Raw genomic sequence first — 56,313 nt, forward strand, 5'->3', positions numbered from 1 at the left:
CCATTCTCCGACTTCGCTTCTTCACACTTGACCACACCACGAAGCAAATGTGTGCGCACGCTAGCCCACAAGGGGAGAAGGAGAAGGTGCGCCGCAGCCTTCGACCCTCCCCACAAGGGGGAGGGTGGGAGTCTTACCTTCGCCGCAGCAGCTTCTCCAACTCCTTCGGCTCCGTAACCGCCGGCAAGCACACCTGCCCGCTGCAGAGCCAGGCGCCCGGTCTGTCGGTCGGCGGCAGCACACCGCCCGGCAACAGCGGTCGATTCGCTTGCGTACCGATCGGCACGAAAATGTCGACCCGGCGCGGGTCGGGATTTCGATTCACCACCGGAATGAGGCTTGAAGACTCCGGATTGTCTATAATGACGAGCTTCAGCGGCTCGAGCGCCAGCGCGCAGGCGTTGACGATGCCGGCCTGGCCATAGGCCTGTTGCGCGGCGCGGCCCATGGCGTGCTCGGCTGTCGCCCAGGCCTTTTCCCAGAGATCGGGATCGCCGGTGAGCGAAGTGAGCCGCACCAGCGCCTCGACGATCTGGCTCGTGGCCGACGGGATCGCCTCGTCGACGTCGCCGCGAATGCGGATCGGGACATCGCCGCTGTCCGATGCCGTCAGATAGTAGCCGGTCTCCTCGCTGTCTTGATGCCAGCGGTCGAGCTCACCGATGAACTGTTGGGCGTGGTCCGAATAAGCCGGATCGCCTGTCGCCTCGAACAGCGCGATCGCCGCATTGGTCATAGCCGCGTAATCGCTCGACAAGGCGGGAAAAAGCTTTTTCGCGCCGAGCATCGAATGCGGCAGGCGTCCTTCTTCGCCGGCGGTGACGATATGTGCAAAAGCCTTTGCCGCGGCTCCGACCCATTCGGGCCTTGCGAAGGCGCGACCGGCTTCCGCAAGGGCGGCGATCATCAACCCGTTCCAATCGGTGAGGGCTTTGCCGTCACGGCCGGGCCTGACGCGCTTGTCGCGGGCCGACAGAAGTTTCGCCTTGAGCGGCACGAGTTGGCCGTATCCGGCGATGCCTTGTCTTTGCTGCGCTTCGCTCTGGCGAATGATCGGCTTGCCTTCCCAGCCATGCGGAGCGGCCAGCTCGAAATACCGGAAGAACACAGCCGCGTCGCTGCCAAGCGCCTCTTCGACCTCTTGCCTGCTCCAGGTGTAAAAGAGCCCCTCCTCGCCCTCGCTGTCGGCATCGAGGCTGGCGGCGAAGGCGCCACCTTCGACCCGCATCTCGCGCAACAGCCAGGCAACGGTTTCCTCGATTCGTATCCGGAACAAATCGTTGCCCGTCGCCGCGTAGGCCCAGTTGCACATGCGGATGAGCTGGGCGTTGTCGTAAAGCATCTTTTCGAAATGCGGCACCAGCCATTCGGCGTCGGTCGAATAACGGCTGAGGCCTCCGCCAAGATGATCGTAGATGCCACCGGCAAGCATTTTTTCCAGGCTGATGAGCACCGCATCGCGATGCGAGGTGTGGCCGTCGCGCAGCCAGGACAGCCACAGGCTGTGCATGAACGACGCGTTGGGGAATTTCGGCGCCCCGCGCAAACCGCCGAGATCGCGGTCGATCATGCCGTCGATGCGGTTGCTGAGATCGGCAAGCGCGTCGCGGTCGAGCACGGCCTTGCCTTTTGCGCCTGCCAGCCGCTGCTCGACATGGGTGGTCAGCCCGTCGGCGCTTTCGGCGAGGCTTTGCTGTTTTTCCCGCCAGGCCTTGTCGACCGCTTCCAGCACCTGGACAAAGCCCGGCCGGCCATAGCGCGCCTCGCGCGGAAAATAGGTGCCGCCCCAGAAAGGCTTGCCGTCGGGGGTGAGGAACATGGTCAGCGGCCAGCCGCCGTGCTCGCCCATGGCATGGAGCGCGGCCATATGGATCTGGTCGATGTCCGGCCGCTCCTCGCGATCGACCTTGATATTGACGAAGAGCCGGTTCATGACGGCGGCGACGGTCTCGCTCTCGAAGCTCTCGTGCGCCATGACATGGCACCAGTGGCAGGCGGCGTAGCCGATGGAGAGAAGGATCGGCCGTTTCAGCTCCTTCGCTTCGGCAAGGGCCGCCGGCGACCAGGCCCGCCAATGCACGGGATTGTCGCTGTGCTGTTGCAAATAGGGGCTGGCCTCTTCGGCAAGCAGGTTTCGCGCGGGCAAGGTCACGATGGGCGGCTCGGCATATTCGTTGATGAGCAAAGCAATTCCGGGAAAAGTGCGGAACGATTTTCCAGCTGGAATTGTGTCGAAACAAAATACCTAGGGCGGTTCGGCAGGTCCGGCAAATGGTTTCCCAAATGGCTTCGAAGGATTCGATCGTGGCGCTGTCGAGCGGCCGCCTGCCCGCCGGTATTGCCGTGATCCGCATTTCCGGCCCGAAGACTCGATTCGTAATCGAAACGATCGCTGGCGGCCGCGTTAAGGATCGGTTTACCACGTTGCGAAAGCTGATGGCGCCCGACGGTTCGGTCATCGATCACGGCCTTGTCCTGTTCTTCCCCGGGCCTGGCAGCTTTACCGGCGAAGACGTTGCCGAGTTCCATGTCCACGGCAGCCGCGCCGTTGCCGCGAAAATGCTTGAAACGATCACCGGCATCGAGGGCGTCAGGCATGCGGAGCCCGGCGAATTCACCCGACGCGCTTTCCTCAATGGCAAGCTTGACCTCACCGAGACCGAAGCGCTGGCCGATCTCGTCAATGCCGAGACGGAAGCGCAGCGGCGTTTTGCCATGCGCAATGCCGAGGGGGCGCAGAGCGAGCTTTATTCGAGTTGGCGCCGCCGGTTGATCCATGCGCGGGCGATGATCGAAGCAGAGATCGACTTTGCCGATGAAGAGGATGTGCCGGGGTCCGTTTCGGAGGCAGTTTGGTCCGATGTGGCGGCGATGATCCGCGAGATCGAACGCCACATCCAGGGGTTCAAGGCCGCCGAGATCATCCGCGACGGTTTTGAGGTCGTTATCCTCGGCGCGCCGAACGCCGGCAAATCCAGCTTGTTCAACGCGCTGGCTCGGCGCGAGGCGGCAATCGTCACTGACGAGCCGGGCACGACACGGGATCTGCTGGAAGTGGTATTGGACCTCAACGGGATGCGAGTGCGCATTGTCGATACGGCCGGCCTGCGCGAGCGAGCCGGCAAGGTGGAGACGATCGGTATCGAAAGGGCACGCGCCAAGGCCGGCGGAGCGGACCTTGTTTTGCTGTTGGAAGACATGATCGATCCGCAGCCTGTGGGCGAGGTTCCCACAAGCGTTCCGTTGCTGAAGATCGGAACGAAGGTCGACCTGAAGCGTGCCTATGACGAGGGTGCCTATGATTGGGTCATTTCGTCCAGGGAAGGCATCGGACTTTCCGGGCTGCTGGATGAGATAGGCCGCCGTGCGGAAATGGCGATCGGAGATGTCGGCGAAGTCCTGCCGTCCAGGCAGAGGCATGTAGAGCTGCTGAAGGAAGCGAAGGACTTTCTCGCGGCGGCTCTTTCAGGCCAGAGCCAGGAGTTGCGCGCCGAGGAGCTGCGGCTGGCGACCGACCGGCTCGGACGGATCGTCGGGGCGGTCGATGTCGAGGACATGCTCGATGTCATCTTCTCGCAGTTCTGCATTGGTAAGTGATTCACGTGAAACATGGAGGCCGCTGAGGAGCGTGAGATGATTCACGTGAAACAGGGGGCAGGATGTGGTGGATGGATGTTTCACGTGAAACGAGTCCGGCCTTCGTCCTTGACAGCGAGGGGCAGCGGGGACATGTGTCGGTCGATCTCTGAAACCGGATTCTTGGATAATGACCAATCACTATGATGTGGTGGTGGTGGGCGGCGGCCATGCCGGATGCGAAGCGGCAAGTGCTGCCGCGCGCGCCGGCGCCAGGACAGCGCTGGTGACGCTGCGCTTCGACACGATCGGCGTCATGTCCTGCAACCCGGCCATCGGCGGTCTGGGCAAGGGCCATCTCGTGCGCGAGATCGACGCCATGGACGGGCTGATGGGCCGCGTCGCCGATGCCGCCGGCATCCAGTTCCGCCTGCTCAACCGCCGCAAGGGCCCGGCGGTGCGCGGCCCGCGCACACAGGCCGACCGCAAGCTCTACCGCCTCGCCATGCAGGCCGCGATCGGCGAGCAGGCCAATCTCGACGTGGTCGAGGGCGAGGTTCTCGATTTGGAAATTGAGGGCGGGCGGGTTGCGGCCGTGCAGGTCTCGGGCGATCGGCGCCTCGCTTGCGGCGCCGTGGTGCTGACCACCGGCACCTTCCTGCGCGGCCTGATCCATATCGGCGAGAAGAAGATCGTTGCCGGCCGCATGAACGAGCAGGCAAGCCACGGGCTTTCAGCGACGATGGCTCGTGCCGGTTTCAAACTCGGACGGCTCAAGACCGGGACACCCCCTCGCCTCGACGGCCGCACCATCGACTGGGCGTCGCTGGATAGCCAGGCGGCGGACGAGGATCCGGTGCCGTTCTCGCTGATGACAGACCGGATCGACAATCCGCAGATCCATTGCGGTATCACCCGCACCTCGACGGCGACGCATGAGTTGATTCGCCTCAATCTGACCCGCTCGGCCATGTATTCCGGCTCGATAGAAGGTGTCGGGCCGCGTTACTGCCCGTCGATCGAAGACAAGATCGTCAAGTTCGGCGACCGCGAAGGCCACCAGATTTTTCTCGAGCCGGAAGGCCTCGACGACGACACCGTCTATCCGAACGGCATCTCGACCTCGCTGCCGGAAGACGTGCAGCTCGATATCCTGAAGACGATCCCCGGTCTGGAAAAGGCGACGATGCTGCAGCCGGGTTATGCCATCGAGTACGACCATGTCGACCCGCGGGAGCTCAAGACATCGCTGGAGACGAAGCGCGTCAGTGGTCTGTTCCTGGCGGGGCAGATCAACGGCACCACCGGTTACGAAGAGGCCGGCGCGCAAGGCTTGCTTGCCGGCATCAACGCCGCGCGCAAAGCCTCGGCGAGCGAGCCGGTCGTGCTCAGCCGCACTGATGCCTATATCGGCGTGATGGTCGACGACCTTACCAGCCGCGGCATCGCCGAGCCCTACCGCATGTTCACGTCGCGGGCCGAGTTCCGGCTTTCGCTGCGCGCCGACAATGCCGACGAGCGGCTTACACCGCTGGCGGCAAAGCTCGGGATCGCGTCGTCGGCGCGCCTCCAGCGGTTTGGTGAGATTGCGCAGAGGCTCGGCCATGCCCGTGCGCTGGCAAAGTCCGTCACCTTCACGCCGAACGAAGCGGCGCGGCATGGGTTGGAGATCAACAAGGACGGCGTGCGCCGCTCGGCCTATGAACTGCTCGCCCATCCGGGCGTGGACATGGCCTGGCTGGCACGTATCGAAGCCCGCTTTGCCGGGCTTGACGCCAAGACCAGAGAGCGGCTCGAGACGGAAGCGAAATATTCCGTCTACCTCGAACGCCAGCAGGCCGACGTCGCGCAGATCAGGCATGAGGAGTCGCGGCTTATTCCGGAGGCAATCGACTTCTCCGACGTTCCCGGCCTCTCCAATGAGCTGAAGCAGAAGATGAAGACGCGCCAGCCGCGCTCGATCGCCGATGCGCAGCGCATGGAAGGCATGACACCGGCCGCGCTCGCCATCATTGTCGCGCATGTCCGCAATGCCGAGCTCGCTTCGCGAAGGGACGTGGCGTGAGCGCCTGGGAAGACCTGCAGAAAGCGGCGGGTCCGGTTTCACGTGAAACATTCGAGCGGCTGCAAGCCTTCGAGCAGCTTTTCCTGAAATGGAATCGCAGCATCAACCTGGCGGCGCCGTCGACGATGGATGACGTTTGGCGCCGTCACATCATGGACAGCGCCCAGCTCGCCCGAATCGCGCCTGCAGCCAAGCGCTGGGTGGACCTCGGCTCGGGTGGCGGCTTTCCCGGATTGGTGCTGGGTTTCCTGCTGGCAGAGCGGCCGGGCGCCTCGATCGATCTGGTCGAAAGCAACCGCAAGAAAGCCTCGTTCCTGCAATCGGTCACCGGCCAGTTCAGCCTGCCGGCGCGCGTTCTGGCGCGGCGGATCGATGACAGCTATGCCTTTGTTTCCGAACCGGAAATTGTCACCGCTCGCGCCCTGGCCGGGCTCCCGGACCTGCTTGGTCTGTCCGCGCCCTGGTTGACCAAAGGAGCGCGCGCGCTTTTTCACAAAGGCCGGGATTACCGGGCCGAAGTGGAAGAAAGCGCTCACCGCTGGGCCTTCGATCTGGTAGAACATCCAAGCATGACCGACCCTCACGGCGTCATCCTCGAACTATCCGATTTGCGCCCGGCGAAACCGCAATGAATTACTGGCATAAACCCATGAAAACTGGACCGCGCATCATCACCGTCGCCAACCAGAAGGGCGGCGTCGGCAAGACGACCACGGCCATCAACCTGGCGACGGCGCTGGCCGCGATCGGCGAGCGCGTGCTGATCGTCGACCTCGACCCGCAGGGCAACGCCAGCACCGGCCTCGGCATCGAGCGCAAGGACCGCACCGTCTCGTCCTACGACGTGCTGACCGGCGAGCTCGAGCTGGAAGCGGCCGCGGTGCCGACCGCGGTGCCGGGCTTGTCCATCGTGCCTTCGACGCTCGACTTGCTCGGCATCGAGATGGAGATCGCCTCGGCCCCCGACCGCGTGCTGCGCTTGCGCAACGCGCTGCGCGCCGCCGCCGAGCGAGCGGCGCCTTTCGGCTATGTGCTGATCGACTGTCCGCCGTCGCTCAACCTTTTGACTTTGAATTCAATGGCGGCGGCCGATTCGGTTCTCGTGCCGCTGCAATGCGAGTTCTTCGCGCTGGAGGGTCTCAGCCAGTTGCTCGAGACGGTCGAGCAGGTGCGGCGCACGATCAATCCGGATCTCACCATCCAGGGCATCGTGCTCACCATGTATGACGGCCGCAACAACCTCGCCAATCAGGTGGTGCAGGACGTGCGCACCCATATGGGCGACAAGGTCTATGAGACGATCATCCCGCGCAATGTTCGCGTCTCCGAAGCGCCCTCCTACGGCAAGCCGGCGATCCTCTACGATCTCAAATGCTCCGGCAGCCAGGCCTATCTGCAGCTCGCCTCCGAAGTGATCCGCCGCGAGCGCAAGCTGCGCGCGGCCTGAGCCAGGCGGACAGGCCAAATCCCTTCAACGAATAGCCGATTCGATTCCGAAACGATCTGGACAGAATAATGAGCGAAGACCAATCAAGAAAAAGACTGGGCCGCGGCCTGGCTGCGCTGATCGGCGAGATCGACCGTCCCGCGGCGCCGGAAAAGCCGAGCGCGGTCGCGGCGGATGGCAAGGTGCCGATCGAGTTCGTCAGCCCGAACCCGAAGAACCCGCGCCGGCATTTCGGCGACGCCGAGCTCATCGATCTCGCCCAGTCGATTCGCGAACATGGCGTGGTGCAGCCGGTGGTGGCGCGGCCGTCGCCGTCGCAGCCCGGCCGCTATGAGATCATCGCCGGCGAGCGGCGCTGGCGGGCGGCGCAGCGCGCCGGGCTGACGGAAATCCCGCTCATCGTGCGCGACGTCAACGACCGCATGGCGCTGGAGCTGGCGATCATCGAGAACGTGCAGCGCGCCGACCTCAACCCGGTCGAGGAGGCGCAAGGTTACCAGCAGCTGATCGACGAGCATGGCTATACCCAGGCCGATCTCGGCCAGGTGATAGGCAAGAGCCGCAGCCATGTCGCCAACACGCTGCGGCTGCTGAAGCTGCCCAATGTCATCCATGACATGCTGGTCGACGGCGATTTGTCGGCCGGTCATGCCCGCACGCTGGTCACCGCCGAGGATCCGGCCGGCCTCGCCAAGCGCATCGTCAAGGAAGGGCTTTCGGTGCGTCAGGCCGAGGCGCTGGCGCAGATGCCCGCCGGACCGACGCCGGCCAAGACGAAATCCGCGGCCAATGCGCCGGAGAAAGATCCCGACATGTTGGCGCTGGAAAAGCTGATGACCGATACGATCGGCATGATCGTGAGCATCGAGCACAAGGGCAAAGGCGGCACGCTGCGGGTCAACTACCGCACGCTGGACCAGCTCGACGAGCTCTGCCGGCGATTGAAGGATGAACGGTAGGGTGTTGATGCGGCATGATTTTAGCCGGCAAATGAAGTTTTGCTTCAAGGTCGGATACGTCTGATATATTGGTGATAGCGGAGAACGGGCTGGCCATGCGCCGGCCCTTTTTGTTGGCGGCCGGCGATTGGCGAAAGCGGCGGAGCTGCCAATCTCCCCCTTGAGGGCCTTGTGGGGGAGAAGCCCGGCGGGGCAGAGGGGGCGCGAAGGAATGCTAATTATCTCAGTCGTCATCCTAGTGCGGAGCAAGGAGCGAAGCGACGCCGCGCAGACCCTAGGATCCATGCCGTGACGTTAAGGTATTGCAACGGTTACAGAATTCTGCATCGTTGCGCTCTCCGGCAGAGGTCATGGCATGGATCCTCGGGTCAAGCCCGAGGATGACGAAGCGTTGGGCGGAGCTGGAGAACCAAGTGCTGATACGTCGGCGGGACAGCGCCCCCCTCTGTCCTGCCGGACATCTCCCCCACAAGGGGGGAGATTGGCCAATCACCTACCTTTGCCCTAATCTCGCGCTTTCGATCGCAGCGCCAAGTAGCGGCGCTTGGCTTGACAGTGCCGGGCATCGGCGTAACCTGCATTAGCGAAAGCTAAACTATATGCCCTGGCGTGCCGAGCAGTCGCAATGTCGGGCTATATGCCGCTTCTTACGATATGCGCGGCACCACCTCGCCAAAGCGATCCTGCTGACCCGCCTGACAGAGCCGGGAGGAGCAAATGGCGGTCGGTTGGCAGTTGTCTGGAAGTTACTTCGAAAATTGCAGCTGCGATGTCGTATGTCCTTGCCTGCTGTCCACCAACGCGCAGCTGACGTCGAAGCCGACGAGAGGCGTTTGCGACGTCGGCTTGGTCTTCCATATCGATAAGGGCAACTTCGGCGACGTTCGATTGGATGGCCTCAGCGTCGCGATGGTTGCCCACACGCCAGGCCCGATGGCCGACGGCAATTGGACGGCTGCCGCCTATATCGACGAACGGGCCGATGACAGGCAAACGGAGGCGCTCGGCGCGATCTTCACCGGCGCCGCAGGTGGTCCGATGGCATTGCTGGCACCCATGATCGGCACCAACCTCGGAGCCAAGAAGGTTCCGATAAGCTATCGGATAGACGGCAAGAAACGGTCGGCGGAGATTGCGGGAGTCATGAAGATGGCGGTCGAACCACTGCCGACAATGCGCGAGGACGGGCAGATGTGGGCGGCCACCGGCCATCCGATCAATCCCGACTGGCTGGGTCTGGCGATGGGGGCGGAAGGCAGTACGTTCAGCGACCATGGCATGAGTTGGGACAATTCCCGCCGAAACGGACACTACGCTCCGATCAATTGGTCCGGCCAGCAATAGCACTTGCCCGCATGCTCGAACCTCACTCGTCGATGGCGCCGACGTTGCAGCGAAACATCATTCTCGCGCTGCTGATCGCTATCGCGGCGGCAGCGTGGACCTTGCTCATCTGGCAGCAGATCGGCAACGATGCCGACATGCGCATGGAAATGTACTCACCCACCATGCGCATGAAGGCGCCGCTGTTTCTTGCCGTCTGGATGATCATGATGGTTGCGATGATGTTTCCAACGGCCGCGCCGATGATCCTGACGTTTCACCAAGTCCAGGCCGGCAAACAGGAGCGCGGCGAGGCTTTTGTCTCGACCTGGGTGTTCGTAACCGGGTACCTGGGGGTTTGGGGGGTGATGGGCGTTCTCGCCTTTGCCGGTGCGGCGGGCTCGGAGATGCTTGTCGGGTCTATGGGATTGTCTGTGGCGACGGCCGCGCGCATCGGCGGCGCGCTGCTTATGATGGCGGGTGCCTACCAGCTCTCCCCGCTCAAGGATCTGTGCCTGGCCAAATGCCGCACGCCGGTCGGCTTCATCCTGACCTCATGGCGCGATGGTCAGTGGGGCGCGGTGCGCATGGGCCTAAAGCATGGGCTCTTTTGCCTGGGCTGCTGCTGGCTTTTGTTTCTCGCTCTTTTTCCTCTCGGGATGATGAACCTCGCCGCAATGGCCGTGGTCACCCTGCTGATCTTTGCGGAAAAGACCCTCCCGGCAGGAGAGCGGATAGCGAAGGTGTCGGGTGTCGCCCTGCTTCTTTACGGCGCGGCGGTGCTGGTCTTTCCACAGGCGCTGCCAACCTTCCAGCCGGCGGACACGATGATAATGAACTGACCAATGGCAGGCCGCTTTCGCGCCAAAAAATGCAAGGATCGCGTTGCTACCTCTGCCCCAGCCTCGCGCTTTCGACCGCAATGCCGAGCAGCGCCTGCCTTGCCAGCGCTTCCGACAAATCCGGCCGTTTGCGCGTTTGCAGCACCGCCGTCTGCAGCCGGTTCAGCGCGCGGCCGAGCGCCCCAACGTTCCAGCGCTCGAGGGTCTTTTCCACCAGCTTGCGGCGCGAGAAGAAGACCGGCGGGCGGGCGCCTGCGACGACCGAGGCGGCGTTGCGGCCGCCGGTCTCCATCTGGCCGCGCATTACCTGCATCGCCTGCAATTGCCGCATCGCCGAGGACAGCACCAGGAACGGGTGGCCGCCGGACTGGCAGTGGCGGGTAAACGCTGTGTCGAAGTCGCCGACCTTGCCGTCCAGCATGGCGTCGACCGCGGCGTCGAAAGAGGCGCCGGAGACGTCGCCCGACATCGCATCGACGTCGTCTAGGTCGATCTCCTTTTTGCCGTGGGCATAAAGCACCAGCTTCTCGATCTCGCCGCGCGAAGCCAGGCGATCGCCGCCGAGATTGCGGCGCAGCGCCTGGCGGGCGTCGAGCGTCATCGACATGCCGGCCTTGCGCAGCTCATCGTCAATCACCGTATCGAGGTCGCGGGCCTCGTCGGCATAGCAGGGCAAGGCAATGGCGTTGCCGGCGGCCTCGACGATGGCTCTCAAGCCGGTGCCCTTCTTCAGGTCGCCGGCCTCGATGAGAATGACCGCGTCGCGCGCGGGCTCGGCCGTCAGCGCCTTGATGTCGTCGGCCAGCGCCTTCTGGCCGCTGGCATTGCGCACCCAAAGCAGCCGCCGGTCGGAAAACATCGGCACGGTGCGCGCCTCGTCGAGCAGGCGGCCCTCGTCGCGGTCGACTTCCGCGCCGTCCAGCTTGACCACCGAGAACGGGTCGTCGAGCGGCAGACCGGTCTTGGTGGCGAAGGTCTTGGCCCGCTCGGCGACCAGGCCGCGGTCGGGACCGTAAAGCAGGACGATCCCAATAGCCGGGTCCGGCTTCGCGAGCCACGAATCGACCTCGTATCCCTTCTTCTGTGCCATGCGGGGTGAGTTAGCATGGCGATGAGTTCGGGTGAACCGGAGTCTCGGCAGATCAGCTGACTGCAGCCGCAACCTTATGTCCAAGGGCTTTTTTCTGTTTACGGCAAACTATCGCCTAGGGCGCTCCCCCTCTCCGTCTCGGCTTCGCCGAGCCACCTCTCCCCCACGTTGTGGGGGCGAGGAACCCAAGCTTTTTCAGCTGCGACCTCGGCGATTTGCTTTCCTCGCCCCCATGAAATGGGGGAGAGGTGGTCGCGTAGCGGCCGGAGAGGGGGCTAGCGCTGCCAATACGCGATTGCCTACCCACCTGCCGAGACGGGACTGTTACCGCCTCTTGCGTCTAAACCGTTCCAGCCATTCGCCAAATTGCGCGGGGCCTGAAAACATCGACAAGAAATTTCGCCGCCATATCTGCATCTTGTCGCCGCGCGCCGCGTCGATCTTCAAAGGCCGGTGGCCGGGAGGACGGCCGCCATCTCGCCCGGTGAAATGGCGGCGCGGATGTGCAAATATCGCACCGGCAACATTGGAGGACGAAGCTCATGGCCGATGCTGGAATGTTGCGCTTTCATGTGCCCGAACCAGAGGTTCGGCCCGGCGGCACGCCCGACTTCTCGAATGTGACCATCCCCAAGGCCGGCTCGGTGCCGCGCCCGGAGATCGATGTCGATCCGCGCACCATCCGCGACATGGCCTTCTCCATCATCCGCGTGCTCAACCGCGCCGGCGAGGCCGTCGGGCCGTGGGCCGGGCTGCTCACCGACGAGGAGTTGCTCGAAGGCTTGCGCAACATGATGCGGCTCAGAACCTTCGATGCCCGCATGCAGATGGCGCAGCGCCAGGGCAAGACCTCTTTCTACATGCAGCATCTCGGCGAAGAAGCGGTGAGCTGCGCCTTCCGCAAGGCGCTCAAGCCGGGCGACATGAACTTCCCGACCTATCGACAAGCCGGCCTGCTCATCGCAGACGGCTACCCGATGGTCACGATGATGAACCAGATCTATTCCAACGAGGCCGATCCGCTGAAGGGCAGGCAGCTGCCGATCATGTATTCCTCGAAGGAGCACGGCTTCTTCTCGATCTCAGGCAATCTGGCGACGCAGTATATCCAGGCGGTCGGCTGGGCGATGGCCTCGGCGATCTCCAACGATTCCCGCATCGCCGCGGCCTGGATCGGCGACGGCTCGACGGCGGAATCCGATTTCCATGCGGCGCTGGTTTTCGCCTCGACCTACAAGGCGCCGGTCGTGCTCAATGTCGTCAACAACCAGTGGGCGATATCCACTTTCCAGGGCATAGCGCGCGGCGGCTCCGGCACTTTCGCGGCGCGCGGTCTCGGCTTCGGCATCCCGTCGCTGCGGGTCGACGGCAACGATTATCTTGCCGTCCATGCGGTGGCCAAATGGGCGGCGGAGCGGGCGCGGAAGAATCTCGGGCCGACACTGGTCGAATATGTCACCTATCGCGTCGGCGCGCATTCGAGTTCGGACGATCCGTCCGCCTACCGGCCGAAGGCCGAATCGGACGCCTGGCCGCTCGGCGACCCGGTCGTCAGGCTGAAGAACCATCTCATCCACAAAGGTATCTGGTCGGAGGATCGCCACACCCAGGCGGAAGCCGAGATCCTCGAGACCGTGATCGCGGCGCAGAAGGAGGCCGAAAGCCACGGCACCCTGCATGCCGGCGGCAAGCCGTCGACGCGCGACATGTTCGAGGGCGTCTATGCCGAAATGCCGCCGCATCTCAGGCGCCAGCGCCAGCAGGCAGGGGTCTGACCATGCCAAGAAAAACCATGATCGAGGCGATCCGCGACGCCATGGACGTCTCGATGGCGCGCGACGAGCGCGTCATCATCTATGGCGAGGATGTCGGCTTCTTTGGCGGCGTCTTCCGCTGCACGCAAGGCCTGCAGGCCAAATACGGCAAGAACCGCTGCTTCGACGCGCCGATCAGCGAAGCCGGCATCGTCGGCTCGGCCATCGGCATGGCCGCCTATGGGCTCAGGCCCTGCGTCGAGGTGCAGTTCGCCGACTATGTCTATCCGGCCTATGACCAGATCGTGTCGGAGGCGGCGCGGCTGCGCTACCGCTCCAACAATGATTTCACTTGCCCGATCGTGGTGCGCATGCCGACCGGCGGCGGCATCTTTGGCGGCCAGACGCACAGCCAGAGCCCGGAAGCCCTGTTCACGCATGTGTCCGGCCTGAAGACGGTGGTGCCGTCCAACCCGCATGACGCCAAGGGGCTGCTGATTTCGGCGATCGAGGATCCGGACCCAGTGATCTTCCTCGAGCCGAAGCGGCTCTATAACGGCCCCTTCGACGGCCATCACGACAAGCCGGTGACGCCATGGTCGAAGCACCGGCTCGGCGAGGTCGCCGACGGGCACTATACGATCCCGCTCGGCAAGGCGGCGATCCGCAGGCTCGGTTCGGCGGTTACCGTTCTGGCCTACGGCACCATGGTCTATGTCGCCGAAGCCGCCGCCGAGGAAACCGGCCTCGATGCCGAGATCATCGACCTCAGGACGCTTCTGCCGCTCGACCTCGATACGATCGTCGCCTCGGTGAAGAAGACCGGGCGCTGCGTCGTCGTGCATGAGGCGACGCTGACCTCCGGCTTCGGCGCCGAGCTGGTCGCGCTGGTGCAGGAGAACTGCTTCTACCATCTGGAGGCCCCGGTGGCCCGCGTCGCCGGTTGGGACACGCCCTATCCGCATGCGCAGGAGTGGGAGTATTTCCCCGGCCCCGCGCGGGTCGGGCGCGCGCTCGTCGAGACCATGGAAGCTTAGAGCGGGGAGGCTTAGTTGGGCGAACATATCATCAAGCTGCCCGATGTCGGCGAAGGCGTCGCCGAGGCCGAGCTCGTCGAGTGGCACGTCAAGGTCGGCGACCTCGTGCGCGAGGACACGGTTCTGGCCGCCGTGATGACCGACAAGGCGACCGTCGAGATCCCGTCGCCGGTCGACGGCGAGATCCTTTGGCTCGGTGCCGAGATCGGCGACACGGTGGCGATCGGCTCGCCGATCGTGCGGTTGAAGGTAGCCGGCGAAGGTAATGTGAAGGGCGCCGCCGGCGAGCCTGAGCCGAAGGCGGAGGCGGCGCCCAAACCGACTGAGGTGAAGTCCGAACCGGCTCCGAGCGCTCCGAAAGCAGCGTCGAAGCCAGTGGAGCCGGCCGTGAAAGCATCGCCTCCGGTCGCCACGCCGAAAGGCACGCGCCCTGCCTCCATCACCGGCGCGCCGCGTGCGGAAGGGGACAAGCCGCTGGCCTCGCCTGCCGTTCGGCTGCGTGCCAAGGAAGCCGGCATCGACCTTCGCCAGGTTGCCGGCAGCGGCCCGGCCGGGCGCATCAGCCATGAGGACATCGAGGCCTTCCTGGCGCGCGGCCCGCAGCTTGCCCGCGCCACCGGCCTTGCCCCGAAGGACGGCGTCGAGGACATCAAGGTCGTCGGCCTGCGGCGCAAGATCGCCGAGAAAATGTCGCTCGCGAAATCGCGTATTCCTCACATCACCTATGTCGAGGAGATCGACGTCACGGCGCTGGAAGAGCTGCGCGCCACGCTCAACAAGGACAAGCGCGGTGATCGCGCAAAACTGACGCTGCTGCCGTTCCTGATGCGGGCGATGGTCAAGGCGATCGCCGACCAGCCCAACCTCAACGCGCTGTTCGACGACGATGCGGGCATCATCCACCAGCATGAAGGCATCCATATCGGCATCGCCGCGCAGACGCCCACCGGGCTGGTGGTGCCGGTGGTCAAGCACGCCGAGGCGCGAGACCTCTGGGACTGCGCCGCGGAGGTCAACCGGCTGGCCGATGCGGCCAAGTCCGGCACGGCGACGCGGGACGAGCTTTCCGGCTCGACCATCACCATCACCTCGCTCGGCGCCATGGGCGGCGTGGCGACGACTCCGGTCATCAACTACCCTGAAGTGGCGATCGTGGGCGTCAACAAGATGATGGTGCGGCCGGTGTGGGACGGCACGCAGTTCGTTCCGCGCAAGATGATGAACCTGTCGTCCAGCTTCGACCATCGCGTCATCGACGGCTGGGATGCCGCGGTGTTCGTGCAGCGCATCAAGGCGCTCTTGGAGACGCCGGCGCTGATCTTCGTGGATTAGGGTGGATCATTGGAGATGATGGCGGGACAGCGCCCCCCTCTGCCTTGCCAGGCATCTCCCCCACAAGGGGGGAGATCAGATGTCACGCCGGCTTTCGCCAATCACCAGCGCTGCGGGATTAAGCGAGGCGCCGAAGCTTCCAATCTCCCCCCTCGTGGGGGAGATGTCCGGCAGGACAGAGGGGGGCGCGAAGGATCTCGACGGAGCGTTTCCTCGGATCGAAGGGTCACGACATGAAAGAAATCTCCTGCAAGCTGCTCGTCATCGGCGCCGGCCCCGGCGGCTATATCTCAGCCATCCGCGCCGGCCAGCTCGGCGTTGACACGGTGATCGTCGAGGTTGCCAAGCCGGGCGGCACCTGCCTCAATGTCGGCTGCATCCCGTCCAAGGCGCTTATCCACGCCGCGGAGGAGTTCGAGAAGATCGCGCATATGGCCGGCGGCAAGGGCATGCTTGGCATTTCGGTTGCCGCGCCGACATTCGACCTCACGAAAACGATCACCTGGAAGGATGGTATCGTTAGCCGGCTGAACAGCGGCGTTGCCGGCCTGCTCAAGAAGGCCAGGGTCAAGACCGTGCATGGCTGGGCGACGTTTCGCGACGGCAAGACCGTCGAGGTCGAGACCGAGACCGGGACCCAGGTGATCCGCGCCGAGGCGGTGGTGATCGCCACCGGCTCGGTGCCGGTCGAGCTGCCGTTCCTGCCGTTCGGCGGTCCGGTCATCTCGTCCACCGAGGCGCTGGCGCTGAGCGAAGTGCCGAAGACGCTTGCCGTCATCGGCGGCGGCTATATCGGGCTCGAACTCGGCATGGCCTTCGCCAAGATGGGCTCTCATGTCACGGTGGTCGAAGCGCTGCCGCGCGTGCTTGCGCAGTACGATGCGGAATTGACCAGGCCGGTGCTCAAACGTCTGGGCGAGCTTGGCATCGAGGTGATGACGGAGGCAAAGGCCAAGGGGCTGTCGACCCAAGGGCAGGCGGGCAAGGGCGACGCGCTGCGGGTGGAAACCGCCGACGGCAAGGATGCCAAGGTTGCCGCCGACAAGATTCTGGTCACGGTCGGCCGCAAGCCTCTCACCGATGGCTGGGGGCTGGATCAGATCGATCTGGACATGGCGGGAAAATTCATCCGCATCGACGACCAGTGCCGCACCTCGATGCGCGGCATCTACGCCATCGGCGACGTCACCGGCGAGCCGATGCTGGCGCATCGCGCCATGGCGCAGGGCGAGATGGTGGCCGAGATCGTCGCCGGCCACAAAAGAAGCTGGGACAAGCGCGCGATCCCGGCAATCTGCTTCACCGATCCCGAGCTGGTCACGGCCGGCCTGTCACCGGAAGAGGCGAAGGCGCAAGCCGGCGAGATCAAGGTCGGGCAGTTTCCCTTCGCCGCCAACGGCCGCGCCATGACCAAACAAGGCGAGGACGGCTTCGTGCGCGTCGTCGCCCGCGCCGACAACCATCTGGTGCTCGGCATCCAGGCGGTCGGGCAGGGGGTGTCGGAACTGTCGGCGGCCTTCGGCCTGGCGCTCGAAATGGGCGCGCGGCTGGAGGACATCGCCGGCACCATCCATGCGCATCCGACGCAAGGCGAAGGTTTCCAGGAAGCGGCGCTGAAGGCGCTCGGGCACGCGCTGCATATTTGAGCCCGCAGGGCGGGTGCTTCGTGATCCCAGGTCTTCGCGACGGCCTGGAACGACGAAGCAATGTCACCCAGCCGCCGCCTGCTCCGCCGCTTCCTCGATCCGCTCCATGTCGTCGTCCGACAGGCCGAAATGATGGCCGATCTCGTGGATCAGCACATGGGTGACGATATCGCCCAGCGTCTCCTCGTTCTCGGCCCAGTAGTCGAGGATGGCGCGGCGGTAGAGCGTGATGCGGTTCGGGCCCTCGCCGGTCTGCGGGTTCCAGCGCTCGGCAATGCCGCGTCCCTCGAACAGGCCAAGCAGGTCGAAGGGCGTCTCCAGCGACAGGTCGTCCATGATCTCGTCGGTCGGGAAGTCGGCGATCTGGATGACGATCTCGCCGGTGAGCTTGCGAAACTCTTCCGGCAGATGGGCATAGGCCTCCAGAGCCAGAAGCTCCATTTCCTCCATCGACGGCGAGAGTTGGTCGTGCCAGGTGCGGGTCTTATAGATGCGGGCCATGAGGTTTCCTTTGATCCCGGCATATAGGCTTTCGCGCCGATTGAGGCAAATGAGCCGGCTGGTAGGCTTCCCTAAGGGTAAAAGAGCGAAGGAATAAATTCCTTGAGACTCCGCTTGACTCTTTGAGGACCCTCTGGAATCTATAGGAACATAACAGGAACAATTGCTGCCGGAAGTGAACGTCATGGCGATGAGCGCCGTGGCGCGGGAAACTGTTTTTGCCCTGCGCCGCCAGATCGCGAAGATCGAGGGAACGCTGCCCGAGCGCCTGGAGGCGCCGGCGCGCGGCGCGCCTGGAGCAGGAAAAGTGCGAAGCGGTTTTCCGTCCGGAATTGCGGAAAAACCTGTCGATGCCGCTGGCTCCGAAATCACCATCGTTCGGCGCGGCCTCGCCGCGGCCTTGCCGGATGCCTTCCTGCACACCGGCATCGAGCGCCTCGACGCCGCTCTTGGCGGCGGCCTACCCAAGGCGGCGCTCAGTGAAATCCATGGGCTGGAGACCCGCGATGCCGGTGCCGTCGCCGGCTTCGCGCTGTCGCTCACCAGCCTGATCCTCAGGGAAAAGCCGGGCCTGCCGGTCCTCTGGATCGGCACGGCGGAGATTTTCCGCGAGGCCGGCTTTCCCTATGCCAGGGGGCTCCATGCCCTGTTCGGCATCGCGCCGGAGCAATTGCTGTTGTCCGAAGCGCCGAAGCTCTTGGACGCGCTATGGATCACCGAGGAGGCCGCCCGCATGACGGCCTTCGCCGCCGTCATCCTCGAAATTCGCGGCAGCCCGCGGCTTCTCGACCTTACCGCGACGCGGCGGCTGCACGCGCGGGCGCACAGCGCCAGTCGTCCGGTGCTTCTGCTGCGTCAGGCCGGCGAGGCCGAGCCCACCGCCGCGCCCGTGCGCCTCATCGTTTCGGCAGCGCCCGCGGCCAGCCGCGAGACGGTCGCCGGCCCGCTCGCCGGCTCGATCGGCCGCCCCGCCTTCACCGTCGATATCGGCAAGAGCCGCACGGCCCTGTCCGGACAATTCACATTGGAGTGGAACCCCGATGAGCACGCTTTTGCAGAAAGAACAGAGAATTCTGTCGCTGTGGTTCCCGTACCTCTGCGCGGAGCGGATCCTGCGCCAGCGTCTGGGGCGGTCCTGGCGTTCCCGGCCGTCGCACCACCTGCCGCCACCTCACCCACCGCTTGTGATCAGCCATCGCGACAGCAACGCCCAGCGCATCGCAGCCCTCGACGAGCGGGCTGAGGCGCTGAAACTGAAGCGCGGCATGGGCATTGCCGATGCGCGCGCCATGCATCCCTCGATCGACGTGGTGGAAGCCGACGCGGAAGCCGACCGCCGCCTGCTCGAAGGCCTCGCCGACTGGTGCGACCGCTACACGCCGTTGGTGGCGATCGACGGCGAGGACGGACTGTTCCTCGACATCACCGGCTGCACGCATCTGTTCGGCGGCGAGCGCGCCATGCAGGACGAGATCCTCACCCGCTTCTTCCAACAGGGTTTCGACGTCCGCGCCGGCCTCGCCTCGACGCCGGGCGCCGCCTGGGCGGCGGCGCGCTTCCATGGCGACCGCATAATTGCCGGCGGCGAGGAGGAAGCGCTTCTGGCACCCTTGCCGCTTTCGGCGCTGCGCATCGCGCCGGAAACCCGGGCCAGCCTGGAAAGCGTCGGCCTGCGCACGGCGGGCGCGGTGATGGCGGCACCGCGCGCGCCGCTCGCCCGCCGCTTCGGCGCCACTTTGCTTCTGCGCCTCGACCAGGCGCTCGGCCGCCTCGACGAGGCCGTGTCGCCGCGCCTTCCCGTAGCGCCGCTTTCGGTCGAGCGCCATCTTGCCGAACCGGTCATGCTCACCGACGACATCGAGCGGCTGGTGAGCCGGCTGGCGATCGCCTTGAAAGCCGATCTCGAACGCCGCGGCGAGGGTGCCAGGGCGCTCGCCCTTCTTCTCTTCCGCGTCGACGGCGCCGTCAGCCGCATCGCCGTCGGCACCTCGCGCCCGATGCGCGAGCCGCAGCTGATCCGAAAGCTGTTCCACGAACGGCTTGCCGCGCTGGAACAAAACATCGACGCCGGCTTCGGCTTCGATCTCGTGCGGCTTTCCGTGCTGTCGGTCGCCGCCTTCGACATGCTGCAGGGCGATCTTGCCGGCGAAGCGACCGACGATGACGCCGACATTGCCCTTTTCGCCGACCGCATCCGCGCCCGTCTCGGCGAGGCCGCCGTGCTGAAGCCGGTCGTCGTCGAAAGCCATCTGCCGGAGCGCGCCGTGACCACGGTTCCCTTCGCGGAGGCGCCGCAAAGGCGCATGCCGGCGAGCGACCGCGCCATGCCGCCGATGACCATCTACCCGCCGGAGCGGCCGGTGCGGCTGTTCCGCTCGCCGGAGCCGATCGAGGTGCCGGCGACCGAGATCCCCGAGGGTCCGCCGATGAATTTCCGCTGGCGGCGCGCGCTCTACCGCGTCGCCCGCGCCGAGGGGCCGGAGCGCATCGCCGCGGAATGGTGGCGGCAGCTGCCCGGCGAGGAGGAGGCGCCGACCCGCGACTATTACCGCATCGAGGACAGCGAGGGGCGTCGCTACTGGCTCTACCGCCAGGGTCTCTACAGCAGCGCCGCGCAAGCCGCGCCGCGCTGGTTCATGCACGGGGTGTTCGCATGAACGCGCTGACCGTCATCCCCTATGCCGAGTTCGGCATCCAGTCGAACTTTTCCTTCCTGCGCGGCGCCTCGAAGCCCGAGGAGCTGGTGGTGACGGCAAAATTCTACGGCTTTGCCTCGATCGGTCTTGCCGACAGGAATACGGTCGCCGGCGTCGTGCGCGCCTGGCAGCAGGCGAAGGTCGAGAAGCTGGCCTATCATCCAGGCTGCCGTCTGGTTTTCCGCGACGGCACGCCGGACATCCTCGCCTATCCCCGCGACCGCAAGGGCTGGGGCCACCTCTGCCGCATGCTGACGCAAGCCAATCTGCGAGACGAGAACGAGAAGGGCGCGACGCTGCTGGAGCTCGGCGACCTTCTCGAATGGGGCGATCTGATGTCGCTGGCCATCCTGCCCAATCTGTCGGGCGGCGCGGAAGACCGCCTGGCACTTATTAGCCGGCTCAAGGATCGCTTCGGCGCGGCGCTCCGGCTGGCCGTGGCGCCGGATTATGGCGGCAATGACCGCTTCCGCATCGAGCAGGCGGCGGCGATGGCCGAACACGCCGGCGTCCCGCTGATGGCGACCAACGACGCGCTCTACCATGCCGCCGAGCGCCGGCCGCTGCAGGATGTGCTCACCGCGATCCGCCTCAACACGCCGGTTTCCGAGGTCGGGCTGGAGCTGACGGCGAATGCCGAGCGCCATCTGAAGCCGCCGCTGGAGATGGCGCGCCTGTTCCGCCGCTACCCGCAAGCGCTTGCGGAGACGCTGCGCTTCGCCGGGGAGCTCACCTTCTCGCTCAGCGATCTCGAATACAACTATCCCGACGAGCCGACCGAATCCGGCCTCGGGCCGCAGGCCGAGCTCGAACGCCTGGCGCGGGAAGGGGCGGCAAGGCGCTATCCGGCAGGTGTTCCTGACCATGTCACGCAGCGCATCGATGAAGAACTCGTCCTCATCGAGCGCCTGAACTATGCGCGCTATTTCCTGACCGTCTACGACATCGTGAAATTCGCCCGCAGCCAGAATATCCTTTGCCAGGGGCGCGGCTCGGCGGCCAATTCGGTCATCTGCTTCTGCATCGGCATCACCGAAGTCGGACCCGACCGGATCGACGTGCTGTTCGAGCGCTTCATTTCCGAGGAGCGCAACGAGCCGCCCGACATCGACGTCGACTTCGAGCATGAGCGGCGCGACGAGGTCATCGCCTATATCTACGACAAATACAGCGCCAAGCGCACCGCGCTGGCCGCCGCCGTCATCAGCTATCGCGGCCGCTCGGCGCTGCGCGAGGTGGCGAAGGCAATGGGCTTGTCGGAAGATGTCCGGAGCGCGCTGTCGAGCACGATCTGGGGCTGGTCGACCTCCGAGCTCGGCGAGAGGGAGGCCAATGCCGGCGGCCTCGACCGCGCCGATCCGCTGTCGCGGCAGGTGCTGGAGCGCGCCAACGAGATCATGGGCTTTCCCCGCCACCTCTCCCAGCATGTCGGCGGCTTCGTCATCACCAGGGACCGGCTCGACGAGGTCGTGCCCATCGTCAAGACGGCGATGGAGGAGCGCAAGATGGTCGAGTGGGACAAGGACGATCTCGACGCGGTGAAGATCCTCAAAGTGGACGTGCTGGCGCTCGGCATGCTGACCTGCCTGAAGCGCGCCTTGACCCTGCTCACCGATCATTATCCGGAAGCACGGGACGACTACGGCCGGCCCTATGGCTTGAATTCCCTGCCGCCGGAACACGCTTGCGTCTACGACATGATCTGCCGGGCCGATACGCTCGGCGTCTTCCAGATCGAATCCCGCGCGCAGATGTCGATGCTGCCGCGGCTTAAGCCCCGCGAATTCTACGACCTCGTCATCGAGGTGGCAATCGTGCGGCCCGGCCCGATCCAGGGCGACATGGTGCATCCCTATCTGCGCAGACGGCAGGGCAAGGAGGACGTCAATTACCCCAGCTCCGATCTGAAAAAGATTCTCGGCAAGACGCTCGGCGTGCCGCTGTTCCAGGAACAGGCGATGAAGATCGCCATCGTCGCCGGCGGCTTCCGGCCGGGCGAGGCCGACGAGCTTCGCCGCGCCATGGCGACCTTCAAGCGCACCGGCACGATCGGCAATTATCGCCAGCGCATGATCGACGGCATGGTCAGCAATGGCTATGAGAAGGAGTTCGCCGAGCGCTGCTTCAAGCAGATCGAAGGCTTTGGCGAATACGGCTTCCCGGAAAGCCACGCCGCCTCCTTCGCGCTGCTGGTCTACGCCTCCTGCTGGTTCAAGAGCTTTTATCCCGACGTCTTCTGCGCCGCGATCCTGAATGCGCAGCCGATGGGTTTTTACCAGCCGGCCCAACTCGTCCGCGATGCGCGCGACCATGGCGTGGAGGTGCGCGAGGTCGACATCAACCATTCCGTCTGGGACTGCACGCTGGAGGGAGCCGCCTTCGATCCTTCGCGCATCCTCGAGCGCCATGCCTCGATGCGCGGCGTCATCGAGACGGCTCATGCCGTCAGGCTCGGCTTCCGCCAGATCAAGGGCCTGTCCGAGGAGCGCATGGAGGCCGCCGTCGCCCGGCGCGGCGAGGGCTATCGATCGGTCAGGGATCTATGGCTGCGCTCAGGCCTCGATGTCGGCGAGATCGAAAGATTGGCGCAGGCCGACGCCTTCCGCTCGCTCGGCCTCGACCGCCGCGCCGCACTCTGGGACGTGCGCGCGCTCGACGGCAGGAGCGCTGCCGAAAAGCTGCCGCTGTTCGACCGGCCCGCTCTCGGCTTACGCGAATTGGAACCCGAAACGAAGCTGCCGACAATGCCGCTCGGCGAGCATGTCGTCCACGACTACCGCTCGCTCGGCCTGTCGCTGAAGGAGCACCCCGTCGCCTTCCTGCGCGAGCGGCTCGACCGCGCCGGCATCACCCCCAATGCCCGCCTGCCGTCGGTGCGCGACGGCAGGCGCGTCAGCGTCGCCGGCCTGGTGCTGGTGCGCCAGCGCCCCGGCAAGGGCAACGCGATCTTCCTCACGCTCGAGGATGAAAAGGCGATCGCCAACGTCATCATCTGGCCGCGTGTCTTCGACCGCTTCCGCTCGGTCGTCATGGGGGCGCGCTTCATCCGCGTCACCGGCAAGCTGCAGCAGGAATCGGACGTCATCCACATCGTCGCCGACAGGATCGAGGATTTGACGCCCTGGCTGAGCGTGCTTCTGCGGGAGACGCCCACCATCGAGCATCAGCCGGATGGTGATGCGAACCGGTCTGCCCCGGCGAACCGCGGCCTGCCGGTCCGCCAGGACAGCGCCGCGCTGTCCAGCACTGCACAACAAGTCATGCCAAGGGGGCGGAATTTTCAGTAGGAGCGATTTCCAGCACAATAGGGAACGCAGCGGGGGCAAAACGCCTTCGTCATCCACGGGCGGAGCAAGGAGCGTAGCGACGCAGCGCAGACCCGAGGATCCATGCCGTTACCTGCGAGCGCCACTACGGCGCAGAATTCTACCCCGTTGCACTCCGTGGCCAACGTCACGGCATGGATCCCAGGGTCTCCGCGACGCCGCTTCGCGGCTGCTCCGCCCTGGGATGACGAGGTAAGAGACGTCGCGCCAATCTCGAAGGTCGCGCGATCTCCGTCTGCGTAAGCTCCACTCACGACGGCCCGCTCAGCCGTGGCGGCGGCGTCAGCATATCATCGGCCGAGATCGTGCGCGCTTCCGAAGGAAGCATGATCGGGATGCCGTCGCGCACCGGATAGGCGAGCTTCGCCACGCGCGAGATCAGCTCGCTGCGTTCCTCGTCCCAGGTCAGCGGTCCCTTGGTCAGCGGGCAAGCGAGCAGTTCCAGCAGTCTTGGGTCGACCGTGGCCTTGCGCCCGTCACGTCCGTCCGCCGCCATCGCACTTTCCTTGTCCAACCGCCATAGGCTTAAGTGTGTCGAGATTCAGGTCAGGTCGGCCGGCATCACCTGAATATCAGCGCACTTACTGCAGGCTCGAGCCAAAATCCTCATCCTCGCGCGCCAGCGTTATTTCGGTGATGGCGATCAGCGTCTCGGCGCGCGTCTTCAGGTCCGCCGCTTCGAGCAGCGCCTGTTTCTCGGCCGGCCCGTAGGGCGCCATCATCGACAACGCATTGACCAGCATTCCGTTCTCGGCGCGGCTGACGCTTTCCCAGTCGGCTTCGAGGTCATTGGCCTGCAGATAGGCGCGGAACGCCTTGAGCAGCGCCGGCCGGTCGACTTCGGCGGCGGCCTGGTCCTCCTCGAGATCGGTGAGGAACGGCGCGATCCGGCACTGCCGGAACGGTGTCTTCGCCGCCGGCTCCTGCGTTACCCGGAAGCGGCAGACGCCTTGCAGCGAAATCAGGTAGCGGCCGTCGCCGGTCTCGGCGAGCGAGATGATGCGCCCGGCGCAGCCGACGCTGCAGAGTTCCGGCTCGCCGTCGTCGCGCAGCGCGCCGTCGAGGCTAGGCTGAATCATGCCGATCAGCCGCGTCCCGGCCATCGCCTGGTCGATCATCTGCAGATAGCGCGGCTCGAAAATATTGAGCGGCATGCGGCCGCCCGGCAGGAGCAGCGCTCCGGCGAGCGGAAACACCGGGATCGTCGACGGCAAATCCTTCGCGAGCCGATAGCGGGCGTTTCCGACCTGCACTTCAACCCTCCGCCTGCACTTCAAGCCTCGCCCGCACTTCAACCCTCAAGAGCGTCGCCGGCCAGCGTGTCAAACCTGCGATCTCCCCAAACCTGCGATCTCCTCCGGTGCGGCTTGCTTATTCAACCATTTGTCGGCAGGGCAAGCCACTGCCCCCTATCTGGCGCAGCCGCCGCCTCGCGCAAGCCCCCTTGCCCGGCAAAGAAGCCGGCGGCAAAGCGCTCACGAGAACAGCAGCGACGAGAGCTTGCGCCGCGCCGCCAGCGTCGCCTCGTCGGTCATCCCCCACGCCTCGAAGAACTTCAACAGCTGCGCCCTGGCGCCGTCGTCGTTCCATGTCCGGTCGGCCTTGATGATCGCCAGCAAATTTTCGGCGGCCTGCGTCCGCTCGCCGCGCGAATTCTGCACCATCGCCAGGTCAAAGCGCGCCTGATGATCGTTGGGATTGGCGGCGAGCCGGCGCTCGAACTCGGCCGGATTGCCGAGCGCCGCCGCTTCCGCGGCAAGCGTCATCTTGGCCCGCAGCGCCGCAAGCGCCGGCGCGTCCTTCTTGTCCTCGGGCGCTTTTGCAAGCGCCGCCTCGGCGCCTTGGCTGTCGCCGGCCTCGAACAGGATCTCGCCAAGCCCGGCAATCGCCTCGATGGTTTCGGGCGCCTGCTCGAGGATCGCGTCATAGATATCGGCCGCGGTCTGGACATCGCCGGCCTCGCGCGCCTCGCTGGCCGCCGCCAACGCATCCGTGATCTGCGACGCCGCGCCGCCTCCCTTGCCGCCGACCTTCTGGATGAACTGGGTAATCTGGCTTTCCGGAATCGCGCCCATGAAGCCATCGACCGGCTGGCCGTCCTTGAAGGCGATGACCGCCGGAATAGACTGGATGCCGAGCTGGCCGGCGACCGAGGGATGGTCGTCGATGTTCATCTTGACCAGCTTGACCTTGCCGCCTGCGGCCTGGACCGCCTTTTCGAGCTGCGGCGTCAGCTGCTTGCAGGGGCCGCACCAGGGCGCCCAGAAGTCGACCAGAACCGGCTGGCGGCGCGATTCCTGGATGACGTCGGCCGCGAATGTCGCGGTCGTGGTGTCCTTGATCAGCTCGGCGGCCGACGGCGCCTCGCCGAGCGACACCTTGGCGCGGTCGCCACCGCCATACTGGACGGATTGGGCATACTGGCCGGCATTGCCGCCAAATGAGCCGCTGAACGGGTTGTTGTCACTCATGTCGTGGCCCTTTCGGTCGCGCCGCCGCAGGCAACAGGGCGCGGCGCGTCATTGTCGGATTTCGGTTTCGCCATCCATGTGGCGATCAAGCCCTGACTTTCAAGATAATGAGACTTTCAAGATAACAGCATCGTGGCCAGTTGCCTCGACGAATCTGACGAGATCGGCCGCCGCGATGGTCGTCGTCGCCTCGTTGGTCAGCGGATGGCCGTTGATGACATCGTGGCTCATCAGCTCCTGGTCGAGAACCACCTTGACCCGGCCGGCCGTGTCGTTGATCAGGCCGAAGACGGTGACCGCGCCAGGAACGACGCCGAGCAGCTCCATCAGCATTTCCGGCTTGCCGAAGGACACGCGGCCGGCGGCGCCGATCAGATGGTGGATCTGCTTGAGATCGACCTCCGCCTCCTCGCCGACGGTGACGAGGAAGAAATTGTCCTTCTTGTCCTTGAGGAACAGGTTCTTGGTGTGCCCGCCCGGGATTTCGCCGCGCAGCGCCTGCGAATCGGCGACCGTGAACAATGGCGGATGGCGCACCGTCGAGACGGAGATGCCGAGATCGGCAAGAAAGGCATAGAGCTCGGCTTCGGTCTTCGGCATCGGTCCTCACTTCGTCTTGAAGGTCATGCCGTTTACGGCCAACGATGCCCATGGGGCAAGACCGTATCCGGCCTGGAAAGGCAATCCGCCCGTTCGGAGGGAACCTACAGCCTATGAAGAGCTAGCTCCAAAAAGACCGTCATTTCCCTGTTGCAATCGCCGCGCTCTTCGGCCATATAGGCGCGGCTTGCGGCCCAAGGCCGCGCGAGCGGGTGTAGCTCAGGGGTAGAGCACAACCTTGCCAAGGTTGGGGTCGGGCGTTCGAATCGCCTCACCCGCTCCAGTTTCCCTTCCGGGATCAAGCAAACGAAAAGCCGCGGTTTTCCGCGGCTTTTTCGCGTTTTGAACGCACGAAAAACCCGTACGGCAAGAGCCAGATCAAAGGGCCGGGATCACGAGCGGGTTACCAGCCCGGCCATCGCTGGGACGCGTTCTCGAAACCGTCCACACTCGGCGGCGATGATCAAGATCGTCGCTGATTTCTACAAGACCAAACCGTTGGGGAGAGCGCGCTGAAAGTCCATACAGCGTGACGCACTTCACACGCGCTATCCCAACTGCGTGGTATTTAGGGCGGTCGGATTTTCGCGATAGCTCAGGACCAGCGCCTCATTCTTAGGGCACAGAATCGAGGCGTACCCTTCCTGGCGGTCGAGATTTCGTCGGTTTCGGGAATTGCCAATTTCCATCGCGACAAACATATTCGCGTCTACTAGATGGTGACTCTTAGTAGTCGTACTATACCTTGCTTGCCACACCAGCAAATGGGAGATATCGATGGGTTTGACCCAAGTCGTTGTGCCGATGATCAAGAGCTATGACTTTGGAATCGGCGTGGATTATTCGACGAGCAATCCCATGAACAAAGCTGTTCAGGGAGAGATTACAGGCGTTAAGAATGCCGGGGGCTCGACTGCCAGCTGGTCCATTACTCGCATCACCACAACTGAAGAGCTAGAGAGCGCTTTGGGCATCAGTGCCGAAGCAAGTTATGGGGTTCCCGCCTTTCAGGGCGCAAGCGCCCGCTTCGATTTCGCCAAGCGATCAAAAGTTCAAAGCAGCTCCCTATTTTTGATGCTCAGTGCATTCGTCAAGTTAGAATATCTGTCGATAGACGAACCAGAGCTGACAGATGCCGCGAAACAATTGATCTCCGATCCCAAAGCTTTTAACGGACGCTATGGCAACATGTTCGTGCGTGGTGTCGATCGCGGCGGCTTATTTTTCGCCGTAATGCGTATTGACGCTCTGTCTAAACAAGACGCAATGTCTATTGCCGCCAGCCTTGGTGGTTCCTATTCCGCCTTTTCCGCTGAAGGCAAAGTGAAGCTCGACGAATTGCATCAGAAGTATGCAAGCGAACTCCATGTCGAAACGTATCATGAAGGCGGCCCGGTCGATTTGGATATTAGCTCACCAAATTCCACTTCGGATCTTTATGATATGCTGCGCAAGTGGTTGGCGTCGTTTCGCGATGACCCAACCGCAAATTCGGTACCCTACTCTGCCACATTGGCACCAATGACGATTGCAAAAGCGCCGCCAGCACCTAACGAAGCGGATATTCAGCATGCGTCAGATGTGCTTGCTATCTGTGCTAAAACACGAAGCCGTATCCTCGATAGCTTGAATTTGGTCAATTTCATCACTGAAAATGCCTACCGCTGCGAGTTCACCGATGGAATATCTGCCGCAGACTTCATCAAGGCATCGAACGGTTACGAATCTGATCTGGACGTCATAGCAGGCTGCGCTTCGCAGGCGATGCGGGAGGTTACCAAGGCGGTCATGCCGGCTGACTTCGCCAAACAGCAGGGCAAGTCATTTCCGCTCGGGTCGATCCCATCCCCTATACCAACAATGAAATCCGGAATTGCCATACCACTGGCGGCTCCGAACTTCGTGGGCATGACAGTAGCTGCGACGACTGAACTTGCCGAACGTTTTGGCGTGACACTGGGGTATAGTGACAAGATAATATCGCTATCGAGCATAACGCTGATGGATGGATACACGCTTCAGTTTCCAGACAGCAAAATCAAGGTGACATCGCAATCACCGCAAGCTGGCGACAAACTTCCGCCCGACAACACCGTCCTCGTTGATGGCGAGGGGATTGGTTGATCAATTGATCTGGTGAAGGGCCCGGCAACCCAAGCGGGGTCGGCTCTGGCTCGGGGAAGGAGCTCTGTATCCGCCTGCGCAGCTGCGTACTCTGGCAAATTGGAGTGTTCTCCAGGGATCAAGCAATCGAAAAGCCGCGTTTTCCGCGGCTTTTTCGCGTTTTGGGTGCGGATTTTTCCCCCAGCACCTATCCCAACCTCGCCCTAGTCGTCCGCGGCGTCGCGAGCAGCAGGCTGGTTTCGCTCCCCGTTATCCCTGGGATCAGCCGTATCCTCCGCAGCACGGCGTCGAAATCGGTCAGCGATGCGGTGCCGAGCTCGACCACCAGGTCCCAGCGGCCGTTGGTGGTGTGGATGGTCGACACTTCGGGAAAGCCGCCGAGCGCCCGGATGACGCGGTCGGCGGCGTGGCCCTCGATCTCGATCATCATCACGCCGCGTATCTTCTGGTCGACCGCGTCGGCGCGCAGCACCACCGTGTAGCCGATGATCTCGCCGGATTTTTCCAGCCGCTCCATGCGCGCCCTGACGGTGGCGCGCGAGACGCCGAGATCGAGCGCGAGATCGGAGACGCTGCGCCGCGCATCGTGCCTCAGAAGCGTCACCAGCCTTTCGTCGAGCGCGTCCATGCTTTTCCATTTCGATCAAATCATCTTTCCAATATGATAGATTGATCTTTTCGAAATGCCAATTTTCCTTGTTCAAACCGCCAGGCAGCGATGGTTCAATCCTTCGGTCAAATCGCAAGGGCTAAAAAGAATCATGCGCTGCAGGATCGTCGGCGCGCCGGTGCAGGACGGCGCAGGCAGGATGGGATGCGAAATGGGACCGAGCGCGCTGCGCACCGCCGGGCTCGTCTCGGTGCTGTCGGAACTCGGCCATGAGGTCGAGGACTGGGGCGCGGTGCAGCCGGCCCAGGCGCGCGCCGTCGTTCACGGCAACCTCGCCCTGAAGGCGCTGCCCGAAATCTCCGCCTGGACGTCGGCGATCGCCGAGACCGCCTACACGGCTTCGAGCGACGCCATGCCGATCTTCCTCGGCGGCGACCACTCGATCTCCGCCGGCACGGTGTCGGGCGTGGCGCGTCGCGCCGCCGAACGGGGCCGGCCGCTCTTCGTGCTGTGGCTCGACGCGCATCCGGATTTCCATACGCTCGACACCACCACCAGCGGTAATCTGCATGGCGTGCCGCTCGCCTATGCCAGCGGCCGGCCGGGTTTTTCGGGCTATTTCCCGGACCTGCCCACGGCGGTCGACCCCGCCCGCGTCTGCACCATGGGCCTGCGCAGCGTCGATCTGGCCGAGCGCCGCGCGTTGAAGGAGGCGGGCGTGACCGTGCACGACATGCGCGCCATCGACGAGCACGGCATCGCGCCGCTGCTGCGCGCCTTCCTCGGGCGCGTCGAGAAGGAGAACGGGCTCTTGCATGTCAGCCTCGATGTCGACTTCCTCGACCCGTCGATCGCGCCCGCCGTCGGCACCACGGTCCCCGGCGGCGCCACTTTTCGCGAAGCGCATCTGGTGATGGAGATGCTGTCCGACAGCGGCCTGGTCTCCAGCCTCGATCTTGTCGAGCTGAACCCGTTCCTCGACGAGCGCGGCCGCACCGCGACCCTGATGGTCGACCTCACCGCCAGCCTGATGGGCCGCCGCATCATGGACCGCCCGACCCGCAGCCATTCCGGAAGCCTCTGACCATGACCCAGCCATCGCGCCTTGCCATCGTCCCCTTCGTCAGCGTCGACCGCATGATGAAGCTGGTGCTCACCATCGGCGTCGAGCGGTTCCTCACCGAGCTCGCCGCCTATATCGAGGAGGATTTCCGCCGCTGGGAGCTGTTCGACAAGACGCCGCGCATCGCCTCGCACAGCCATGACGGCGTCATCGAGCTGATGCCGACCAGCGACGGCAAGATGTACGGCTTCAAATATGTCAACGGCCATCCGAAGAACATGCGCGAGGGCCGCCAGACGGTCACGGCCTTCGGCGTGCTCGCCGATGTCGGTTCCGGCTATCCGATGCTTTTGACCGAGATGACGATCCTGACGGCGCTGCGCACGGCGGCCACGTCCGCCGTCGCGGCCAAATATCTGGCGCCCAAGGGCAGCCAAGCCATGGCCATCATCGGCAACGGCGCCCAGTCGGAGTTCCAGGCCATCGCCTTCAAGGCATTGCTCGGCGTCGATAAGCTGCGGCTCTACGACATCGACCGTTCGGCCTCGGAAAAATGCGCCCGCAACCTGGCGGCCAAGGGTTTCGACCTCACCATCTGCTCGACCGGCCAGGATGCGGTCGAGGGCGTCGACATCATCACCACGGTGACGGCCGACAAGCAGTGCGCGACCATCCTCACCGACAACATGGTCGGCTCCGGCGTGCATATCAACGCGGTCGGCGGCGACTGCCCGGGCAAGACGGAGCTGCATCGCGACATCCTCTTGCGCTCCGACATCTTCGTCGAGTTCCCGCCGCAGACGCGCATCGAGGGCGAGATCCAGCAGCTCGACGCCGACCATCCGGTGACCGAGCTGTGGCAGGTGATGACCGGAAAGGCGCAGGGCCGCAAGACGCCGGAGCAGATCACGCTGTTCGATTCCGTCGGCTTCGCCACGGAAGATTTTTCCGCGCTGCGCTATGTCCGCGACCAGCTCCAGGCCACCGGCCTCTATGAGGAGCTCGACCTGCTCGCCGACCCCGACGAGCCGCGCGACCTGTTCGGCATGCTGCTGCGGGCCGCGATGCAGCCGGCGGCGTGAGGCCTGTCGCCAAGGCCGTTTCAAACGGCAGGACAATCGCATAGGGCGCTCCCCCTCTCCGTCTCGGCTTCGCCGAGCCACCTCTCCCCCGCCTTTGGCGGGGGAACCCAAGCTTGCGAAGGTCGCGCCCTCGGCGGTTAGCGTTTCCTCGCCCCCATGAAATGGGGGAGAGGTGGCTCGGCGCGCAGCGCCGAGACGGAGCGGGGGCAGCGCCAGCGTTGATGATGCTGGCGCCTACTTCCGCAACACCGCGCAGCTTTCCCTCTCGACCAGCACCGGCGCCAAGACCTCCCGGCGCGAGGGCGCGGTCGGCTCGCCGAGGCGCTCGAGCAGCAGGCTCACGGCCCGCGTGCCGATCTTTTCGACCGGCTGCGCGATCGTCGTCAGCGGCGGCCATGTGGTGACCGCATAGGGAATGTCGTCGAAACCGACCAGCGACATGTCGTCGGGGACATGCAATCCGCGCGAGCGCAGCGCGATGATGGCACCCATGGCCATCAGGTCGTTGCAGGCGAACACCGCCGTGATCTCCGGCGCCTGCCCCATCAGCCGCTCCATCGCCAGCCGGCCGCCGGCGAAATGATAGTCGGAATCGACCACAGAGGAAGCCGGCAGGTTGAGCCCGGCTTCCTCGAGCGCCCGGACAAAGCCGCGCAGGCGGGCGGGGCTGGAGCTCGAATCGCGCGGACCGCCGATGACGCCGATCTTTTTGTGGCCGAGCCCGACCAGATAACGGCCGGCGAGATAGCCGCCGTGGTCGTGGTCGACCAGCACGGAATCGACATGGACGGAATGGATCTCGCGATCGAGCAGCACCGCCGGCACGGCGGCGGAAAGGCTCGCAAACACGCGTGCATGGTCGGACGAGCCGGCGAAGATCAGCCCGTCGATCTGCTTGGCCATCAGCACCGACAGATAGCGCTCCTCCTTCTCGGCGCTGCCGTCGGAGTTGCACAGGATCACCGTGTAGCCGGCGACGAAGCCCGCATCCTCGATCTGGCGCGCGACGCCGGCGAAGAACGGGTTGGAATTGTCGGGGAGCAGCAGGCCGATGGTCTTGGTCTCGCCGCGCCTGAGGCTGCGCGCCAGCGAATTCGGGCTGTAGCGCAAGGCGGTGATCGCGGCGCGCACGCGCTCGGCCGTCTCCGGCTCGACATGGCGCGTGCGGTTCATCACATGCGAGACCGTTGCGACGGATACCCCCGCATAGCGCGCGACATCGGCAATCGTCGTCATGGTCCCTGGTCCCCGCGCTCCCTTAACGGATTTTGCGCAAAAGTCTCTCCCGATAGGCGTCTAGAATGACGGCGAGCACAATGACAAGGCCAATCACGATCGGTTTGAAATTGTCGCCGACGCCGAGCAGCTGCGGCCCGGTGCTCAAGACCTGCAGGATGCAGGCGCCGACCAGCGTGCCTCGCTCATGCTTTCCTCCACTTTTAATGAGCCGTAATCGGTTACGTAACCGATTAGGTTGCTATTTTATCAGATGTCAATATCGGCGGTAAGGCAGATGGAGCGCGTCGTCGGCCGTGACAGCTCAACTGCCTGGCCGGCTTGGCAGCCAAGCACCGGCATTCAGCCGCGTCCGCAGCCACTTCGCGGAAAAATCGCTGAACGCGCGCACGCGTGGATTGCCCCTCAGGTCCGGATGGTAGAGCACCCATAGCTCGGAGGCGAGCGCCTCGATGCTTTCGCTCACGCGCGACAGCCGGCGCGCCGAACCAAGATATTCGGGCACCAGCGCCCGCCCCCAGCCGACCTCGGCGGCCGCGGCGGCGGCCGTGAGGCTGTTGACCCTCAGCCTCATCTCATCCTCGGCGACGTTCGCCTTCAGCCACTGCGCCGCCGGCAAGGCGGCCAGTGCCGCGTCGAAGCCGATCCAACCGCCGGGCGACGACGCCTCGCTTGCATAAACGGCATAGGAGAAGCGGGCGACACGCCGGCCGACAAGCGTTTCCGGCGGCGTCAGCGTCGGCCGGATGGCGACATCGGCCTCCCGGCGCCCGAGATCGGCAAAGCTGTTGCTCACTTGCAGCGACAGCGCGATGCCCGGATGCGCTTCGCCGAACGCCTTGAGGCAAGCCGAGGCGATATCGAGCAGCGTATCGGCCGTCGTCACATTGAGCGGTCCGATCAGGCGGTCGTCCAGCGCCGCCACGCGTCGCTCGACCTTCGCGAGCCTGTCCCGCAAATCTTCCGCTGCGTCGAGGAAGGGCTCCGCCCTGCCGGTGGGCACGAGATTGTCGCCGAGGCGCTCGAACAGCGCGCCGCCGCTTCGCTGCTCGAGATCCCTGAGCTGCCGGTAGATGGTCGCGATATGGGTGCCGAGCCTGGCCTGCGCGCCGCGCACACCGCCCGCCGCCGCAATCGCCGCCACCAGCTGCACATCCTCATAGTCGACCATCTTCGCATCCATGCGAACAAGAATGGCAAAATTGCTAAATGCGCTCGCATCTGCGCGAACATATATCGCACTCGGCAAACAAACCAGCCTGACTGGAGAACGACATGAGCCGCATTCTGCATATCGAAGCCTCGCCGCGCGCCGACCGCTCCTGGTCGAGCAAGGCAGCGAAAAACTTCCTCGCACAGCTGAAAGAGCAGCTGCCGAAGATGGAGGTCGACCACTTCAACATCTGGACCGCCATCCTGCCGACCTTCGATGGCGCGGCGATCGACGCCAAATATGCCAAGCTCTCCAACACGCCGCTGACCGACGCGCAGAGCCAGGCCTGGAAGCTGATCGGCCACTATGTCGCGAGGCTCGACGCCGCCGATGCGATCCTGATCTCGACGCCGATGTGGAATCTCGGCGTGCCTTACCGGCTGAAACATCTGTTCGACCTGGTAACGCAGCCGGGGCTGAGCTTCTCCTTCAATCCGGCGACCGGCTATTCGCCTTTGCTCCGCGCGCGGCCGACCGCCGTCCTCATGGCAGCTTCCGGTGACTTCACCGAAGGCCCAAGCTATGGCCGGCCGGATCTCGCCACGCCCTATCTCAGCACCGCGCTTGCCTTCATCGGCCTGAAGGATGCCGATATCGTCCATGTCTCACCCACCATCGGTCAGCCGGACACCGTCGAAGCCGGCGCCAGGCGGACCGAAGGCGAGGTGCGCCGGCTCGCCGCCAGCGTCGCGGAGAGGCTCGCATGAGCCCGTCGCTCGCATGGCTGCTGCTGATTGTCTCTGGCATCATCGACGTCGCCTGGGCGCTGGCGGCCAAGAAGTCGGTCGGGTTTTCCGAGCCGCTTTGGGCCGGCATCTCGCTGGCGCTTTTGGTCATCTTCATCGCCCTGCTGACCAAGGCGCTCACCGTGCTGCCGCTCGGCACCGCCTATGCGGTCTGGACCGGCATCGGCGCGGTCGGCTCGCTCGCCGCCGGCGTCGTGCTGTTCGGCGAAAGCTCTGACGCCGTGCGCCTCACCTTCGCTGCCGTGACCATCCTTGGCGTCGTCGGCCTGAAAGTGAGCTCCTAGAGCAATGCCAGGAAAAGTGCAGGTTTTCCGTCACCGCCAGCCAAGCGCCGGCGCGACGTGCTTCAGGATCGCCTCGATGACATGGGCGTTGTAGTTGACGCCGAGCTGGTTGGGCACGGTGAGCAGCAGCGTGTCGGCCTCGGCGATTGCCTGGTCTTCCTTAAGCTGCTCGATGAGCACGTCCGGTTCGGCGGCATAGGTGCGGCCGAACACGGCGCGCTTTTCCGGCTCGATATAGCCGAAATGATCCTGGCCCTCGCTGCCGCCGAAATAGGCGCGGTCCATGTCGTTGACCAAGGCAAAGATGCTGCGGCTGACCGAGACGCGCGGCTCCCTGGCGTGGCCGGCCTCCTTCCAGGCGGCACGGAAGGCTCTTATTTGCTCGGCCTGCTGGATGTGCAGCGGCTGGCCGCCCTCGTCGAATTTCAGCGTCGAGCTCTGCAGGTTCATGCCGAGCTTGGCCGCCCATTCGGCGGTGGCGTTGGTCGCGGCGCCCCACCAGATTCGATCGCGCAAGCCCTCCGAGAACGGCTCGAGCCTCAGCAGCCCGGGCGGGTTGGGGAACATCGGCCGCGGATTGGGCTGGGCAAAACCTTCTCCGCGCAGCAAGTCGAGAAAAATCTCGGCGTGGCGGCGCGCCATGTCGGCATCGGTTTTGCCCTCTTCCGGCACGTAGCCGAAATAGCGCCAGCCATCGATCACCTGCTCGGGCGAGCCGCGGCTGATTCCCAACTGCAAACGCCCGCCTGCAATCAGGTCGGCGGCGCCCGCATCCTCCGCCATATAGAGCGGGTTCTCGTAGCGCATGTCGATGACGGCGGTGCCGAGCTCGATGCGTTTGGTTTTGGCGCCGGCCGCGGCAAGCAGCGGGAAGGGCGAGCCGAGCTGCCGGGCAAAATGATGGACGCGGAAATAGGCGCCGTCCGCGCCGAGCTCCTCGGCCGCGACCGCGAGGTCGATCGACTGCAGCAACGCGTCGGCGCCCGAGCGCGTGCCCGATTGCGGCGCGGGCGACCAATGCCCGAATGACAGAAACCCGATCTTCTTCATGCGCTCCATTCCAGCCGGAGCGGCTCAGCGGGCCGCTCAAAATTCGTTTGTTGCTCCAGCGCAATACCAGGAAATGCGAACAGCTTTCCGCCTGGGAATTGCGTGAAAACAGGTAGTAGGGCGGCGCAGCGATTCAACGGACGCTGAATTGATACAGACTGTCAATCAATGCGGATCCAGACGCCCTTGGTGTTGAGAAATTCCTCGAGATGCTCGGTGCCGCCCTCGCGGCCGTAACCGCTCATCTTGTAGCCGCCGAAGGGCACGGCCGGATCGATCGCGTGATAGGTGTTGACCCAGACCGAGCCGGCGCGCAGCCGGTTGGCGAGCTGATGCGCCTTGCCGACATCGCGGGTGAACACGCCGGCGGCAAGACCGTAGGGCGTGTCGTTGCCGCGCCGTACAGCCTCGTCCAGCGTGTCGAAGGGCAGCGCCGAGACGATCGGCCCGAAAATCTCCTCGCGCGCGATGCGCATGCCGTCGGTGACGCCGGCAAACACGCCCGGCGTCACGAAATTGCCGGCAGCCAAGGCGCCTTCGGTGATCCGCGTGCCGCCGGTCACCAGCCTGGCGCCTTCGCGCGCGCCGTCCTCGATGAAGCCGCTGACGCGTTCGAGCTGTCTTGGCGAGATCAGTGGCCCGATCTCCGTCTCGGGATCGGCGCCGTCGCCGATCCGAAGCTTTGCCGCGAAGGCCGCGACGCGCTCGACGAATTCGTCATGGATCGGCCGCTCGACGAAGAGCCGTGAGCCTGCGATGCAGACCTGGCCGGAATTGGCGAAGACCGACATGGCCGCGACCGGCACGGCGCGCTCGATGTCGGCATCGGCGAGCACGATCACCGGCGACTTGCCGCCGAGTTCCAGCGACACGCGTTTCATGTTGGCCGCCGAAGCGCGCAGGATCGCCTGGCCGGTGGCGGTCGAGCCGGTGAAGACCAGCTTGTCGACATCCATATGCGCCGCGAGCGGCGCGCCGGCTTCCGCGCCGGTTCCGGTCACCACATTGACGACGCCGGGCGGCACGCCGGCCTCCTGCATCAGGTCGGCGATCAGCAGCGGCGTCAGCGGCGCTTCTTCCGAAGGCTTCAGGACGATGGTGCAGCCGGTGGCCAAGGCCGGGCCGATCTTCCAGACCGAGGCGGCGGTGGGCGCATTCCAGGGAATGATCGCGCCGACGACGCCGACCGGTTCCTTGCGCGTATAGGAGACGATCTCGCCCGGCAGCGAATTGCCGATGGTCTGGCCGTGGATCGACGTCGCCATGCCGGCATAGAAGCGCAGCATGCCGAGGACGCGATTCCTGTTGGCCAAGGTGCGAGTGATCGGCATGCCCATGTCGGTGGTGTCGGAGAGCGCCAGCTCCTCCCAATGCCGCTCCATCACATCGGCGATCTTGAGCAGCAGCAGCTGGCGCTCATAGGGCTTGAAGCGGCTCCACGGTCCTTCGAAGGCGCGCCGCGCCGCGGCGACCGCAAGGTCGATATCCTTCGCGTCCGATTGCGGCACGGTACCGATCACCGCGCCGGTGGCGGGATTGCGCGTCTCGAAAGTCCGGCCGCTCACCGCATCGCGCCATTCGCCGCCGATCAGCATCTGGCGATGCCGGCCGTCGATGGGGGTGCGCAGGGGAAGGTCTTTCAACGGTATCGTCATCTTGAACACATTCCCCGATGAACCGTGGCGTTATGGCACCGGCCGGTACGCCGGTGCAAGTTCGGCTCACGGCTGGATGTGCGGCGGGCGGGCGCATATACGGTCCGCCATAGTTTGGGCTTCATGGCCGATTGAACAAGGCCAGGCTGGCCGTTATCTGATGACGGGCGGCGAAATGCCGGAGCACGGTATCCTCCTCCATGCACGATCTTACACCAGTCCTCTCTACCGTGACGGCCTCGTTCCTGGCGTCCTTCGTCGAGGTGGTCGAGGCTTTCACTATCGTGCTTGCCGTCGGCGTGACGCGCAGCTGGCGTCCGGCGCTGACGGGTGCTGCGCTGGCGCTCGGCGTGCTGGCGGCGCTGGTGCTGGCCTTCGGGCCGCTGCTGGCGCTCGTCCCCATCACCGTGCTGCAATATGTCGTCGGCGTTCTGCTCGTCCTGTTCGGCATGCGCTGGCTGCGGAAAGCGATCCTGCGCAGCGCCGGCGTCATTGCGCTGCGCGACGAAGAGGCCGCCTTCTCCAGGCAAACCGATGCGCTCGCCCGCCAGGCCGACGACCGCCGCGCCGACTATCTGGCCGGCGTCGCCGCCTTCAAGGCGGTGCTGCTCGAAGGGGTGGAGGTGGTGTTCATCGTCATTGCCGTCGGCGCGGCGCATGGCCAGACGCTCTATGCCAGCCTCGGCGCGCTCGCGGCCTTCGTGCTGGTGATGCTTATCGGGCTCGCCGTGCACCGGCCATTGGCGCGCGTGCCGGAAAACGCGCTCAAATTCGTCGTCGGGCTGATGCTGACCAGCTTTGGCATTTTCTGGACCGGCGAGGGCCTCGGCGCCGAATGGCCGGGCGAGGATTTTGCCCTGCTTGCCATCTTCGCCGTCATCGCCGCCGTATCCTTCGCCATGGTGCGCCGGCTGCGCGGCGCCTATGCCGCGCCCACCGAGGGAATTGCCCGATGAAGGTCGTCCGCCTCGTGCTAAACGAGCTTGTCGGCATGTTCGTCGACGACGGCAGCCTGGCGCTGCTGGCGCTGATCGTGATTGCCTTGGTCACTGGCGCCGTGAAGTTCTTGGCGCTGCCGCCGCTCGCCGGCGGCGCCCTTATCCTGGTCGGCTGCCTGGCGATTCTTTTGGAAAGCACGAGGCGTGGCGCTCGCGGCAAGGGCCGGTCTTAAGCCGGCTTCAACAAGGTACGGCCTCGCGCCAGTCAGGTTTGGACGGCGCGGCTCTCTTTGCGGATCATGCCTTTGACGAAAAGCTCGGCATGTTCAGCCCACTGGACTTCCGTGACGTTGTTCTCGTGAACAGATCGCCTGAACGCTTCCCGCAGGGCATCGAGCTCAAACACAGACATCCGCCCGAGTGTATTGTGTTTCGATATGCGAACGTCCATCGCGCCAGCCGGCAGCCAAAGTTATACTGATGTATATGCCTCGCCAACACGGGCCATCAAGGCGATGCCCCTGACTTCTTTTGGGTGCAAATCGGCCGGGTTTTGTGGGTTGGGCAGCCAATGCCCCAATCGCGATCAGTAGACGGTGAACAAGGTCGGCAGCATCCCGGCTGCGCGAAAATACTCGACCGTCTCGATGAGCGGGAACAAGGCCAGAAAGTAAAGCCCGTCGCGGAACGTGCTTTTCAGCGCGCTCGTGGAAAAGACCCATTGGTCCTGGTCGCGGTAGATGAGCGGATTCGGCCAGAAGCGCGGCGTCCGCTCGGCATAGGCCGTGTAGGCGGCGCCGAACTTGGCCGTCAGGAACTCGGCCTCCCGGCCGGCGGTGAAGCGGAAGACAAGGAAGCTTGCGAGGCCCAGCGCCGTCGCCGCCAGCACCGATCCGAACATCAGCCCGATGCCGATGACGCCGATGGTCGAGAAGAAATAGAGCGGGTTGCGGGTCATCGAGAACGGGCCTGAGACGATCAGCTCGTCATTCTTCCTGCCGCCGACGTAGAGGATGCTCCACAGCCGGCCGAGAAAGCAGATCAGCACGAGGCCGAAGCCGGTCATTTCAACCAGCTCGTGCCCGTTCGAGCCTTCGCTGAGAAACGGCCTGGAAAAAAGCAGCAGCACGATGGCCAGCACCGCAGCGACCTGGACGACGATCAGGCGCCTGTGCTGGTCGAACGCTTTTGGCGCCGACTTGAGAGATGTGTAAGCCACTGGTGTCAACACTCCGGTGCCGCAGGGACGCCAGGTCTCACTAGCCTTTCTCCCGACCGATGGCGAGGCCTCGGCAGTATTTCCGGCCATTCTTACGAATTTGTAAGGCCGCGGACAGGCGTGCGTAAGTCCGGCTTGTGGGAATGGGTCATCGCCGATGCTACCATGCCGATTGCGATGGGACGCCGGACGATAGGCCAAAATGCGACTTCTGCTGGTTGAAGACGATCCAAGGACCGCCGACTACGTCGTCAGGGGGCTGACCGAGGCCGGGCACGCCTGCGATCTCCTGCGCAACGGCCATGACGCGCTCTCCGCCGCAACCCGCGATGCCTATGACGTGATCGTGGCCGACCGCATGGTCCCCGGCCTCGACGGCCTGTCGATGATCAAGGCGGTGCGGGCCGCGGGCGTCAAGACGCCGGCCATATTCCTGACCTCGATCGGCGGCGTCGACGACCGGGTCGAGGGATTGGAGGCCGGCGGCGACGACTATCTCGTCAAGCCGTTCGCCTTTTCCGAGCTGCTTGCCCGCATCAACGCGCTCGGCCGCCGGCCGGCGGCGCAGGAGCAGAAGACCAGCCTGCGCGTCGCCGATCTCGAAATGGACCTGATCCTGCGCCGGGTGACCAGACAGGGCCAGGCGATCGACCTGCAGCCCAGGGAGTTCAGCCTGCTCGAGGTGCTGATGCGAGGCGAGGGCCGCGTCATTACCCGCACCATGCTTCTGGAGCGCGTCTGGGATTTTCACTTCGACCCCAAGACCAGCGTCGTCGAGACCCATATCAGCCGGCTCAGAGCCAAGGTCGACCGGCCGTTCGACGTGCCGCTGATCCACACCGTGCGCAACACCGGCTACAGCCTGCACGCGCCTGTTTGACGATCCATGCTTGATCGCATCTCGCGCCTCCGGCCGGCTGTCCGTATATAAGCGACATGTCGATGCTGGACACTGCAAAGCGATGGGCGCGCACCATCAAGCGCGACACGGTGGCATTGTGGCTTGCCGCGCGCGATCCTCGCGTCCCCTGGTATGCGAAGGCCGTTTCCGGGGCGGTCGCCGCCTATGCCCTCAGTCCCATCGATCTCATTCCGGATTTCATCCCGGTCATCGGCTATCTGGATGACCTTTTGATCGTCCCGCTCGGCATCATGCTGGCGGTCAGGCTGGTGCCGGCCGGCCTCATGCAGGAGTTCCGCGACGAGGCCGCGCGCCGCGCCAAGCCGGTCAGCAGGGCCGGTCTGATGTTCATGATCGCGGTCTGGATAGCGGCGGCGCTTGTGCTGCTATGGCTGTTCTGGCCGAAGCCCGCCTAGAGCGATGAAAGAGGCACGTCCCAGCCTGTTGCGCAGCACGCCGTTCCGGCTGGCGCTGACCTTTGCCTTCCTGTTCGTGCTCGCCTTCATCCTGTCCGGCGCGATCGTCTACCAGCTGATGAGCGCCGACCTCGCCAGACGGCTCGATCAATCCATCAAGGAGACCTATTCGGTCGTCGCCCTGACCTATGCGGAGAACGACAAGGAAGATCTTGTCGCCTCGGTCAACAACAATGCCGACCTCAGCCCGGACAAGGATCAGCTTTTCTCGCTGAGCGGTCCCGACGGCAACCATCTGGCCGGAAATTTCGCCGCTTCCGGCCTGCCCGACGGCTTCTCGATGTTCGCGGCCAGATTGCCGGGCGTGCCGCCCGACACGATGTATCGCGCCTATACGGGCGAGGTCGGCGGCAACAATCTCACGATCGCCTTCTCGCTCGCGGAAACCGACGAGCTCAAGACCATCGTGCTGATGAGCTTCGGCTGGGGCACGCTGTTCATCACCGGCCTCGCGATCGCCGGCGGCGCCCTGCTCGCCGCGCGTGTGCAGCGGCGCCTCGACGGAATTGCCGCCACCATGGTCGACGTCTCGCACGGACGGCTCGACGCGCGCATCCCGCTGATCGGCAACGGCGACGACATCGACGCCGTATCGGCCCAGGTGAACGCCGCGCTCGACCGCCTGTCGGGGCTGGTCGACGGCATGCGGGAGGTCAGCGCCAACATTGCGCATGACCTGAAGACGCCGCTCAACCGCCTGCAGATGATCCTCGAGCAGGCCGCCGACAAGACGGCATCGGGCGAGGATGTCGCCAGCGAGCTGGCCGACGCGCGCGCCGAGAGCCGGCAGATCAACGAGACCTTCGATGCGCTGCTGCGCATCGCCCAGATCGAGGCCGGCGCACGCAAGGCGCGCTTCGTCGATCTCGATGTCGGCGCTGTCGTCGACACCATCGGTGAGGTCTATGCCGATGTCGCAGAGGATGACGGGAAGTCCCTGTCCGCAAAGCTTATTCCGGACACGAAATGGATTATCCATGGCGATCGCGACCTGCTGATGCAGATGCTCGCCAATCTGGTCGAGAACGCACTTAGGCATTGTCCGCCCGGCACGGCAATCGAGCTGTCGGTGACCAGGCAGGACGACCGCGTTCTCGTCCATATCCGCGACAATGGCCCCGGCATTCCGGCGGAGGAGCGCGAAAAAGTCTTCCAACGGCTCTATCGGCTGGATTCCAGCCGCACGACGCCCGGCAGCGGCCTTGGCCTCAGCCTCGTCAAGGCGGTGGCCGACCTGCATGGCGCCACCATCGCGTTGGAGGACAACAATCCAGGGCTTGCCGTGATCGCCAGCTTCCCGGCGGTGCGAACTCCGGAAGCCTGAGGCAGTCCCCGACACAGGGATTTTGAAAGGTTGCAGCCGCCCCAACGTCGTCATTCTAGGGTCTACGCGGTACGCTTCGCTTCCCGCTCCGCCCTAGAATGACGACGCGTGGGCGTGCGCAGCGGGCGCGTCGGCAGGGAGACTCCTGCCGGCGACGACTGTTGGTCATTTTACCGCGCGGCTCCCGCCCTGCGGAAATCGGAGGGTGACATGCCGGCGAGCTTGCGAAAGGATTTGTTGAAGGCGCTGAGCGAGCCGAAGCCGGAATCCATCGCGACCTTCAGCACATTGGCTCCCTCATGCATCAGAAGCGCCTGCGCATAGCTCAGCCGCAAAAGGTTCACATATTCGTTGAGCGTCATGCCGGTCGATTTCTTGAACAGGCTCATGGCGTATTTCGGATGGATGTCGGCCGCCGCCGCTATGTTCACGCAGTCGATGTCGTAGAGAAAATTCTCGGCGATGAAATCGCACATGCGCCCGACATTGCGCGAGGACTGCTGATCGAAGGCGCTGCCAGCCCCGTGTCCGGAGGCGGTTCCCGGCACCAGTCGGTACGGGTCGAAGCGCACCCGCTCGAGCCGAAGCAGAAGCTCGTTGACGGCATGCTCGGCCTTCGCCGCGTCGCCCGAGCGCGCATACTCGTTCCAGCGCCTGAAATTGTCGTTGTCGGACTGGTCGGTCGCATTCGTCACCAGGGTCGCGCCGGTCATCAGCCGGTGCCGGACATCGGCCGGCAGATGCAGCCTGAAGAAATGCACCAGCGGCAGATGCGCGCCGGCATAGATCGCGTCGTCGCTTAGATCGTCCATCTGGTGCGGCAGGCCGCCCCAGAACAGGCACATCTCGCCGGCCGAAAGCGCGATTTCATGCTCGGCCATGCGGTAGTGCACGCTGCCGCGCACGATGAAATTCACCTCGACCTGGGCGTGCCAGTGCGGCTTCAGCATCACCAGCGGGTGGTTGTGGAACATCTGCAAAGCCAGCGGCAGGCCTTCGACGCCGCTCGCGCCTGGCTGATAGAACGGACGCTCGGGCATCTTACTTTCCGCCAACTTCTTATTCCCTTTGTCGGGGACAAGCCTTCCGCGCCGCCTAATCTAGCCATGCTCACGGTGAGAGAGCAAACGAAATGGGAGGATTTTAATGCGCACCACACTGACCTGCGCCGCGCTTTTGCTTGCCCTGGGCTCCGGCCCGGCCCTCGCTCAATCCGGCGAACTCACGATCTGGAGCTGGAACATCGCCGCTTCGTCGCTGAAGTCGACCGTCGAAGGCTTCAACAAGAAATACCCCGATATCAAGGTCACCGTTCAGGACCTCGGCAACCAGCCGACCTATGACAAGTCGATCGCCGGCTGCGCCGCCGGCGGCGTCGGCCTGCCCGACATCGTCTCGATCGAGAACGGCGAGGCCGAGAACTACTGGAGCCAGTTCCCCGACTGCTTCGTCGACCTGCACACGCTGGGCTACACGGCGGAAGACCAGAAGAAATTCCCCGACTTCAAGCGCACCGAGCTCGAGGTCGGCGACAAGGCCTATGCCATGCCCTGGGATTCCGGCCCGGTAGCGGTCTTCTACCGCCGCGACTTCTACGAGAAGGCCGGTGTCGACCCGGCCTCGATCAAGACCTGGGACGATTTCATCGCCGCCGGCAAGAAGATCCAGGCCGCCAATCCCGGCGTCACCATGACCAACGCCGATTTCAACGGCGACACCGAATTCTTCCGCATGATCTCCAACGAACAGGGCTGCGCCTATTTCGCCGAGGACGGCCAGTCGATCACGGTCAACCAGCCGAAATGCGTCGACGCCATGACCAAGGTCAAGGAGATGAAGGACGCCGGCATCGTCTCCTCGGCCGACTGGTCGACCAAGATCACCAACAACACGGCCGGCGCCGTCGCCACCCAGGTCTATGGCGGCTGGTATGAAGGCACGATCCGCACCGAATCGCCGAAGGAAAGCGGCAAGTGGGGCGTCTACCTGATGCCGAGCCTGACCGCCGACGGGCCGCGCGCCGCCAATCTCGGCGGCTCCTCCCTGGCCATCACCTCGGCCTCGAAGAACAAGGAAGCCGCCTACGCGTATCTCAAATACACGCTGGAGACGAATGAAGGCCAGATCACCATGCTGAAGGATTTCGGCCTGGTGCCCTCGCTGATCTCGGCGCTCGACGATCCCTATGTCGCGCAGGGCCAGCCCTACTGGGGCGACCAGGCGGTTTGGAAAGACATTCTCGCCACCTTGCCAAAGGTCGTGCCGAGCCGCGGCACGCAATTCCAGAGCGACGCCGAGATCATCCTGCGCGCCGTGCAGACCAAATATCTGGCCAATGGCTACCCGGACGCCAAGGCGGCGCTCGACGACGCCGCCAGCCAGATCGCCTCGGCGACGGGCCTGCCGGTCAAGTGAGGAGGCGGAAAGGTACCAGGCTTGGGGCAAATTACCGGAACGTCGGCGCTGCCCCTCAACTGCCTACCGGCATCCTCTCCCTGTATAGTGACGGGGAGAGGGGCGCTGTCGCCGGCGGTTTCGCCAATCACCAGCGTTGCAGAGAGCGCCAAGGCTGCGGCCAGCCCCTTCTCCCCGTCACTATACGGGGAGAAGTGCCCGGCAGGGCGATGAGGGGCGGCGCTGATCTCCGCAGTTGACGCCGGCGATCAGCAGAAACCGGCAGCTACATTAGTTAAGTGCCGCCGACGCAGGCGCAGGACAAACAAGAAAGGAGGAAGACGATGCGCTATCGCAACGCCACCGCGTATCGCTTCCTCACGCCCTATCTGCTGATCTTCGCCATCTTCTGGATCTGGCCGATCATCAGCTCGTTCCTGATCTCCTTCCAGGCGACCCGCACCGTGCCCTGGCGCTTCGCGCCGACCTTCAACTGGGGCCGCCTGATCGGCGACCCCGCTTTCTTCAACGCGCTGAAGAACACCCTGCTGATCCTGGTCATCCAGGTGCCGGTGATGATCTCGCTGGCGATCGTGATGGCGGTGTTGCTGAACTCGCCGCTGCTGAAGCTGCGCGGCCTCTACCGCTTCGCCTTCTTCGCCCCGGTCGTGGTCGGCGAGGTGGCCTATTCGGCGGTGTTCCGGCTGATGTTCAGCCTCGATTTCGGCATTATCAACAAGCTCTTGAACAGCGTCGGCCTGCCCAAGATCGACTGGTTCTCCAACGTCACGCCGGCCATGGCGCTGATCATGATCGCGGTGACCTGGCGCTGGGCCGGCTACAACGCCATCATCATCCTTGCCGGCCTGCAGTCCATCCCGGAGGACGTCTACGAGGCGGCGACGCTCGACCGCGTCAGCAAGGTCAAGCAGTTCTTCCACATCACCTTGCCGCTGTTGAAGCCGGTCATCGTCTTTTGCGCCGTGCTGTCGATCATCGGCACGATGCAGCTCTTCACCGAGCCGTTCCTCATCACCGAGCGCGGCGGCCCGGGCGGCGGCACGGAAACGCTTGGCCTGCTGCTTTACCGCCAGGGCTTCCGCTCGCTCAATTTCGGTTATGCCTCGGCCATCGCCTACACCATGGCCGGGCTGGCGATCGCCATCACTTTGGTGCAGCTCTGGCTGACGAGGGAGCCGAAATGACCTCGCGCTCTCAAAGACGGCTCGGCCGCAGCATCCTGCTGCATCTTGTCCTGACGCCGTTGGCGCTGGTCTGGCTGTTTCCGTTGTGGATGATGGTGGTGTTCTCCACCATGCCCGACTACGGCATCTTCAGCCCCAGCATCGAGCTGCTGCCGCACGACAATTTCCTCGACAATGTCAACAATCTGCAGCGCGACACCAATTTCATCGGCGCCATCGGCATCTCCGTCTCGGTGGCGGTGACCTATACCTTCCTGTCGGTGCTGCTCACCTCGATGGCCGGCTGGGCGCTGGCGCGCTACGAGTTCGCCGGCAAGGGCATGGTGGTGGCGATCATCCTTGGTACCATCACGCTTCCCTACGCGGTGGTGCTGATCCCGCAATTCATCATGGTGGCGCGCGACTTCCAGCTCGCCAACACCTGGATCGCGCTGATCGTCCCGCCGCTGTTCAATTCGCTGGGCGTGCTCTTCATGCGCCAGGCTTTTTCGATGATGCCGGCCGAGCTGTTCGATGCGGCGCGCGTCGAAGGCGTGAAGGAGTGGCGCATCTTCCTCTTCGTCGCGCTGCCGCTGGCGCGGCCGATGCTGGCGGCCTTGGCCATCATCCTCTTCCTCGCCTCGTGGAACAATTATCTCTGGCCGCTGCTGATCAACAGCCAGCCCGGCGCGATGACGGCGCCGGTGGCGCTCGGCACGCTGATCGGCCTCACCAAGGTCTCCTGGGGCGGCATGATGGCCGGCGCGGTCATGCTTACCGTGCCGATGCTCATCGTCTTCGTGCTCTTGCAGCGTCATTTCATCGCCGGCATCGCCGCCGGCGCGGTCAAGTAGGTTAGGAGCGAGATGGCCGCCGTCACCCTCACCAATGTCGTCAAGCGCTTCGGCACCTTGGAAGTCGTCCATGGCGCCAACATCGACATCGCCGACGGCGAGTTCGTCGTCTTCGTCGGCCCGTCCGGCTGCGGCAAGTCCACTTTGCTCCGAATGATCGCCGGGTTGGAGGACATCAGCGGCGGCAAGATCGCCATCGGCGGCAAGGTGATGAACGACGTCGAGGCGGCCGACCGCGGCATCGCCATGGTGTTCCAATCCTATGCTTTATACCCGCACATGACTGTGGAGCAGAACCTCTCCTTCGGGCTGAGGATGAACGGCAACCCGAAGGCTGACACCGAACGGCGCGTGAAAGGCGCCGCCGAGATCTTGCGCATCGACGAATTGATGCAGCGGCGGCCCAAGCAATTGTCCGGCGGCCAGCGCCAGCGCGTCGCCATCGGCCGCGCCATCGTGCGCGAGCCGCAAGTGTTCTTGTTCGACGAGCCGCTGAGCAACCTCGACGCGGAGCTGAGAGTCCAGATGCGCGTCGAGATCGCGCGCCTCCATAAGGAGCTCGGCGTCACCATGGTCTATGTGACGCACGACCAGACCGAAGCGATGACGCTTGCCGATCGCATCGTCGTGCTGAAGGCCGGCAATGTCGAGCAGATCGGCGCGCCGCTCGACCTTTATGATGATCCGGCCAACCGTTTTGTTGCCGGCTTCATCGGCTCGCCGAAGATGAATTTTCTCAGCGCGAAAGTCGTCGAGACGTCCAACAGCGCAGCAATCGTCGAGCTCGTCAATCATGGCGGCGCCCGGCTGCGCAAGCCGCTTTGCGAGCCATTCGCCGCGACAGGCGACGAGGTCGTGCTGGGAGTGAGGCCAGAGCATTTCTTCGAAGCCGGCGAGGGCGACTGCGATATTCCAGTCAAGGCCGACGTCGCCGAGCATCTCGGCTCCGTCAGCTATGTCTACGCCGATGCCGGGCCCGAGGAGCTGATCATCGAGCGCGAAGCTGCCCGACAGCGCGCCAGCGGCGATCATTTCACGGTCTCGATCAAGGCCAAACGGTCACTGCTCTTCGACAAGACAGGGGCGAGGATCCGCTGATCCCAGTTTTCTTTGCCGGCATGCCAGGCGTGGCGGCGATCGCATGGAGAATTCGACATGACATCTAAGCAAAAAATTCGCTGGGGCATTCTCGGACCCGGCAGCATCGCAAAATCCTTTGCCGGCGGCGTGGCGCAGTCGCGCACCGGTGAGCTGGTCGCGCTCGGCGCCCGCAACCCCGGCAAGCCGGGCCTTGCCGAAACCTTTCCGGGCGCGCGCATTCTCGGCGGCTACGACGCCCTGCTTGCCGATGACGGCGTCGACGCCGTCTATATTTCGATACCGCATCCCGGCCATGCCGAATGGGCGATCAAAGCGGCCGAGGCCGGCAAGCATGTGCTGTGCGAGAAGCCGCTGGCGCTGACCGCCTTCGAGGCCGACGCCATGATGCATGCGGCGCGCAAGGCCGGCACTTTTCTCGGCGAAGCTCTCATGTACCGGCTGCACCCGCAGACCCTGCAGTTGGTCGAGCTGATCCGCTCCGGCGCCATTGGTGACGTGCGTATGATCAAGTCGAGCTTCGGCTTCGCCATGCCGGGCTTCATGCCGGAGCATCGGCTCTACGCCAACGATCTCGCCGGCGGCGGCATCCTCGACGTCGGCGGCTATCCCGTGTCGATGGCGCGGCTAATCGCCGGCGCAGCAGCGGAACAGCCTTTCCTTGAGCCGGACAAGGTGGCGGGCGCGGCTCATCTCGGCCAGTCCGGCGTCGACGAATGGGCTTCCGCTTTGCTCCATTTCCCCGGCGGCATCGTCGCCGAGGTTTCCTGCAGCATCTCGCTCAACCAGGACAACGTGCTGCGCATTTTCGGCACCAAGGGTCATATCGAGGTGCCCGACTTCTGGTTCGCCGGTGGCAACCGCGATGTCGGACCGGGCCGGATCGACGTGATCCGGTCCGGCGGCACGCGCGAGACGATCAGCCTCAACGAGACGCGCCATCTCTATTCCTTCGAGGTCGACGCCGCCGGCGAGGCGATCCTGGCCGGCCGCCAGGAATTCGCCTGGCCAGGCATGGGCTGGGCCGACAGCCTCCATAATTTGCGTGTTCTCGACAGATGGCGCGCGGCGATCGGGCTGGAATACGAGATCGAGAAGCCGGCCAGGCGCGTCAACACGATCTCCGGCCGGCCGCTCAGCACCGGCGGCACCGCCATCGGCAAGCGCGCCATTCCGGGCCTGCCGCGCCAGGCCTCGCGGCTGGCGCTCGGCTTCGAGGATTTCCGAACCTTCTCCTCGGGCTCGATCCTGCTCGACGCCTTCTTCGAGGCCGGTGGCAATCTGTTCGACACCGGCTTTGTCTATGGCGCCGGCTACACCGAAGCGCTGCTCGGCCAGTGGCTCACGAATCGCGGCGTGCGCGAGCAGTCGGTCATCATCGCCAAGGGCGCGCATTCGCCGCTCTGCTATCCCGATGTGATCGGCAAGCAGCTCGCCCAATCGCTCGACCGGCTGCAGACCGACCATGTCGACATCTATTTCATGCATCGCGACAATCCGGACGTGCCGGTGGGCGAATTCGTCGACGCCATGGACCGGGAGGTGAAGGCCGGCCGCATCCGCGGCCTGTTCGGCGGCTCCAACTGGACGATGGAGCGCATGGACGAGGCGATCGCCTATGCCGAACGCGCCGGCAAGCAGAAGCCCGGCGCGCTGTCGAACAATTTCTCGCTGGCCGAGATGCTGGAGCCGATCTGGGCCGGCTGCATAACCTCCTCCACCGACGCCTGGAAGGCTTGGCTGGCGGCGCGGCAGATGCCGAATTTCGCCTGGTCGAGCCAGGGCCGCGGCTTCTTCACCGACCGCGCCGGACGCGACCGGCAAGACAATGAGGAGCTGGTGCGGGTCTGGTATTCGGAGAAGAATTTCGGCCGCCGCGACCGGGCGATCGAGCTCGCCAACCGGCTGGGCAAGAGCCCGATCCACGTCGCGCTGGCCTATGTGCTGGCTCAGCCCTTCCCCTCGGTGCCGCTGATCGGCCCGCGCACCTTGGACGAGCTGGAGGATAGTCTCAAGGCGCTGGATATCGCGCTGACGGCTGAGGATTTGGCGTGGCTGGACGATGGGCCGGAGAGAAGGAGGGCGTAGGCTGCTTAGGGCGTGAAAAAGGAAACGCTGCGTTCCTTCGCGCCCCCCTCTGCCCTGCCGGGCATCTCCCCCTCAAGGGGGGAGATTGGCAGCTTCGGCGCCTCGCCCTTCCTACAACGTTGGCGATTGGCGAAATCCCGCGTGACATCCAATCTCCCCCCTTGAGGGGGAGATGTCCGGCAGGACAGAGGGGGGTGCTGTCCCCGCCGGCATCTCGCCAGTTTCACCGATCGATCCTCGTCGACAGAATAATCGACGACGAGGTCCGCTCCACCCCGTCCATCGCGCCGATCTGGTCGAGCAGCGCGTCGAGATCCCTGATCGACGGCGCGTCGACGATGACGATCATGTCGAAATTGCCGCTCACCGAATGCAGCGTCCTGACCGGCGGCAAGGCCTGCAGGGCGCGCACCACCTTGTCGGCGAGCTTGGGCGTAACGGTGAGCAGCACATGCGCCTTGACCAAGCCCTGCTCATAGTCCGGTGAAAGCCTGACACCGTATCCGGTAATGATGCCGCGCTGCTCCAGCCGTTCGATCCGGCTTTGCACCGTGGTGCGCGACACGCCGAGCTTTCTGGCGAGCTCGGCTGTCGAGGCGCGCGCGTTGGCGCGCAGCAAGGAAAGCAGCGCTTGTTCGGCGTTGCTGAGCATTGTGACGAATCCCTTCGGCATATTGCCTGAACTTAGGCTTCACTTTGCCAGATTCCACACTTCCTTTCGACAGGCAAGCTGCGATGATTTCAGTCAACTCGAATTGGCAGGGGTATTGACCATGAAGAACATCGTCGTCGTCGGCGCCGGCAAGATCGGCTCGACCATCGCCGAAATGCTTAGCGCCACGGGCGACTATCGCGTCACGCTCGTCGACCGCTCGGCAGCCCAACTCGCCGCGGCCGAATTGCCGGCCGGCGTCGAGACGCAGGAGCTGGACATCGTAGCGCCGGGCGCGCTGGAAGCAGCCCTGGCCGGCAAGTTCGCGGTGCTGAGCGCTGCCCCTTTCCACCTCACCACGCGCATCGCCGAGGCGGCCGCCGCCACCGGCGTCCACTATCTCGACCTCACCGAGGATGTCGTCTCGACCCGCCGGGTGAAGGAGCTGGCCCGCGAGGCCAGGAGCGCCTTCATCCCGCAATGCGGCCTGGCGCCGGGCTTCATCTCGATCGTCGCCAACGATCTCGCCAGCCGTTTCGACACGCTGGAGAGCGTGCGCATGCGTGTCGGCGCGCTGCCGCAATATCCGTCCAACGCGCTGAACTACAACCTGACTTGGAGTACCGACGGCGTCATCAACGAATATTGCGAGCCCTGCGAGGCGATCGTCGAGGGCGAGCTGATCGAGGTGCCGCCGCTGGAGGAGCGCGAGGAATTCTCGCTCGACGGCGTCACCTATGAGGCCTTCAACACGTCGGGCGGGCTCGGCACTTTGGCCGAGACGCTGAAAGGCAAGGTGCGCACGCTGAACTATCGCACCATCCGCTATCCCGGCCACGCCGCGATCATGAAGGCGCTGCTCAACGACCTTGGGCTCCGCCACCGCCGCGACGCGCTGAAGGACATTTTCGAGAGTGCGCTGCCGGCGACGCTGCAGGACGTCGTCATCGTCTTCGTCACCGTTTCGGGCCGCAAGAACGGCCGCCTGCTGCAGGAGACCTACGCCAACAAGATCTATTCCAAGCGGATCGGCAATCTGGTGCGCAGCGCCATCCAGATCACCACCGCCTCCGGCATCTGCGCCGTGCTCGACATGCTGGCCGACGGCAGCCTGCCGGCCAAGGGCTTCATCAAGCAGGAAGACATCGCGCTCGACGCTTTCCTCGCCAACCGCTTCGGCCGCGCCTACGCGCAGCACGAGATGGCAAGCCGGCTGGCGAGCTGAGCTCGGAGGCGATAAGCGCCGCCCCTTGTCTGGCGTGGCGATATCGAAGCGTTTGAGGGCCAGCGCGGATTGGGCCGGAACGGCCGGCGGTCCGCGCCAGTTCTTTCCTACCAATCGCTGAGCTTGGTGTCGGGTCCGTAGTCCTGGCCCTCGATATCCCTCACCACGGCCTGGCCGCAGCGCATCGACTTGGTCGTCTTGTCATAGGCATAGGTCGGCGAGCCGAACAGGTGCCAGCCCTTGTTCAGGGCCGCGGTCACCTTGTGGCAGAAAGTGGAATCGTCCGGACCCGACAGAAAGCGGTAAAGTTTCATTTTTCGACCCTGTGGTGAAATATCCGCGCATCATGCGCCGATGATTGCGGCCTTCGCCAGCAGTTTCTCGGCTTCCGCCAGATGCAGCCGCTCGACCATGCGGCCGTCGAGCGCGATGACGCTCTTGCCGGCATTTTCGGGTTGCGAGAATGCGTCCTGGATCGCGCGCGCCCTGGCCAGCGCCTCGGGCGACGGCGTAAAGGCGCGGTTCGCTGGCTCGATCTGCGCAGGGTGGATCAGCGACTTGCCGTCGAATCCCATGGCGGCCGCCTCGGCGCATTCACGGGCAACGCCGTCGACGTCGCGGAAATCATTGGCGACTCCGTCGATCACGTCGAGGCCGCCGGCGCGGGCGGCAAGCACCAGCTGCAGCAGCCATGGCATGAGGTAGCGCCGGTCGGTCGAGATGCCCGTCGCTTTCACCAAATCGTTCGTTCCGGCAACGAAACAAGCAAGGCGCGAAGCCGGATCGCGGCCAAGCTCGGCGATGGCGCCGATGTTGAGCAGGGCCTTGGGCGTCTCGATCATCGCCCATAGCTTAACCGTATCCGGCGCGAAATTGTCGTCAAGCAGGTCGCCGGCCTCGAGAATGTCGCGCGGCGTACCGATCTTGGGGAGGAGAATGCCGTCGGGCTCGGCCTTGGCGACGGCCAACAGGTCGTCGATACCCCATTCGCTGGCGAGCGGATTGATGCGCACCACTATCTCGCAGCGCCGCTCTGGGCGCGCTGCCAGGATGCCCGTCAGTTTCTCGCGTGCGGAAACCTTGTCGGCGGGGGCGACGCCATCCTCGAGGTCGAGGATAACGGCGTCGCAGGCAAGCGAGGCGATCTTGGCGAGCGCCTTGTCGTTCGAAGCGGGAATGTAGAGCACCGAGCGGCGCGGGCGGTAGGTGTCGACGGTCATGGCCGATCTATGCCGGGTGAGTTTTGGTGAGGCAAGTGCGGATAACCTGGGGGCAGTACAATCGCATATGGCAGCGCCAGCCCCCGCTCCGTCTCGGCGCTGCGCGCCGAGCCACCTCTCCCCCATTTCATGGGGGCGAGGAAGCGCCAAACGTCAAGGGCGCGGCCTTCGCAAGCCTGGGTTCCTCGCCCCGCCCGAGGCGGGGGAGAGGTGGCTCGGCGAAGCCGAGACGGAGAGGGGGAGCGCCATATGCGATTATCCTGTCTCGAGGGGAGATTGTCCTGCACGAAAACTGCAAATCATTGCGGAAAACCTCCTCCAATCCGCCCCGAGTGTTTCGCGCCCATTGGCGAAACAGGTGGACATGCGAACACATTACGAATCCCGCTGGTCCCTGCCCCCACGCCTCCGCAACGACGGCTGGTGGCTCGTCGAGCCGCAGAGGCCGCGCCCCACGGCAATCGTGCTGACCTTTATCCCGAAAGCCCGGCATGCTGTCCGAACGGCCAGGCTGAGCGGGAGCCGGGCATGACAGCGATATCGCTTACACCGAGCTATTGCCGCCGCGTCGGCGCCGGCATCCTGCTGGTGGCGCTGGCGGATTTCCCTTTTTACGGCCAGCCGGCCGGCATCACCGTCTTCCTGTTCGGCATGGTGCTATCCGGCGCGGTCGTCGCCATGCATCCCGCCGCCCTGAGCGACGGTCGCGTCTGGCTCAGGCCTCTCGCCCTTTTCGCAGCGCTGCTGCCGCTCGTCGAAAATGTCAGCCCGCTGTCGGTCCTGGTCGCGATCGCGGCACTGGCGGTGTTCGCGCTGTCGCTGGCCGGCCGGCTGCGCATGGGGCTTGCCCGCATCGCAGGCCAGCTTTGCCTGTTCCTGCTTGCGGCACCCTTCCGGTTCGCTCGCGACTTCTTGCGCTGGCGCAAGGTCGCGCGCCGGCTCGGGCGGCGGCGCATCCGGCTCGCGGCAATCGCGGTCTGGGCCATGTCGTTGACCTTCGGGGCCGTCTTTCTCGCTCTGTTCGGCGCCGCCAATCCGATCATCGAACACTGGCTGTCGCTGATCGATCTCTACGCGCTGCTCGAACGCATCGAGGTCGAGCGGCTGATCTTCTGGCTGCTCGCGCTGGCCGGCGTCTGGGCCTTCTTGAGGCCGCGCCTGCCGCGCTTCGTATCGCGCATCAGGCAGGCCATGCCTGCGGCGCCAGTAGCTCGATCGAAAAGCACCACGGCCGAGGAGATCATCTTCGGCAAGGCGGCGATCCTGCGCGCGCTGGTCGTCTTCAATGCGCTGTTCGCCGTGCAGACCGCGCTCGACGCCACCTATCTCTGGGGCGGCGCAGCACTCCCGGACGGGCTGACCTACGCCGCCTATGCGCATCGCGGCGCCTATCCGCTGATCGTCACCGCGCTGCTCGCCGCCGGCTTCGTGCTGGCGGCGCTGCGGCCCGGCAGCGAAACGTCGAGCGATCCGCTCATTCGCCGGCTGGTCTATCTCTGGGTGGCGCAGAACATCGTGCTGGTGATCTCGTCGATGCTGAGGCTCGACCTTTATGTCGGCGTCTATGCGCTCACCTACCTGCGCATCGCCGCCTTCATCTGGATGGGGCTGGTGACGGCGGGGCTGGCGCTCATCATCGCCCGCATCGCGCTGACAAAATCCAGCGAATGGCTGCTCTCCGCCAATCTTCTGACGTTATCGGCGACGCTTTATGCCTGCTCATACATCAACTTCGCCGCGCTGATCGCCAACTACAATGTCGACCATTCCCTCGAAATGACCGGACAGGGCGTTCCTCTCGACGGCTGGTATCTTCGCGATCTCGGCCCCGGCGCTTTCCCGGCGCTCGACCGCTTCCTCGCGCAGCTGGGCAGCACGGCCGCTTCCGGCCATCCGCTCTTGCACGACTTCCCCGACCTGCGCCGACAGGATGAAATCCACTGGCGCGCCGAGCAGAAAAACTGGCGAGCCTGGAGTTTTCGCGACTGGCGGCTCGCCCGCTATCTCGACAAGAGAGGCCCGCTCGTGGTTCCTCAGCCTACCGAACCCATGCCGGACCGCTGATCGATGCCGCACAACATCCTCGTCGCCGATGACGACCCGCATATCCGCGAGATCATCTGCTTCGCGCTGGAAAAGGCCGGCATGAAGGCGCTAGGCGTGGCCGACGGCGCCGCCGCCCTGCAGGCGGTCGAGCGCCGCGCGCCCGATCTCATCGTGCTCGATATCGGCATGCCGGAGATGGACGGGCTGGAGGTCTGCCGCAGGTTGCGCCAGCGCTCCGACGTGCCGGTGCTGTTCCTGTCGGCGCGGGATGAAGAAATCGACCGCATCCTGGGCCTGGAAATGGGCGGCGACGACTATGTGACAAAACCGTTCAGCCCGCGCGAGCTGGTCGCCCGCGTCAACGTCATCCTGCGGCGCGCCCGCCCGGCGGCGGTGGAGGAAGCGGATGGCCGGCAGTTCGCGCATGGCAAGCTCACGCTTGTTCCGGCCAGCCACGCCGCCTGCTTCGACGGCCAGCCGCTCATCTTGACGGCGATCGAGTTCGCGATCCTCAAAGGCTTTCTCGCCCGCCCGCAGCACGTGCTTGGCCGCGACGCGGTGAAGGCCAATGCCTATCAATCGAATATCCATGTCTCCGAGCGCACCGTCGACAGCCATATCCGCAACATCCGCGCCAAGCTGGCGGCGGTCGGCTGCCTGGATGCGATCGCGACCGTGCATGGCGTCGGCTTCCGGCTCGGCCGATGCGGTGGTTGAGCAAGGAAAGATGGCGGCCCAGGCTTGCCACCGTCGTCGTCGCCATCCTGATCGTGGTGATGGCGCTGCCGCTGGTCGGGCTGTTCTTCTTCCGGCTCTATGAGAACCAGCTGATCCGCCAGACCGAGGGCGAGCTCATCGCACAGGGCGCGGTCGTCGCCGCCATCTATGCCGACGCGGTGCGCGCCGCCGGCATGCCGCCTGAAAAGCTCGGCGCGCAAATGCCTGCCGTGCGTGACAATACCAATT

Annotated in this window: 51 protein-coding genes, 1 tRNA gene and 1 pseudogene (1 of these 53 only partly in view); 34 read left to right on the plus strand and 19 right to left on the minus strand. The window is 64.6% G+C overall.

The window, feature by feature from the left end; all coding sequences use genetic code 11:
* Positions 1–133: 133 nt before the first annotated feature.
* Complete coding sequence (locus tag RFM40_RS24560) at positions 134–2,152, minus strand: thioredoxin domain-containing protein (protein WP_320278460.1); 2,019 nt, start codon at positions 2,150–2,152, stop codon at positions 134–136.
* Between the two features lie 131 nt (positions 2,153–2,283).
* Between RFM40_RS24560 and mnmE the strand changes: the two genes are divergently transcribed.
* The 7 genes from mnmE to RFM40_RS24595 all read left to right on the plus strand — a co-directional run bounded on the left by mnmE (position 2,284) and on the right by RFM40_RS24595 (position 10,212).
* A complete protein-coding gene (gene mnmE / locus RFM40_RS24565; protein WP_320278428.1) occupies positions 2,284–3,597 on the plus strand; it encodes a tRNA uridine-5-carboxymethylaminomethyl(34) synthesis GTPase MnmE in 1,314 nt (437 codons plus the stop codon).
* Between the two features lie 169 nt (positions 3,598–3,766).
* A complete protein-coding gene (gene mnmG / locus RFM40_RS24570; RefSeq protein WP_320278429.1) occupies positions 3,767–5,641 on the plus strand; it encodes a tRNA uridine-5-carboxymethylaminomethyl(34) synthesis enzyme MnmG in 1,875 nt (624 codons plus the stop codon).
* Positions 5,638–6,273, plus strand: coding sequence for a 16S rRNA (guanine(527)-N(7))-methyltransferase RsmG (gene rsmG / locus RFM40_RS24575; protein WP_320278430.1), 636 nt, complete (start codon positions 5,638–5,640; stop codon positions 6,271–6,273). Before mnmG ends, rsmG begins: the two co-directional genes overlap by 4 nt.
* Before the next feature lie 17 nt (positions 6,274–6,290).
* A complete protein-coding gene (locus RFM40_RS24580) occupies positions 6,291–7,088 on the plus strand; it encodes a ParA family protein (RefSeq protein WP_320278431.1) in 798 nt (265 codons plus the stop codon).
* A gap of 68 nt (positions 7,089–7,156) precedes the next feature.
* Positions 7,157–8,047 (plus strand): ParB/RepB/Spo0J family partition protein, encoded by an 891-nt coding sequence (locus RFM40_RS24585; RefSeq protein WP_320278432.1) that lies wholly within the window; start codon positions 7,157–7,159, stop codon positions 8,045–8,047.
* 717 nt (positions 8,048–8,764) lie between these two features.
* Positions 8,765–9,391: a DUF1326 domain-containing protein gene (locus RFM40_RS24590; RefSeq protein WP_320278433.1), complete on the plus strand. Its 627-nt coding sequence runs from the start codon at positions 8,765–8,767 to the stop codon at positions 9,389–9,391.
* Positions 9,392–9,423: 32 nt separating this feature from the next.
* Entirely contained in the window at positions 9,424–10,212 is a 789-nt protein-coding gene (locus RFM40_RS24595; protein ID WP_320278434.1) for a DUF2182 domain-containing protein, read from the plus strand.
* Between the two features lie 46 nt (positions 10,213–10,258).
* Here RFM40_RS24595 and holA read toward each other — a convergent pair whose 3' ends face one another.
* Positions 10,259–11,302 carry a DNA polymerase III subunit delta gene (gene holA, locus RFM40_RS24600; RefSeq protein ID WP_320278435.1) on the minus strand — a complete coding sequence of 348 codons (1,044 nt, stop codon included), beginning with the start codon at positions 11,300–11,302 and terminating at the stop codon, positions 10,259–10,261.
* 542 nt (positions 11,303–11,844) lie between these two features.
* Here holA and RFM40_RS24605 point away from each other — a divergent pair.
* From RFM40_RS24605 to lpdA, 4 genes are all read left to right on the plus strand, one after another.
* Entirely contained in the window at positions 11,845–13,077 is a 1,233-nt protein-coding gene (locus RFM40_RS24605; RefSeq protein WP_320278436.1) for a 3-methyl-2-oxobutanoate dehydrogenase (2-methylpropanoyl-transferring) subunit alpha, read from the plus strand.
* Between the two features lie 2 nt (positions 13,078–13,079).
* Complete coding sequence (locus RFM40_RS24610) at positions 13,080–14,093, plus strand: alpha-ketoacid dehydrogenase subunit beta (RefSeq protein WP_320278437.1); 1,014 nt, start codon at positions 13,080–13,082, stop codon at positions 14,091–14,093.
* Positions 14,094–14,108: 15 nt separating this feature from the next.
* On the plus strand, positions 14,109–15,425 hold the full coding sequence (locus RFM40_RS24615) for a dihydrolipoamide acetyltransferase family protein (protein WP_320278438.1): 1,317 nt from the start codon (positions 14,109–14,111) through the stop codon (positions 15,423–15,425).
* A 233-nt stretch (positions 15,426–15,658) separates the two neighbouring features.
* Positions 15,659–17,071 carry a dihydrolipoyl dehydrogenase gene (lpdA, locus tag RFM40_RS24620; protein WP_320278439.1) on the plus strand — a complete coding sequence of 471 codons (1,413 nt, stop codon included), beginning with the start codon at positions 15,659–15,661 and terminating at the stop codon, positions 17,069–17,071.
* A gap of 63 nt (positions 17,072–17,134) precedes the next feature.
* On the opposite strand, the gene RFM40_RS24625 is transcribed toward lpdA, so the two are convergent.
* Positions 17,135–17,572 carry a metallopeptidase family protein gene (locus RFM40_RS24625; RefSeq protein ID WP_320223674.1) on the minus strand — a complete coding sequence of 146 codons (438 nt, stop codon included), beginning with the start codon at positions 17,570–17,572 and terminating at the stop codon, positions 17,135–17,137.
* A gap of 184 nt (positions 17,573–17,756) precedes the next feature.
* On the opposite strand from RFM40_RS24625, the gene RFM40_RS24630 reads away from it, so the two are divergent.
* Genes RFM40_RS24630 through RFM40_RS24640 form a run of 3 tightly spaced genes read left to right on the plus strand, consistent with a single transcriptional unit; the run spans position 17,757 to position 23,555 of the window.
* Positions 17,757–18,815, plus strand: coding sequence for an ImuA family protein (locus tag RFM40_RS24630; protein WP_320278440.1), 1,059 nt, complete (start codon positions 17,757–17,759; stop codon positions 18,813–18,815).
* On the plus strand, positions 18,757–20,229 hold the full coding sequence (locus RFM40_RS24635) for a DUF6504 family protein (protein WP_320273120.1): 1,473 nt from the start codon (positions 18,757–18,759) through the stop codon (positions 20,227–20,229). Before RFM40_RS24630 ends, RFM40_RS24635 begins: the two co-directional genes overlap by 59 nt.
* Entirely contained in the window at positions 20,226–23,555 is a 3,330-nt protein-coding gene (locus tag RFM40_RS24640; protein WP_320278441.1) for an error-prone DNA polymerase, read from the plus strand. Before RFM40_RS24635 ends, RFM40_RS24640 begins: the two co-directional genes overlap by 4 nt.
* Positions 23,556–23,844: 289 nt before the next feature.
* Here the strand turns inward: RFM40_RS24640 and RFM40_RS24645 are convergent, their stop codons facing one another.
* The 4 genes from RFM40_RS24645 to RFM40_RS24660 form a co-directional block, all read right to left on the minus strand.
* Positions 23,845–24,090 carry a Trm112 family protein gene (locus tag RFM40_RS24645; RefSeq protein ID WP_126097039.1) on the minus strand — a complete coding sequence of 82 codons (246 nt, stop codon included), beginning with the start codon at positions 24,088–24,090 and terminating at the stop codon, positions 23,845–23,847.
* A gap of 85 nt (positions 24,091–24,175) precedes the next feature.
* On the minus strand, positions 24,176–24,847 hold the full coding sequence (locus RFM40_RS24650; RefSeq protein WP_320273122.1) for an LON peptidase substrate-binding domain-containing protein: 672 nt from the start codon (positions 24,845–24,847) through the stop codon (positions 24,176–24,178).
* Between the two features lie 222 nt (positions 24,848–25,069).
* Entirely contained in the window at positions 25,070–26,065 is a 996-nt protein-coding gene (trxA, locus tag RFM40_RS24655) for a thioredoxin (protein WP_320278442.1), read from the minus strand.
* Between the two features lie 99 nt (positions 26,066–26,164).
* A complete protein-coding gene (locus RFM40_RS24660) occupies positions 26,165–26,665 on the minus strand; it encodes a prolyl-tRNA synthetase associated domain-containing protein (RefSeq protein WP_320223669.1) in 501 nt (166 codons plus the stop codon).
* 208 nt (positions 26,666–26,873) lie between these two features.
* Here RFM40_RS24660 and RFM40_RS24665 point away from each other — a divergent pair.
* Positions 26,874–26,948 (plus strand) — tRNA-Gly (locus RFM40_RS24665).
* Between the two features lie 494 nt (positions 26,949–27,442).
* Positions 27,443–28,789: a PASTA domain-containing protein gene (locus RFM40_RS24670; RefSeq protein WP_320273124.1), complete on the plus strand. Its 1,347-nt coding sequence runs from the start codon at positions 27,443–27,445 to the stop codon at positions 28,787–28,789.
* 187 nt (positions 28,790–28,976) lie between these two features.
* Here the strand turns inward: RFM40_RS24670 and RFM40_RS24675 are convergent, their stop codons facing one another.
* Complete coding sequence (locus RFM40_RS24675) at positions 28,977–29,417, minus strand: Lrp/AsnC family transcriptional regulator (RefSeq protein ID WP_095782813.1); 441 nt, start codon at positions 29,415–29,417, stop codon at positions 28,977–28,979.
* Between the two features lie 133 nt (positions 29,418–29,550).
* Here RFM40_RS24675 and rocF point away from each other — a divergent pair, with 133 nt between their 5' ends.
* Positions 29,551–30,483, plus strand: a complete 933-nt coding sequence (gene rocF / locus RFM40_RS24680; protein ID WP_320228440.1) for an arginase — start codon at positions 29,551–29,553, stop codon at positions 30,481–30,483.
* 2 nt (positions 30,484–30,485) lie between these two features.
* On the plus strand, positions 30,486–31,544 hold the full coding sequence (gene ocd / locus RFM40_RS24685; protein WP_320278443.1) for an ornithine cyclodeaminase: 1,059 nt from the start codon (positions 30,486–30,488) through the stop codon (positions 31,542–31,544).
* Between the two features lie 234 nt (positions 31,545–31,778).
* Here ocd and RFM40_RS24690 read toward each other — a convergent pair whose 3' ends face one another.
* The 3 genes and pseudogenes from RFM40_RS24690 to RFM40_RS24700 all read right to left on the minus strand — a co-directional run bounded on the left by RFM40_RS24690 (position 31,779) and on the right by RFM40_RS24700 (position 33,951).
* Positions 31,779–32,780 (minus strand): LacI family DNA-binding transcriptional regulator, encoded by a 1,002-nt coding sequence (locus tag RFM40_RS24690; protein ID WP_320278444.1) that lies wholly within the window; start codon positions 32,778–32,780, stop codon positions 31,779–31,781.
* Positions 32,781–32,802: 22 nt separating this feature from the next.
* A pseudogene (locus RFM40_RS24695) lies at positions 32,803–32,982 on the minus strand (ABC transporter permease); the annotation flags it as partial.
* Between the two features lie 102 nt (positions 32,983–33,084).
* Positions 33,085–33,951 carry a LysR family transcriptional regulator gene (locus RFM40_RS24700; RefSeq protein WP_320228437.1) on the minus strand — a complete coding sequence of 289 codons (867 nt, stop codon included), beginning with the start codon at positions 33,949–33,951 and terminating at the stop codon, positions 33,085–33,087.
* Between the two features lie 104 nt (positions 33,952–34,055).
* Here RFM40_RS24700 and RFM40_RS24705 point away from each other — a divergent pair, with 104 nt between their 5' ends.
* Both RFM40_RS24705 and RFM40_RS24710 read left to right on the plus strand, forming a co-directional pair.
* Positions 34,056–34,700: an FMN-dependent NADH-azoreductase gene (locus RFM40_RS24705; RefSeq protein WP_320278445.1), complete on the plus strand. Its 645-nt coding sequence runs from the start codon at positions 34,056–34,058 to the stop codon at positions 34,698–34,700.
* Positions 34,697–35,023 carry a DMT family transporter gene (locus RFM40_RS24710; protein ID WP_320228435.1) on the plus strand — a complete coding sequence of 109 codons (327 nt, stop codon included), beginning with the start codon at positions 34,697–34,699 and terminating at the stop codon, positions 35,021–35,023. The genes RFM40_RS24705 and RFM40_RS24710 overlap by 4 nt, the downstream gene beginning before the upstream one ends.
* Positions 35,024–35,053: 30 nt before the next feature.
* On the opposite strand, the gene RFM40_RS24715 is transcribed toward RFM40_RS24710, so the two are convergent.
* Together RFM40_RS24715 and RFM40_RS24720 are read right to left on the minus strand one after the other, a co-directional pair.
* Positions 35,054–36,073, minus strand: coding sequence for an LLM class flavin-dependent oxidoreductase (locus RFM40_RS24715; RefSeq protein ID WP_320278446.1), 1,020 nt, complete (start codon positions 36,071–36,073; stop codon positions 35,054–35,056).
* Between the two features lie 161 nt (positions 36,074–36,234).
* A complete protein-coding gene (locus tag RFM40_RS24720; RefSeq protein ID WP_320228433.1) occupies positions 36,235–37,728 on the minus strand; it encodes an aldehyde dehydrogenase family protein in 1,494 nt (497 codons plus the stop codon).
* A gap of 200 nt (positions 37,729–37,928) precedes the next feature.
* Here RFM40_RS24720 and RFM40_RS24725 point away from each other — a divergent pair, with 200 nt between their 5' ends.
* Together RFM40_RS24725 and RFM40_RS24730 are read left to right on the plus strand one after the other, a co-directional pair.
* Entirely contained in the window at positions 37,929–38,684 is a 756-nt protein-coding gene (locus RFM40_RS24725) for a COG4280 domain-containing protein (protein WP_320228432.1), read from the plus strand.
* Positions 38,681–38,899, plus strand: a complete 219-nt coding sequence (locus RFM40_RS24730) for a hypothetical protein (RefSeq protein ID WP_320228431.1) — start codon at positions 38,681–38,683, stop codon at positions 38,897–38,899. Before RFM40_RS24725 ends, RFM40_RS24730 begins: the two co-directional genes overlap by 4 nt.
* Before the next feature lie 32 nt (positions 38,900–38,931).
* Here the strand turns inward: RFM40_RS24730 and RFM40_RS24735 are convergent, their stop codons facing one another.
* Both RFM40_RS24735 and RFM40_RS24740 read right to left on the minus strand, forming a co-directional pair.
* Complete coding sequence (locus RFM40_RS24735; protein ID WP_320228430.1) at positions 38,932–39,072, minus strand: hypothetical protein; 141 nt, start codon at positions 39,070–39,072, stop codon at positions 38,932–38,934.
* A gap of 180 nt (positions 39,073–39,252) precedes the next feature.
* On the minus strand, positions 39,253–39,885 hold the full coding sequence (locus RFM40_RS24740; RefSeq protein WP_320228429.1) for a methyltransferase family protein: 633 nt from the start codon (positions 39,883–39,885) through the stop codon (positions 39,253–39,255).
* Positions 39,886–40,087: 202 nt separating this feature from the next.
* On the opposite strand from RFM40_RS24740, the gene RFM40_RS24745 reads away from it, so the two are divergent.
* From RFM40_RS24745 to RFM40_RS24755, 3 genes are read left to right on the plus strand one after another with little or no spacing between them, the layout of a single operon-like run.
* A complete protein-coding gene (locus RFM40_RS24745) occupies positions 40,088–40,765 on the plus strand; it encodes a winged helix-turn-helix domain-containing protein (protein ID WP_320278447.1) in 678 nt (225 codons plus the stop codon).
* Between the two features lie 56 nt (positions 40,766–40,821).
* A complete protein-coding gene (locus RFM40_RS24750; RefSeq protein ID WP_320228427.1) occupies positions 40,822–41,202 on the plus strand; it encodes a YkvA family protein in 381 nt (126 codons plus the stop codon).
* Positions 41,203–41,206: 4 nt separating this feature from the next.
* Positions 41,207–42,586 carry a sensor histidine kinase gene (locus RFM40_RS24755; protein ID WP_320278448.1) on the plus strand — a complete coding sequence of 460 codons (1,380 nt, stop codon included), beginning with the start codon at positions 41,207–41,209 and terminating at the stop codon, positions 42,584–42,586.
* Between the two features lie 170 nt (positions 42,587–42,756).
* Here the strand turns inward: RFM40_RS24755 and RFM40_RS24760 are convergent, their stop codons facing one another.
* The gene (locus tag RFM40_RS24760; RefSeq protein WP_320228425.1) at positions 42,757–43,626 is read right to left on the minus strand and encodes a helix-turn-helix domain-containing protein; all 870 of its coding nucleotides are present in this window, start codon (positions 43,624–43,626) and stop codon (positions 42,757–42,759) included.
* Between the two features lie 106 nt (positions 43,627–43,732).
* Here RFM40_RS24760 and RFM40_RS24765 point away from each other — a divergent pair, with 106 nt between their 5' ends.
* The 5 genes from RFM40_RS24765 (at position 43,733) to RFM40_RS24785 (ending at position 50,204) form a co-directional block, all read left to right on the plus strand.
* The gene (locus RFM40_RS24765; protein ID WP_320228424.1) at positions 43,733–45,001 is read left to right on the plus strand and encodes an ABC transporter substrate-binding protein; all 1,269 of its coding nucleotides are present in this window, start codon (positions 43,733–43,735) and stop codon (positions 44,999–45,001) included.
* A gap of 323 nt (positions 45,002–45,324) precedes the next feature.
* Positions 45,325–46,185 carry a carbohydrate ABC transporter permease gene (locus RFM40_RS24770; protein WP_320228423.1) on the plus strand — a complete coding sequence of 287 codons (861 nt, stop codon included), beginning with the start codon at positions 45,325–45,327 and terminating at the stop codon, positions 46,183–46,185.
* Positions 46,182–47,018 (plus strand): carbohydrate ABC transporter permease, encoded by an 837-nt coding sequence (locus RFM40_RS24775; RefSeq protein ID WP_320228422.1) that lies wholly within the window; start codon positions 46,182–46,184, stop codon positions 47,016–47,018. Before RFM40_RS24770 ends, RFM40_RS24775 begins: the two co-directional genes overlap by 4 nt.
* Before the next feature lie 12 nt (positions 47,019–47,030).
* The gene (locus tag RFM40_RS24780) at positions 47,031–48,116 is read left to right on the plus strand and encodes an ABC transporter ATP-binding protein (RefSeq protein ID WP_320278449.1); all 1,086 of its coding nucleotides are present in this window, start codon (positions 47,031–47,033) and stop codon (positions 48,114–48,116) included.
* Positions 48,117–48,173: 57 nt separating this feature from the next.
* Positions 48,174–50,204, plus strand: coding sequence for an aldo/keto reductase (locus RFM40_RS24785; RefSeq protein WP_320278450.1), 2,031 nt, complete (start codon positions 48,174–48,176; stop codon positions 50,202–50,204).
* Between the two features lie 223 nt (positions 50,205–50,427).
* Here the strand turns inward: RFM40_RS24785 and RFM40_RS24790 are convergent, their stop codons facing one another.
* Positions 50,428–50,856 (minus strand): Lrp/AsnC family transcriptional regulator, encoded by a 429-nt coding sequence (locus tag RFM40_RS24790; RefSeq protein WP_320228419.1) that lies wholly within the window; start codon positions 50,854–50,856, stop codon positions 50,428–50,430.
* A 121-nt stretch (positions 50,857–50,977) separates the two neighbouring features.
* On the opposite strand from RFM40_RS24790, the gene RFM40_RS24795 reads away from it, so the two are divergent.
* Positions 50,978–52,081, plus strand: coding sequence for a saccharopine dehydrogenase family protein (locus RFM40_RS24795; protein WP_320278451.1), 1,104 nt, complete (start codon positions 50,978–50,980; stop codon positions 52,079–52,081).
* A gap of 107 nt (positions 52,082–52,188) precedes the next feature.
* On the opposite strand, the gene RFM40_RS24800 is transcribed toward RFM40_RS24795, so the two are convergent.
* A complete protein-coding gene (locus RFM40_RS24800; RefSeq protein ID WP_320223988.1) occupies positions 52,189–52,395 on the minus strand; it encodes a DUF1737 domain-containing protein in 207 nt (68 codons plus the stop codon).
* Positions 52,396–52,425: 30 nt separating this feature from the next.
* Positions 52,426–53,301 carry an HpcH/HpaI aldolase/citrate lyase family protein gene (locus RFM40_RS24805; RefSeq protein WP_320278452.1) on the minus strand — a complete coding sequence of 292 codons (876 nt, stop codon included), beginning with the start codon at positions 53,299–53,301 and terminating at the stop codon, positions 52,426–52,428.
* A 528-nt stretch (positions 53,302–53,829) separates the two neighbouring features.
* On the opposite strand from RFM40_RS24805, the gene RFM40_RS24810 reads away from it, so the two are divergent.
* The 3 genes in view from RFM40_RS24810 to RFM40_RS24820 are tightly spaced (at most 59 nt apart) and all read left to right on the plus strand, a layout consistent with a single transcriptional unit that may run on beyond the window.
* Positions 53,830–55,365 carry a DUF4153 domain-containing protein gene (locus RFM40_RS24810; protein ID WP_320278453.1) on the plus strand — a complete coding sequence of 512 codons (1,536 nt, stop codon included), beginning with the start codon at positions 53,830–53,832 and terminating at the stop codon, positions 55,363–55,365.
* A 3-nt stretch (positions 55,366–55,368) separates the two neighbouring features.
* Positions 55,369–56,064, plus strand: a complete 696-nt coding sequence (locus RFM40_RS24815; RefSeq protein WP_320228415.1) for a response regulator transcription factor — start codon at positions 55,369–55,371, stop codon at positions 56,062–56,064.
* A 59-nt stretch (positions 56,065–56,123) separates the two neighbouring features.
* Positions 56,124–56,313 carry the start of an ATP-binding protein gene (locus RFM40_RS24820; protein WP_430691725.1) on the plus strand. Its footprint extends 1,307 nt past the window's final position, so 190 of the gene's 1,497 nt are visible here — the first part of the coding sequence; it begins with the start codon at positions 56,124–56,126; its stop codon lies off the right edge, out of view.

This window comes from Mesorhizobium captivum, from assembly GCF_033977165.1.
Classification (GTDB): domain Bacteria; phylum Pseudomonadota; class Alphaproteobacteria; order Rhizobiales; family Rhizobiaceae; genus Mesorhizobium; species Mesorhizobium captivum.

Bases quoted from the DNA above. Each gene is read 5' to 3' on its own strand.
- mnmE (WP_320278428.1), top strand. From the start codon at position 2,284: ATGGCTTCGAAGGATTCGATCGTGGCGCTGTCGAGCGGCCGCCTGCCC.
- mnmG (WP_320278429.1), top strand. From the start codon at position 3,767: ATGACCAATCACTATGATGTGGTGGTGGTGGGCGGCGGCCATGCCGGA.
- RFM40_RS24580 (WP_320278431.1), top strand. From the start codon at position 6,291: ATGAAAACTGGACCGCGCATCATCACCGTCGCCAACCAGAAGGGCGGC.
- RFM40_RS24585 (WP_320278432.1), top strand. From the start codon at position 7,157: ATGAGCGAAGACCAATCAAGAAAAAGACTGGGCCGCGGCCTGGCTGCG.
- RFM40_RS24590 (WP_320278433.1), top strand. From the start codon at position 8,765: ATGGCGGTCGGTTGGCAGTTGTCTGGAAGTTACTTCGAAAATTGCAGC.
- RFM40_RS24595 (WP_320278434.1), top strand. From the start codon at position 9,424: ATGGCGCCGACGTTGCAGCGAAACATCATTCTCGCGCTGCTGATCGCT.
- holA (WP_320278435.1), bottom strand. From the start codon at position 11,302: ATGGCACAGAAGAAGGGATACGAGGTCGATTCGTGGCTCGCGAAGCCG.
- RFM40_RS24605 (WP_320278436.1), top strand. From the start codon at position 11,845: ATGGCCGATGCTGGAATGTTGCGCTTTCATGTGCCCGAACCAGAGGTT.
- RFM40_RS24610 (WP_320278437.1), top strand. From the start codon at position 13,080: ATGCCAAGAAAAACCATGATCGAGGCGATCCGCGACGCCATGGACGTC.
- lpdA (WP_320278439.1), top strand. From the start codon at position 15,659: ATGAAAGAAATCTCCTGCAAGCTGCTCGTCATCGGCGCCGGCCCCGGC.
- RFM40_RS24625 (WP_320223674.1), bottom strand. From the start codon at position 17,572: ATGGCCCGCATCTATAAGACCCGCACCTGGCACGACCAACTCTCGCCG.
- RFM40_RS24630 (WP_320278440.1), top strand. From the start codon at position 17,757: ATGGCGATGAGCGCCGTGGCGCGGGAAACTGTTTTTGCCCTGCGCCGC.
- RFM40_RS24640 (WP_320278441.1), top strand. From the start codon at position 20,226: ATGAACGCGCTGACCGTCATCCCCTATGCCGAGTTCGGCATCCAGTCG.
- RFM40_RS24645 (WP_126097039.1), bottom strand. From the start codon at position 24,090: ATGGCGGCGGACGGACGTGACGGGCGCAAGGCCACGGTCGACCCAAGA.
- trxA (WP_320278442.1), bottom strand. From the start codon at position 26,065: ATGAGTGACAACAACCCGTTCAGCGGCTCATTTGGCGGCAATGCCGGC.
- RFM40_RS24660 (WP_320223669.1), bottom strand. From the start codon at position 26,665: ATGCCGAAGACCGAAGCCGAGCTCTATGCCTTTCTTGCCGATCTCGGC.
- RFM40_RS24670 (WP_320273124.1), top strand. From the start codon at position 27,443: ATGGGTTTGACCCAAGTCGTTGTGCCGATGATCAAGAGCTATGACTTT.
- RFM40_RS24675 (WP_095782813.1), bottom strand. From the start codon at position 29,417: ATGGACGCGCTCGACGAAAGGCTGGTGACGCTTCTGAGGCACGATGCG.
- rocF (WP_320228440.1), top strand. From the start codon at position 29,551: ATGCGCTGCAGGATCGTCGGCGCGCCGGTGCAGGACGGCGCAGGCAGG.
- ocd (WP_320278443.1), top strand. From the start codon at position 30,486: ATGACCCAGCCATCGCGCCTTGCCATCGTCCCCTTCGTCAGCGTCGAC.
- RFM40_RS24690 (WP_320278444.1), bottom strand. From the start codon at position 32,780: ATGACGACGATTGCCGATGTCGCGCGCTATGCGGGGGTATCCGTCGCA.
- RFM40_RS24700 (WP_320228437.1), bottom strand. From the start codon at position 33,951: ATGGTCGACTATGAGGATGTGCAGCTGGTGGCGGCGATTGCGGCGGCG.
- RFM40_RS24705 (WP_320278445.1), top strand. From the start codon at position 34,056: ATGAGCCGCATTCTGCATATCGAAGCCTCGCCGCGCGCCGACCGCTCC.
- RFM40_RS24710 (WP_320228435.1), top strand. From the start codon at position 34,697: ATGAGCCCGTCGCTCGCATGGCTGCTGCTGATTGTCTCTGGCATCATC.
- RFM40_RS24715 (WP_320278446.1), bottom strand. From the start codon at position 36,073: ATGAAGAAGATCGGGTTTCTGTCATTCGGGCATTGGTCGCCCGCGCCG.
- RFM40_RS24720 (WP_320228433.1), bottom strand. From the start codon at position 37,728: ATGACGATACCGTTGAAAGACCTTCCCCTGCGCACCCCCATCGACGGC.
- RFM40_RS24725 (WP_320228432.1), top strand. From the start codon at position 37,929: ATGCACGATCTTACACCAGTCCTCTCTACCGTGACGGCCTCGTTCCTG.
- RFM40_RS24730 (WP_320228431.1), top strand. From the start codon at position 38,681: ATGAAGGTCGTCCGCCTCGTGCTAAACGAGCTTGTCGGCATGTTCGTC.
- RFM40_RS24745 (WP_320278447.1), top strand. From the start codon at position 40,088: ATGCGACTTCTGCTGGTTGAAGACGATCCAAGGACCGCCGACTACGTC.
- RFM40_RS24750 (WP_320228427.1), top strand. From the start codon at position 40,822: ATGTCGATGCTGGACACTGCAAAGCGATGGGCGCGCACCATCAAGCGC.
- RFM40_RS24755 (WP_320278448.1), top strand. From the start codon at position 41,207: ATGAAAGAGGCACGTCCCAGCCTGTTGCGCAGCACGCCGTTCCGGCTG.
- RFM40_RS24760 (WP_320228425.1), bottom strand. From the start codon at position 43,626: ATGCCCGAGCGTCCGTTCTATCAGCCAGGCGCGAGCGGCGTCGAAGGC.
- RFM40_RS24765 (WP_320228424.1), top strand. From the start codon at position 43,733: ATGCGCACCACACTGACCTGCGCCGCGCTTTTGCTTGCCCTGGGCTCC.
- RFM40_RS24770 (WP_320228423.1), top strand. From the start codon at position 45,325: ATGCGCTATCGCAACGCCACCGCGTATCGCTTCCTCACGCCCTATCTG.
- RFM40_RS24775 (WP_320228422.1), top strand. From the start codon at position 46,182: ATGACCTCGCGCTCTCAAAGACGGCTCGGCCGCAGCATCCTGCTGCAT.
- RFM40_RS24780 (WP_320278449.1), top strand. From the start codon at position 47,031: ATGGCCGCCGTCACCCTCACCAATGTCGTCAAGCGCTTCGGCACCTTG.
- RFM40_RS24785 (WP_320278450.1), top strand. From the start codon at position 48,174: ATGACATCTAAGCAAAAAATTCGCTGGGGCATTCTCGGACCCGGCAGC.
- RFM40_RS24790 (WP_320228419.1), bottom strand. From the start codon at position 50,856: ATGCTCAGCAACGCCGAACAAGCGCTGCTTTCCTTGCTGCGCGCCAAC.
- RFM40_RS24795 (WP_320278451.1), top strand. From the start codon at position 50,978: ATGAAGAACATCGTCGTCGTCGGCGCCGGCAAGATCGGCTCGACCATC.
- RFM40_RS24800 (WP_320223988.1), bottom strand. From the start codon at position 52,395: ATGAAACTTTACCGCTTTCTGTCGGGTCCGGACGATTCCACTTTCTGC.
- RFM40_RS24805 (WP_320278452.1), bottom strand. From the start codon at position 53,301: ATGACCGTCGACACCTACCGCCCGCGCCGCTCGGTGCTCTACATTCCC.
- RFM40_RS24810 (WP_320278453.1), top strand. From the start codon at position 53,830: ATGACAGCGATATCGCTTACACCGAGCTATTGCCGCCGCGTCGGCGCC.
- RFM40_RS24815 (WP_320228415.1), top strand. From the start codon at position 55,369: ATGCCGCACAACATCCTCGTCGCCGATGACGACCCGCATATCCGCGAG.